Source organism: Olleya sp. KJ81-1 (assembly GCF_055808135.1).
In genome coordinates this window covers 1,738,639-1,796,309 of record NZ_CM147854.1, presented here as the reverse complement: position 1 = coordinate 1,796,309, position 57,671 = coordinate 1,738,639, and the positions used below count along the sequence as shown (strand labels likewise).

The window sequence follows — 57,671 nt, the reverse complement described above, 5'->3', positions numbered from 1 at the left end:
AGCCTGTATTCCTGCGCAACCACCAGAGTCGCTGCCTGCAATAGTTAATACACTTTTGTAGGGTGTTTTTATATTTTCCATGATTCTTTATTATAAGCACTATCCCAAAACATCCATTCTAATTTTGAAGCTTTTTCAAAAGCTTTATTCATGTTATTTATACTTTCTTGTGATGCTTTAATGGTATGCTTGTTAGTTATTTCAATTGCACTTTTTACTGAATTTGCAAATGCTTCTCCACCATAGGTATTAATCCAATCTTGGTATGGATTGTTGTTTTTATTTGTCTGATTGGCTAAGATGTAATCTCCAATCTGTTGGTAAATAGTAAAACATGGAAGCACAGCTGCAAGACCTTCTTCTAAAGATTTAGTATGTGCCATACGCGATAAGTAACTTATATATAGTTCGCACGTAATTGAAGCTTCGTTTGTAATAGTTTTTTGATTAAGAAAATTTTGATGCAAAGCATTTTCTACATTTATGATTCCTGTGGCTGCATTCAAAAAAAACTGTGTATCATTTTCATCAGAACATTTTATACCTATTTGTGCCAAAATCTTTTTGTATTCAGATAAATAAATAGCGTCTTGATTTATATAAAAATAAAATATGTCTTTTGGAAGCGTTCCAGCCATAAGCTCTTGTATAAAACTATGCGCTTTTATTTGTTCTAAAATGTGTGCTGTTTTTAAATTTATTTTTTCGTACCAGTTTGACATATAATTTCTTTTAATTGTGCTGTTGCTTGTTCTGGATTGTCAGCTTGTGAAATAGCCGAAACTATTGCTACACCATCTGATCCATGTTGTATTATGCTTGCAGTATTTTTGTTGTTGATACCTCCAATACAAATAATAGGTATGCTGCATATTTTTTTATTTCTTTTAAGCCTGCAATACCTAAAGGCGAGTCTAAATCTTTTGTTTTTGTATTAGTATTAAAAATTGGAGATATGCCAATATAATTCACGTCTAGATGGTTAGCTTCCAAAGCTTGTTTTATATTACTTACAGACCAACCTATAATTTTATTTTTTCCTAATAACTTCCTAGCAATAGGAGCAGGCAAATCTTTTTGACCAATATGAATACCATCAGCATCTATAGCTAAAGCAATATCTATTCTGTCATTTATAATAAGTGGAATCTTGTATTTTAAACAAAGATTTTTTACAGCTAGGGCTCGAATATAAAATGCTTTAGTATTTAGTTTTTTTCTCTTAATTGCACTATGCTCACACCACCTTTTAAACTGGATTCTAAAACATTTAAAAACGCTGTATTGTCAGTTATTCGTTCATCAGTAACATACATTAGAGAATAATCTTGCTGTTTCATTATTTATTAGAAATTTGGTATAAAGCATCAAGAAAATTTACTTGAAAACTTCCAGTACCATGTGATATTTTATCAGCCATATTTCCAGCTTTTCCCATTAATTCCATTGCCATATATGAAGCAACATGGTAGTTTTGGTTTACTGCTATGCAAGATCCAATAATGCTAGTCGCAGTACAACCCATTCCAGTAACTTTGGCCATAATAGGTTTTCCTTTGGTTACTTTATCAATTAGGTTTCCTGTAATAATATAATCTACAGCACCACTTATAACAATGGTACTATTTAATTTTTTGGAAAGCTCTTGAGCTGCATTTAATGCATTTTCTGAACTTATTGTACTATCAACACCTTTAGTATTATTGCTTAATTGAGTTAATGCTAAAATTTCTGATGCATTCCCTCTAATAACCGAAGGTTTGTATTTTTCTATAATGCTTAAAGCAGTTTTAGTTCTGTAGGAAGAAGCACCTACACCTACAGGGTCAAAAACAACTGGTATATTAAGTTGGTTTGCTTTTTTAATGGCTAATTCCATTGCTTCAACCCATTTTGGACTTAGTGTTCCCATATTAATGACCAAAGCTGAAGCAATGGAAGTAATCTCTTCGACCTCTTCAATTGCATGTGCCATTACAGGTGATGCGCCAATAGCAAGTAATGCATTGGCAGTAGTGTTCATCACGACATAGTTGGTGATGTTATGAACTAAAGGTGCCTGTGCTTTTAATTCATTTAAAATTTTGTTGAGTTGTTGTTTTTTGGACATAGTATTTATTGTCAATTTTTATAATAAAAAAAGCCACTTTCGTAGCTGCGAAAGTGGCTTGTATAATTATATATGCAATTATGTACAAGGCTCGTTTCCCTCCGCTGTTGTTAAACATATCAGGTTCATAGGGTATAATCTCAGCCATATTTGGGCACCCCTAACGATTTTGTAAAGTTACTTTTTTTGTTTGAATTTGTCTATATACTTCAATTTTTAATTGGTCACATTGTTGAATATGGTTTTATTCAACGTATACTTTTTGAGTGTATTCCATTATGTTTTTCAAAATGATTGTATTAATTCTTTCTTTATTAATAACTCCATTTTCATTATTTCTTTCCCAAAATTCATAAAGATGTTCTACTTCATCAGATAATAAAAAATAGTCATATTGTTCTTTCTTAAATCTTTGAAGTTCCTCAAAATTGAATGTTCTTTTCTGTATCAAATTTCCGTTTTCAATCTCCAAATATTCAAATATTCCGTTTTCAGGTTCTTTGTCAAATTCTCCTCTAAATTCATCAATTCTTATAAGCCCAGAATACCATTCAAACTTGTTATTTGGAAATAATTCTTCTCGAAATGATTGCATATTAAAATTTATGTCAGTCAACCAATCTAGTTCTTTAATTAAAAGCTTATTATTTTTGACCTCAAATATCGCAACGTATCCTCTCCACAAAGCACTACAACTTATTTCAAATTTAGGTCGTTTTTCTGGATGTTGTCGAAAGTAGACTTCTATTAGTTCAGAATTAAGATAATATTCTTGATTTTCATAAATTAGTTTATCTCTGATTTGACGTGTCATTTTTTAATTGTGCAAAACGTGTTTGTATATGGTTTCTTGCGTGATTTAGGCACTAATTTAGCAAATAAATCACAGATAGAATATTCCGCAGGAATGTTCGTAAGTAGGCTTAAAACAAGCAATTAATTATACACGGTGTTGTATGCAGTTATTTTATCAGACGAAATGATTTCATAAACGTATCTACATTCTTATCATTCTGTCCCATATATGAAACTGTATAAACTCGATTCCCTTTTCTAAATAATTTTCCTTGAATATGGCCTTCTATTCCTTTGTCAATTGCATTTTGCTTGAGATTGAGAACAAAATATTGTCCATTCAATCCGTGTTGTTCAATCGATTCTTGAAATTCTAAATTAAACGATTCGGTCATTTTGTTTGAGTAATTTGTTACTCCTTGTGAATAAATTTGTTCGTCAGTCATTGATTTAATCATATGTTCTGGATAATCGAGGTACTCAATTGTAAAAATTTTATTTGGTCCTAAAGTCGAACGAAATAAATGGATTTGGAATTTGTCAAGTCCGATTTGGTTATCAATCGCAGAATAATTCGGTTCGGTTGGAAAGTCAGCGATAAAATTCCCAGGTTGAGAAGCAAATTCTCCACCTTTTGTTTTATAAATCATTTTATCCGATTCATTTCCGCACGAAAGGAAAGTCAAAATTGTAAAAATCAGAACTAGGTTTTTTGTCATTATCTTGGTTTTTTTAATTGCATACAACGGTAAGTATAACCGTCAGTTACGGGTTAAAGTTAAACAATCTTTCGGCAGAGACCGACGGTAGCAATTCCGAGTGGATTCGGACGTAGTCGAATCCGCCGTAATTGCGGTTATACATTGTTGTGCATAGTATTTTTTAATATCCAGTTCCACTAAATTTCATTAGAATTGTGTCGTTCTTAATTTCACAAACTACTTTTCTGTTCAAAGAGCCTCCATTCGTATAATATCCACCAACGGTTTGTTCCCTTTTTCCATTTTCTCTTTTAAATATTAAACCATATGCACCATCTCCTTTTTGATTATTTGTCATATCGAGAAATTCCTCAACAGTTTGGTTCGGTTCAAGTTTATCAAATTCCAGTTTTGTATTTCCGTCCGATAAAAAAGTCACATTCCTAATAGTTTTGTCAGAAGAATTTTTGATTTCCGCTGTAATTCCATTTTTTCCATAATTACAGGAAATCAAAGTCAAAAGTAATATTGCAAGTGTCAGTTTTCTCATATTATGCACAACAACGATATATAATGCTTTTATTCGATAAAATCTTACCAACCTCCAGAAGCGCCTCCACCTCCAAAGCCACCTCCACCGAAGCCTCCACCAAATCCACCTCCTCCAGAAGAGCCTCCAAAACCACCTCCAAATCCTCCGGAACCACTTCTGTAACCTCCACGTCCAGAGTTACTTAAAATGATAGCTTCTAAAATACTTCGTGTTGTGTTGCTACCTCCTCCAAAGTTATCTGTACCATTACCACCTTTTTGGTTTTTAGATACAGAGATTAGTATGATGACAAACACAATAAATAAAAAGAATATAAGTCCTACAGGGAAGTCTCCTGCATTGGTGTTTTGTCTAGAGCCTTGATATGCTCCAGTTAAGACTTCAAAAATAGCATCAGCACCACGATTTAAGCCTCCATAATAATCATTTTGCTTAAAGTATGGGATTATATCTCTTTCTATAATACGACGCGACATAGCGTCAGTTAATAAATGCTCTACTCCATAACCAGTACTAATATTTATTTTACGATCATTTCTAGCTAATAAAATAAATACACCATTATCTTCTTTTTCTTGACCAATTCCCCAAGCATGTGCCCATTGTGTGCCTAAATAATTTATGTATTCTCCATCAGTGGATGTTATTATAGCAACCACAATTTGAGTTGAGGTTGTGTCAGAGTATTTTATTAATTTGTTTTCTAAAGTGCTTTTCTCACTTGCAGATAACAAATTTGCATAATCATAGACACTAGTTTGTCCACCATTTGATAGGCTTGGTTTTTCTGGTATTTTAAATTGTGCAAAACTGGTGGTAAACGATAATAACAATAACATTACAATGATTGGCATTGTATACTGTTTTATAGATTGCTTAAAAACTGCTAACCGTTGGTTTTTTAATTTCATCCTTTAGAGATCGTATTTGTCAACTGGTTAGTGTCATTATCTTGGACTGGAAAATGGGTTTTTAGTTGTTGGCCAGCATGTAAAATACCATCTACTAACCCTTGTTTAAACTGACCATTTTTAAATTGATTTTGGATAATTAACTTAGTGTTGTCCCAAAAATCTTTAGTCACAACATCGTTAATACCTTTATCTCCATAAATTCCAAATTTATGGTCGTTTACAGCAACGTAAATTAAAACACCATTTCTGTCTTTAGTATTATGCATTTTTAAAACAGAAAACACTTGTAATGCGCGACCTTCAAGGTTGTCATTACAAGTGTTTTCAATATGCACACGGATTTCTCCAGACGTATGATCTTCTGCTATACGTATAGCCTCAACAATTTCTTGCTCTTCGGTAGTGGATAGAAAAGATTCTACGTCTTCAGGTATCATGTTTTTAGTCAAATTTAAATTCTACATCAGGTACGTTTTCCGATCCAGGATCAGCTTTGTATCTAGCCATTTCTTTAAATCCAAACCATCCTGTTAATAAGCTGTTAGGGAATTTAGAAGTATAAATATCATATTTATTTACTTCTTCATTATATCTATCTCTAGCAACATTTATTCGGTTTTCAGTACCTTCTTGCTGAGAGATAAATTCTTTAAACTGTTCTGTGGTTTTTAATTCTGGATATCTTTCAAAAGAGGCAATAAGTCTACTAAAAGATCCACTTAATTCACTCTGTGCTTTTTGAAAAGCTTCCATTTTTTCTGGAGTTAAATTACTAGCATCAATATTAACAGATGTTGCTTTTGCACGAGCTGCAATAACTTCGTTTAACGTTTTTCTTTCAAAATCAGCAGATCCTTGAACCGTTTTAATTACACTACTATATAAATCATTACGTCTTTGGTAGGTGCTCTCTACATTAGACCATGCAGTTTTTGCATTAGCTTCTAAAGTTACTGCTGTATTGTTTATTCCTACTGCCCATTTGTATAAGCTAAAAGCAATTATTGCAATAATAATTACTGGTACAAGCCATTTTTTCATAATTGTTGGTTTTAAAGTTGTTCTTTTAGTTTGATTAGTTGATCTCTTACACCTTCCAATTTAGCTATAATTTCAAAATTATCAAGTGTTTTTTTCTTTCTTCTTTTAAATGAATTTTTGCACCATCCAAAGTAAACCCACGTTCTTTTACTAAATGAAAAATTAGTTGAAGGTTTTTAATGTCTTCAGGTGTAAATTTTCGATTGCCTTTTGCTGTCTTTTTTGGCTTAAGCTCGTCAAATTCTTTTTCCCAAAAACGGATTAATGATGTGTTAACATCAAATGCTTTAGCGACTTCACCTATGGTGTAATACCGTTTTTCTGGAAGGTCTATAATCATTAATCTAAAGATTGGTTTTCAAGTGAAGCACGTTCTAATAACTTATTAAACTCTTCTGGTGTTAAACTACCATAGTAAAAGTTAATTGGGTTAATACGTTCTCCATCTTTAAATATTTCGTAATGTAAGTGTGGTGCTTCAGAGCGTCCTGTACTACCTACAAAGCCAATTAAGTCACCACGTTTAACACGTTGGTTTTTTTGGACATTATATTTAAATAAGTGTGCATATAACGATACATAACCATAACCATGATCTATTCTAATATGGTTTCCATATCCAGCAGAATTACTGTCTGCACGCTCTACAATACCATCACCAGATGCATAAACAGGTGTGCCTCTTGGAGAAGTAAAGTCCATTCCCCAATGCATTTTTCTTAGTTTAGTAAAAGGGTCAGATCGCATACCATAACCAGAAGCCATGCGTGTTAAGTCTTCGTTGCTAACGGGTTGTATAGCAGGAATTGCAAGTAGTAGTTTTTCTTTTTCTTCAGCTAAAACAGCAATTTCATCTAAAGATTTGGATTGTACTACAATACGTTTTAATAGTTTGTCTATACGTTTTGAACTGCTTATAATTAATTCTGAATTATCATAACCATCTAGTTTTTTGTATCTATTAACACCACCAAAACCTGCTTTTCGTTGCTCTTCAGGGATGGGATTGGCTTCAAAATATAACCTGTAAATAGCGTTGTCACGATCTTCTATATTGGCTAAGACCGTTTCAGCCTCTTCCATTTTTTTGTTAAGTAAATCAAACTGAAGTTCTAGATTGGTTAACTCGCGTTTTAGGGCTTTTTCTTTTGGAGACTCAAAATAATGACCACCTATAAAAACAAACAAAAAACCAAACAAAGCAGCAGCAACTAAAAATAGTGTTATAAACTTAAATGTGCGTCTTTTTTTACGCTCTATTTTTTTATAAGAGAGCGTTTCAGAATCATAATAATATTTTACCTTACTCATTATCTAATTTATACTATTTTTGCAATTAATAAACCTGAATTTTTCAGTTAATTAAATAGTAACGAATAACAAATATATAAATTGTTTTAATAAGCGTTAAGCTTATGCTAACAAGATTATCAACATAGTATTATGAACTCTCAAGACATACGCGCAACTTTTCTTAAATTTTTTGAAGATAAAAAACATAGTATCGTACCTTCTGCACCAATGGTGTTAAAGGATGATCCAACATTAATGTTTGTTAATTCTGGTATGGCTCCTTTTAAAGAGTACTTTTTAGGTAATGGTCAACCAAAAAATAATAGACTTACAGATAGCCAAAAATGTTTACGTGTCTCTGGAAAACATAACGATTTAGAAGAAGTTGGTTATGACACCTACCACCACACATTATTTGAAATGTTGGGTAACTGGTCTTTTGGCGATTATTTTAAAAAGGAAGCAATTGCTTGGGCTTGGGAACTTTTAACCGAAGTGTATAAAATTGATAAGGATATATTATACGTTACCGTTTTTGAAGGAAGTGATGATGAGGATAACCTTAAAATGGATACCGAAGCTTTTGATATTTGGAAACAGTACATTAGTGAAGACCGTATTTTAAAAGGAAATAAAAAGGATAACTTCTGGGAAATGGGAGAGCAAGGACCTTGTGGACCTTGTAGTGAAATCCATGTTGATATTAGATCTGCTGAAGAAAAAGCTAAAGTAGATGGTAAGACTTTAATAAATGAAGACCATCCACAAGTTGTGGAAATATGGAATTTAGTTTTTATGCAATACAACCGTAAAGCAAACGGAACCTTAGAAGGTTTGCCTAACAAACATATTGATACAGGAATGGGATTTGAGCGTTTATGCATGGTGTTGCAAAACGTACAATCTAATTACGATACAGACGTGTTTACGCCAATAATTAGAGAGATTGAAACCATTACTGGGAAAGATTATAATAAAGAAGAAAAAGTAGATATTGCTATTCGTGTTATCTCTGATCATGTTCGTGCTGTAGCTTTTTCTATAGCAGATGGACAATTGCCAAGTAATACAGGAGCTGGTTATGTAATCCGTCGTATTTTGCGTCGTGCAGTACGTTATGGTTTTACTTTTTTAGATAAAAAAGAACCATTTATTTACCGTTTGGTTAATGTTTTAACCGAAAAAATGGGATCAGCTTTTCCAGAATTAAAAGCACAAAAGCAATTAATAGAAAATGTAATTAAGGAAGAAGAAGCCTCTTTTTTAAGAACATTAGATCAAGGTTTAGCAATTTTAGATCGTATTGTAGACAATGCAACAGATAAGCAAGTGTCAGGGTCTAAGGTTTTTGAACTTAAAGATACCTATGGTTTTCCTGAAGATTTAACGGATTTAATTTTACGTGAAAAAGGATTCTCTTATAATAAAGGCGAATTTAATAAGCGCTTAAAAGAACAACAAGGTAGAGGTCGTGAAGCATCAGAGTTAAAATCTGACGATTGGACAGTGCTTATCCAAGATGAAGACCAAGAGTTTATAGGCTACGATCAATTAGAAGCTAAAGTTAAAATTACAAAATACCGTAAAGTCGTTTCTAAAAAAGATGGCGAGATGCACCAACTAGTCTTTAATCTAACACCATTTTATGCTGAAGGTGGAGGGCAAGTTGGAGATAAAGGATATATACAAGCTGGGAATGGTGACGTATTTTATATTGTAGATACTAAAAAGGAAAACAACGTTATTATTCACTTAACTAAAGAGTTACCTCGTGATGTAAATCAAGTGTTTGTAGCAAAAGTTGACGAGAAACAACGTTACAGAACAGAATGTAACCATACAGCAACACATTTATTGCATCAAGCTTTAAGAGAGGTTTTAGGAGAGCATGTAGAGCAAAAAGGTAGTGCAGTACACTCTAAATATTTGCGTTTTGATTTCTCTCACTTTTCTAAGTTAACTGTTGAAGAATTACGTGATGTAGAAAACTTTGTAAACTCTAGAATAGAAAGTAAGTTGCCATTACAAGAGGGTCGCAACGTACCAATGGAAAAAGCGATTGAAGAAGGTGCTATGGCTTTATTTGGCGAAAAGTATGGAGACGCTGTGCGTACAGTACGTTTTGGTCAGTCTATAGAATTATGTGGAGGAACACACGTGGATAACACTGCAGATATCTGGCATTTTAAAATAGTGTCTGAAGGTGCAGTTGCTTCAGGTATACGTCGTATTGAAGCAATTACAAATGATGCTGTTAAGTCTTATTATCAGGACAATAATAGATCATTTTTTGAAATGAAAGATATGCTTAACAACGCACAAGAGCCTGTTAAAGCATTACAGAATCTTCAAGAGGAAAATTCAAGTCTTAAAAAGCAAATAGAACAATTACTTAAAGATAAAGCTAAGAATATAAAAGGCGAGCTTAAAAATGAAATTACAGAAATAAACGGAGTAAACTTCTTAGCTAAACAATTAGATTTAGATCCTTCTGGTATTAAAGATTTATGTTTTGAGTTAGGTAGCCAATTTGACAACTTATACTTGTTATTTGGAGCAGAAAATGATGGTAAAGCAATACTGTCATGTTATGTGTCTAAAAGTTTAGTGGACGCTAAAGGGCTTAATGCAGGAACTATTGTTAGAGAATTAGGTAAACACATCCATGGTGGAGGAGGTGGACAGCCATTTTTTGCAACAGCAGGTGGTAAGCATCCAGATGGTATAGATAATGCTTTAGAGGCTGCTAAAGGGTATATCTCTTAAAGGTTTTTCTCGCAAAGTAGGGAAGTCTTAAAGTTATATTTTTGTAGTTTTGGTTAAATGGAGCAGAATAGAAAATTTGAGGATTACCTGTCATCGATTATAGTTAATTGTTGTTATAATATTCATGTTCAGTTGGGCCCAGGACTTTTAGAGTCCGTTTATGAGGAAATACTTTATACAGAATTAATAGCTGCAGGCTTATCTGTCGAGAGACAAAAAGAGTTACCAGTGGTTTGGAAAAGTAAAACGTTAGATTTGGGTTTTAGGACGGATTTAATTGTGGATAATAAAGTAATCATCGAAATTAAATCAGTTCAAGAAATTCATCCAGTACATCCAAAACAATTACTAACGTATTTAAAATTGAGTGGTTTAAAATTGGGTTTACTGATCAATTTTAATAGTCCTTTAATAAAAACAGGTATAACTCGGATTGTAAATAATTTGTAAATAGATAAGATTTGATTTTTTTAAAAGAATACGTCTTTGCTTCTTAGCGTTTCAGCGAGAGCTATTTGTTCAAAGTGATGGCAGCATTTAATTAGTGTTTTTCTTGTTAAAAAAACATTTTTAAAATTTAAGAATTAAAATAAGATGAATCTTCAAACCAAAATACCATTAAAAAAACAAGAGTATAATCTGATAGATTATAACTCTAAAGTGTTTTTGTTAGGCTCATGCTTTGCGGAAAATATTGGTGAAAAATTTGAATATTTCAAGTTTCAGCACTACGTTAATCCGTTTGGTATTTTGTTTCATCCAATAGCGATTCATAATTTAGTATCTAATGCATTACATGGTAAAAAATATGCAGAGGATGACGTGTTTATTAATAACGAGCAGTTTCATAGTTTTGATGCACATTCAAAATTAAGTCAACATACCAAAAGCTTATTATTGCACCAACTTAATGCAGCTTCGCAAAAGACTAGTCATTATTTAAAGCAAAGCACACATGTTGTCATCACTTTAGGTACAGCTTGGGTATACCGTTACTTAAAGACTAATAAAATTGTAGCTAACTGTCATAAAATTCCGCAGCAGCAATTTCAAAAACAAATATTAAGTGTAGATGTTATTGTAGCAGCATTACAGTCTATAATAGAGCAGGTTAAAAAGGTAAATCCTAAGGTTAATTTTATATTTACAGTATCACCTGTTAGGCATATCAAGGATGGTTTTATAGAAAACACACAAAGTAAATCGCATTTACTTGCTGCGCTCCATAAAGTGTTGGATGACCAATCTCATTATTTTCCTTCTTACGAAATTATGATGGATGAGTTACGTGATTACCGTTTTTATAACCAAGATTTGCTACATCCAAGTCCATTAGCGGTCGATTATATTTGGGATAGATTTAAAACGGTTTGGATGGCAGATTCTGCTATTGCTATTATGTCTGAAGTAGATATTATTCAAAAAGGATTACAGCACAAACCATTCAATCCAAACTCGACTGCACATCTTAAATTTGTACAGCAATTGGTAGAAAGACAAATTACGCTAACAAATCAGTTTCCTAATATTAAGTTTTAGTAATTTGTAAGTAGTTGATTTGTAGCTTTTTTAATACAAATATTGCTTACAACTAATTATTTATCCTTTTTGTCGAATAAAAAATATTAAACGAAAAAGTAGGCTTATTTTTATAAAGCTATTAATCATTATATTTTCAAACACCAACCATAGAACTGCCAATCTAGTTTTTATGTTGGTGTTTTTTTTGTTACTAATTTTTTAAGTTTTTTTCGATTCTTAAAAGTCTCTTTTTAATTAGTAACGGTAGGTTTTAAATGTTGCTAAATTTTTCAATAATTATTAAAATCTTAAATGCTTTTTTTATGTACTTTTATGGTATGCGAAAAATAGTAATAGGTATAGTAATAGCGTTTGTAGTTTCTTTTGTAATAAAGAAGTGTACAGAAGGTAGTGCAGATAAAACAGTTGTAAGAGAACACTCTGCGTTAATCCAAAAACAAATAAATAATGTTGGTAAATTAATTGTTACCGAAGGGTATTTTAGTGATGCCTACAGTTATAAAAATTCAAAAGCTTTGTTTGCTAATTTAACCTCAGATAAACAAGCATTAGTTATTGTAAATGCTGAGGTTACTGTGGCTTATGATTTAAGTAAAATTGAATATGAAATAGATAGTATTAATAAGGTTTTAAAAATAAAATCTATTCCTAAAGAAGAATTAAAAATTTATCCAAATTTAGAATATTACGACGTAGAAAGTGGATACCTTAACGCTTTTAATCATGACGATTATAACAAAATAAAAGAAATTGTTACAACACGCATAACAAAAAAAATAGAGGCATCCAATTTACGTATTAATGCTAAAAACAGATTGGTAAGCGAGCTGTCTAAATTTTATATTTTAACCAATAGTTTAGGTTGGACGTTGCAGTATAACGACAGTAAAATAGATACTCCAGACAGGTTAGAAATTTTAAAACTATAGCTTATTATATAGGCTTTGCCATCCACCACCATTCATAACCTCTATACCATTGCTGCGTAAAATTGCTGCAGCACTACCAGAGCGCATACCACTTGCACAACAAGTAATTACTGGCTTGTTCCATTTTTTTATATCTGCAACTTTTGCTTGTATTTGTTGTAACGGAATATGTTTAGAACCTGGAATAGCTCCAGAGTCATATTCTGCTTTTGAGCGTACATCTAATATAACAGCACCTCGATCTGTAAATTCTTTTATTTTATTGGCTTTATTTCCAAAAAGAAAACTAAAAATTCCCATAGTATAATTGTTTATTACAAAGCTACTAATTTGAAACTTAAAAATCCTTAAATTTGTGTAACTTCAACTTAAAAAAAGCAGTATATGTCTCAAGCATACGTTAATCAATCCATTGAAAATAACATAGGTTACATCACTTTTTTTACACCAGAACATAATGCGATGCCTAGTCCAATTTTGAAACAATTGGAATTAGCTATTAAAGATGCAGGTAAAAATAATGACATTAAAGTAATTGTTTTAAAAAGTGGAGGCGAGCGTACATTTTGTGCAGGAGCAAGTTTTACAGAGTTAGTGGCTATTACTAATTTAGAAGAGGGTAAGCGCTTTTTTTCTGGTTTTGCAAATGTAATTAATGCGATGCGTAAATGTCCAAAGTTAATTATTGGTCGCGTACAAGGTAAAGCTGTTGGAGGTGGTGTTGGATTGGCAAGTGCAACCGACTATTGTTTGGCTACTAAGTTTGCTGCCATAAAACTTAGCGAAATTAGTATTGGAATTGGACCTTTTGTTATTGAGCCTGCAGTTACTAGAAAAATGGGTCAAACTGCGTTTTCTCAAATGACTATTGATGCCGAATCATTTTTTACTGCAGAATATGCAAAAGAAAAAGGCTTATATGCCAATGTGTTTGATTCTGTTGAAGCGTTAGATAATGCTGTAGATACTTTAGCTGCTAAATTGGCAAGTTACAATCCAGAAGCTTTGTTAGAACTTAAAAGAGTGCTATGGGAAGATGCAAATGAGTGGTGTGTTTCTCTACTGGAGCGTGCCGAAATTAGTGGAAAACTAGTTTTAAGTGATTTTACTAAAGAGAAATTGAAGAGTTATAAGTAGGTTTTAATAATATCTAATTTATAAAACATATAAATGCAAAAATTAAAAATCTTCTACACGTTTGTTATTGTCTCTAGTATTTTAACGTTATTTAATAATGGATTTATAGTGTTAAATTTAAGTACAATAGTTAGTGTATTAGGTATTGTAGCTTCAATTTTGTTTTTTGCTAAAAAGTTTAATTTCTACTATTTAGCTATACTATGGATAGTAGCTCAAATCCCTTACGTTGCATATCAAAATGATATTTTTGATTTGTCTCAATTTTTACACTTTCATTTAGCAATAACTATTGGTCAATTATCAATTGGTGTAAATGCACAAGTTATATTGTTGGGTTTGATAATTAAAGACATATTGCTATCAAGATACTTATTTAAAACGCTGACTTTTAATGCTTATACTGAAAATGACATCCTTAAAAGAGAAGATTTATATAGTTTTATTCCTATGGATATAAAATCTAAAAAGCTAATTGGTGTATCAGAAATTGTAATTGAAAATGTAGCATATACCAATATACAGTTTGTGCCTTTGCAGGAACAACAGGTTAAAAAAGCATCTATTGTTATGTCTTCATTTAATGAAGAAAATACAATTAAAGCGACTGTACAATATAGTAGTACAAAATCTTAAACCACAATCTCCTGACTAGCAATCTTAATACCATCGTCAATTAAATGTCCTACTTCAGGTCTGTTTTGTTTAATTGTTTCTAAATGATCTAAAATAGTATTACATAATTCATTTTCATTTCCTTTTTTAGCTAATTCAAACAACTCAACTGGTAATAACCAATCCATCGGAAAACGGTTAATTAATTGCTCTAACACTTTAGTTCTAGAAATAGTAAAGTTAGTCCCTTCTCTGTAATCACGTACCTGTTTGTAAAGCGCTATAAGTTCTAGTTTTTCAGGTGATTTTTCCTCATGTATAGTTGTGCTACTAATGGTGTGTGTAATTAAATCAAAACTATGCAAGTCGGCAGTACCAGAATATCCTGAAAGCACTTCCTTACCAACAGCCATATCATATTGTCCCCATTCTGGCTGGAATAAAACAGTATCGTTATGGGTTACCGTACAATTTTTAAAACTAATTAATATAATTTTACCTTGTAGGTTTCTTGTACCAGTAATAATTTCACCTTTAACAATAATACCACCTTCAAATTCCAAAGTAACTGTTTCACCTTCATAAATATCGTAAGCGCGTAAATCTCTAGGCGACATGTCTTCAATAGCCAAATTAATACCTTTTAATTTACCAATTGGCGATCCAAAACCATCAGGATGCTCTAAAGTGCTATGTCCAACTAACTCTTTATCTCTATTAGCTAAGGCAGTTTTTCCGGTAGTTTGTATGTAGCTTACTTTACCATTATGTTCTATCATATTAGTAAAAACACCAGATATTTGTAAACCAGTACTCAGCTCGATAGTTCCTAAAGCTTCGCTTTGTATCAGTTTTTTAATTGCACTTGGTCCACCAGTACGCAACGCCATAGTATTAGCAAATTCTTCTAAAACTAAACTTAAATGTGCAAAATCCGGAGTGACATATAATTGTGGTTGCGGTTTTGTGATATCAAAATTCTGAAAGGTAGAGTCGATCGTGTAAGGTAACTTTTTAACCTTATCTGTCATACACCAAGCACTCTCACCAATAGACGATAATAAACCTGCACCATAAATTTTTGGATTATCTATTGTGCCAATTAAACCATACTCAACTGTCCACCAATGTAAATTTCTAATCAAAGCCATTTCACTTGGTTCACCCATGTTATTCTGTAAATCTTCAACTGCTTTTTCAGCTAAATCAATTTGATCTTGTGGTGTATTAGGAGCTTCTTTAATAATAGATAAGTGTCGCACAGCTTCATATAACTCGTAATCTTTGGCAGAGCTTATCGCTTTACAACCAATCTCACCAAAACGTCTTAAATACTCAGCATACTCAGGATTAGCAATAATTGGTGCATGACCAGCACCTTCGTGGATTATGTCTGGAGCAGGCGTATACTCAATATGTTCCAATTGTCTAATATCACTAGCAATAACCAGGACGTTATACGCCTGAAATTCCATAAAAGCATTAGGAGGTATAAAACCATCCACAGCAACAGCAGCCCAACCAATAGCTTTTAAAATACGGTTCATACCATACATATTAGGTATAGCATCCACACTAATACCAGTTTGCTGCAAGCCTTCTAGGTAAGTATTATGTGCTACTTCACTCAGGTAATCCACATTTTTACGCATAGCATAACGCCAAACTGCTTGATCAATAGCAGAGTAATCCTCATAATCCTGAGGTTTAATAAATTGTCTTAAATGCTTAGGTAAACGATCTAAAATTGGATTAGATTCAATATTTTTAAACGCCATAGTATTGTGTTTCACTTGATGTAAAAATACAAAAATCGTACTAAAAGACTCTTAAAAAAAACAGTAGTTTATTCAAACAATCAAAACAACTTAGTATATTTGTACCATGATTAAATTAGCAACATTTTTATTTATAAGCGGAGGAGAAATATTTTTCATCCTACTTATCGTTGTTATGGTATTTGGTGCTAAAAATGTACCAGATATAGCCAAAGGTTTGGGTAAAGGTATGCGCCAACTTAAAGACGCAACTAATGATATTAAAACCGAAATCACAAAATCTGCAGAACGTAATGGTCTAGACACAAGCATCACCAATGATGTAAACGAAGAGCTTAAAAAAGTTAAAGACGATCTAGAAGAGTTTACAGGATCTGTACGTCGTAAACTATAATTCAAAATTTATTTTAATTATTTGGGCGTTACCACAAGGGTCGCGTCATCCATTATATCTTTTTTTGCCATATATGGCAGCAAAAAAAGGATGTCATTCCTACCGCTAACGCAAAGCAGTACTCTTAAAAATGTATCAATTTACTATTTTGCACAATGGTTATTTGTTAATTTGTCAAATTTGTTAACTTTTCTTTAAGAATAATTTATATATTTAAGCATCAACCTTAAACTATATAAAATGAAAAAACGTGTACTTAAATTGTCATTACTAGTAATGACTTTTGCTTTTTTTAATGCTTGTCAGGATGAGGCCTATCTAGACAATCCTGAAGAAACCACAGTTAACGACGACCAAAAAGCAGCATTGACTATCCCAGAAATTAATGCTATAATTAATACTAGTCTTACAGAAACCGGAAGTTTTGATTGGAAGGACGTTACACCACATACCTTATGGAGTGCAGTTGTTAGAGGAAATAATATCTTAACCATAGGATATGGAGAAGAAGGAGAAAGTTTTGCGGAGGTCAAAACAGAGCGCTTAAAGTCTACCTTGTCTAATATAGAGCAACTAGTAGAAGCCAATGAAGCTTACAAAAAAAGTGAAAAAACTATGTTTGAACATGATATAATAAATGTTGTAGACGTTAAAGTAGAAAACTATATAACAATAAAACAATTATTACAAACAGATGGTGTTAGATATTTAGAACCAAACGGTTATAATCACTACGAAACCGTAAATAATGCGCGCTCAAGCTCAGGGTGTGATAAAAATGCAGATGCCATAAACGCATCGCATTACACAACAATAGCACCAAATAATGCACAAGTATCTTGGCATTTTAACGAGCACAATATTCCACAAGCATGGAATTATAGTACAGGGTCAGGTATCACAATCGGGTTAATAGATACTGGTGTTTCTGCATCTCAAACTTTATTAAATGCTTCAGGTATAAATGATGGATATTCTAATGGTAGATTCGTTCAAAAATATGGAACATTCATAGATTCCAACTGGTGGTGGTCTAGTAACTATGATGGTCCTCATGATAAATGTGGTCATGGTACTGCTATGGCTTCTACAATGGCAGCACCACGTAATGATAATGGTATGCCTGTTGGAGTTGCCTATAACGCAAATTTAGTAGCTTATAGAGCAACAGAAGATGTTTTGCTTAATGACTATCATGAGCGTAAAGGTGTGTCTGCAGCATTAACACAATTAGGTAACAGAAGTGATGTCAAAATTATATCTATGTCAATTGGTTATGTGTGGTCTATTGGTAATATTAAAGATGCTGTTAAATATGCATACAGTAAAGGTAAATTGATTTTTGCAGCAGGAGGGACGTCTACTAGTTTTACAAATGGGTTTGGCGTAATTTTTCCAGCAACTATGAGTGAGACTGTTGCTGTTACAGGTGTTGATGATGGTCCAAATTATGACAGATGCGAAGTGTGTCATAGCGGAAGTAAAATAGATTTTACAATTATTATGGAAGGTGATAATAACACAAGTAAAGCGCCTCCTGTATTAGGTTTTTATAATGGAGATAGACGTTACACAGGTGGATCATCTGTAGCAACAGCAACTACAGCTGGTATTGCAGCACTAGTTTGGTCAAGACATCCATCTTGGTCTAGAACACAAGTGTTAAATAAATTAAAGCAATCTGCCGAGTTTTATCCTAACAAGAACAGCAGTTTTGGTTATGGTAATATTGATGCCTTACAAGCAGTGCAGTAAAACATTTTAAACATTAGTTAAAAAAGCCTGTCATAACATTGAGAGGCTTTTTTATTTTATAATACGTTTACTTATGGTGTTTCTCTAACACCTTTTAAGAGGTCAGCACTTAAATTTGTGTCGTCAGATTCAGAAGATTTATGTAATACAGATATGTCTCCTGTAGATTCTAAAACCACAGCCTCTACTTGTTTAAAGTCTAACACATTTGCTTCTCTTAGCTTAGCTATTAATTGCGATTTTTCAATTCTAGCATGTTTTAAATTGTCATGTAAAATGGTTTGACCTTTCATTAATAATAAAGGCTTATTTGATATTAAAGTGTTTATACTAGGAAACTTTTTTTGTAAAGTAGAAAAAATATAAGTTAAAAATAGTAAGCCTGCAATTGCAACACTACCATGTGTTATGGATGTACTTGACGTTAAAGTTGAAGAGATAATACTACCAATAGCAATAGTAAAAGCAAAGTCATAAGCTGTAAATTTAGCAAACGAGCGTAAACCAATAATTCTGGTTAATATAATAATGACTACAAATAATATAAGGCTTCCTAAAATAGTTTCCCATAAAGGGTCACTTAAAGAATATATCCAATCCATGTTTATGTTTTAGTGGTTAATTTTTTACGTTATTAGCTTAAATTTCGTAAAAATAAATGGCAATAAAAAACTTTAGTTAAATGTTGTTAAATTGCTAGTTGCTACATGCAATTATAATATTTGTTTTACTTTTTTTATAAGTTGCTTGTTTTTGGTTTTAAGGATAAGGACACCACATTTGGCTTGCTCTCCAAATAAAGCAGCAGCTTCAGCTTGTTTTATAATATAAAAATCTTCAATATTATTTAAGTTTATTAATTCTAGAACCATTGTCGTTTTAGGATACGCTATAGGATCAAGTAAATAATAATTAGGTTCGTTTAAATTTAGTAAAAACATAATCTTACAATCGCACTCTATTTTTTCTTTAGGCAAAATAGGGTTGCTTTTGGTTTTAAATTGAATTCTAGAATTTGCAGTTTTAGCTGTAAATAATGTGTCTGCGTTTATTTTCTGCTTGAAAATAGTAACTCTATTGACTTTTAATTCTAGTTTCTCAAAATCATTTAACCATGTAATATTGTCGTTTAAAGTCAAGGTTTTATCCTCAACAGTATTTTGAGCATTAATTATTTGTGCAATTAGAATTATAAAAATCAGTATTAAATTGTGCTTCATATTATAAAAGTATGCCATTTACCTTATAATTAAAATAGTAATTAGTGTAGAAGGCATTTGGTTTAGTTAAGCACGTTTTTTTATACTTGTACATAATTAGCAATCTTTTAATTATTAATCTTGAGTTAGTCTTTATTGCTCAGATTGATAAATTGTGGGTACTTTTGCACTAAATTAAAAAAGGAAGTTAGATGTTGGATTATGTAGTAATTGGTGGCGCACAAGCAGGATTGGCTATGGCTTATCATTTAAAACAAATGAATGTAAATTTTTTGGTGCTAGATGGAGAGTCAGAGGTTGGAGCATCTTGGCTAAACCGATGGGATTCTTTAAAGCTATTTACACCAACAGAATATAACCATTTACCAGGCTTAAAATTTGATGCACCTAAAGGATATTATCCAACTAAGGTTGATGTTGCTAATTATTTTAAGGATTATGTCAAAAAATTTAATATACCAATACAATTAAACACTTTAGTGACCTCTGTAAGTAAAACTGAAACAGGTTTTTTTGTTCAGCATGATGCTGGCGAAATTGAAGCTAAAAACGTTATTGTTGCAACAGGTCCATTCCATATACCATATACACCACCTTGTCATACCAAAATTTCTAAAAGCACTTTGCAAATGCATAGTAATTACTACAAAGGTGTTAAGCAATTACAACAAGGAGATGCTTTGGTTGTAGGAGGAGGAGATTCTGGGTATCAAATATTGAATGAAATCTCTAAAGATGCATCCAGAACAGTTTACTTTTCTGGTGATACAACAGTAAAATCTTTACCTCAAAATTTTTTAGGTAAAACATTGTGGTGGTGGTTTACTGTTGTTGGTTTTTTAAGTTATAGTAAGTATAGTTGGATAGGAAAAAAATTAACTCATCGACACAACCCGTAATTGGAACAGATGTTAAGGGGATTTTGTCAAGAGAGAATGTAATTGCTGTAGGACGTACAAAGGATGCTTTAAATAATGATGTCTTTTTTGAAAAACAAAAAGTTTCAACCATTAAAAATGTGATTTGGGCAACAGGTTATCGTCCCAATTTTAATTGGATACAAGGTTTAGAATTGGATGCTAATGGTTATCCAAAAAATTATAGAGGTGTTAGCAATATTGACGGGTTATACTTTATTGGTTTACCTTGGATGTATACACGTGGCTCAGCGACATTAGGTGGTGTGTCTAAAGATGCAAGTTATTTAGCTAATGTAATGCTTTCAAAGGATAATATTAAATAGCTAATTAGTGTTTAGTAGTTTGTAATAATATTCAAAAATGGGTCTCTCTATGTGGTCGTTTTCTTCATATTCATAATGAAACAAAATAGTTTCGGCATCTTTAATATCTTTTTCAGTCATTAAATCTTGGCAGCATTTAGCCAACTCTAAATCACTTTTAAAAAAAGAACCAAGTCGTAATCTAAAAATGTTTAGTGGACTTTTGTCACCAAGTAAATACCCAATTAAAGCAATAGGTTCAATTTCATCAGTATGGCAATTTTGTAATATGCCTCGTTCAATTTCGTTTATTTTAATTCTGTTTTAAAGTAATGCTGAAGTATGTAGCGCTTTTCAAAATTAATCATCTTATTAGTGAAAAAATCTTCGTTTTCTTCTATAGATAAAGTAAAGTCCATATAGTTAGTTTTTATTTTTTGCTAGTAGTTTCACACAAAACATAGTTTTTAAAAATATGCTCTAATTCTTTCTCTGGATTATCTGTAATTCCAGAATGAGTTTTAGAGCTTTGTATTACTGTACTGCGTGAAGCTGCTAACCATCTAAATCTATCGGATAATTCAAACTGTCCAATAGTTCCGCTAGCTTTGTCACCTTTACAAATTAAGTCCCAAGACTTTAAATATGTATTTAGGTCTTTTATATTTAGTTCGCATGCAAATGCAGCCAATTTAGCCTCGTCTATTTTAAATTTAACCTCTAGATATTTTTTTCTTTTAGAAAATAAAATAACACCAATGTTAAAAAACTCCTCACGTTCTACTTTAGGTACTAAACGTATTATCGCATATTCAAAAGTAACTTTATCTTGCATCTTTAGCTTCTTTAACTAGTAAGTTAATCTTTTCAAGTCTGGAGTTTAAATACGTTTTGTACGCAGCTTTCATTTGGTCTGGCGTAAAAGTGTCAGACTCATTTATTAGCCAATCTTCAGGTATGGTATTAATTATAGTGTCAATAGTATTTAAACTTAATTTTTCAATAATTTGTTGCGATGCTTCATCAAATTTTGAAGCACGATCTAATAAAACATGATCTTTAATTAAAGGAAATGTTCTGGTTAAATGATTCTCCCAAGTCTCCCAGTTATGATGAAAATAAAAACTTGCTCCATTATCAATAACCCATAACTCTTTATTCCAATTAAGTACATTAGGGTTTTTAACTGTTCTGTCAATATTACTAATAATGCTATCTAATAATACTACTTTGGATGCTGTCAAAGGATCTGCAACCGACGCCAAAGGATCAAAGGTTATACTACCGCTTAAATAATGTAATCCTAGGTTTAAACCTACGCTAAACTTAAGTAAGTCTTGTATTTCTTCATCTGGTTCTGTTTTACTAAAAGAGTCATCCAAATTCATAAAAACCAATTCAGGTACTTTTAAGCCAATAGCTCGTGCTAACTCACCACCAATAAATTCGGCAATCAATGCTTTTTTTCCTTGTCCTGCACCTCTAAACTTTAAAACGTATAAAAAGTCGTCGTCTGCTTTTACTATAGCAGGTAAAGAACCACCTTCTCTTAGAGGAGTGATGTATTGTGTAACATCAACGGTTCTTATATCTAATTTACTCATTAGTAATATTATATTTTTCGGCTAATAGTTAAGCCATCTCTAATAGGTAATAAAACAGTTTCTATTCTTGGGTCTTCTTTTAAAAGTGTATTAAACTCTAATACAGCAATGGTAGAAATGTCTTTTGGGTCTACTGGTTCAATCACTTTTCCATGCCATAATACATTGTCAGATAATATGATTCCTCCAGGTCTTAATTTATCTATTATTAAATGAAAATAATTAACGTAGTTAGGTTTGTCAGCATCAATAAATACCAAATCAAAAGATTTGTCTAGCTTTGGAAGTATGTCAATTGCACTTCCTAAATGCTGATGTATTTGCTGCCCAAATTCTGATTTATCAAAATATTTACGCTGAAAATCTTCCAACTCCTCATTAACATCAATAGTATGTATTTCGCCTTCCGGATGTAACCCTTCCGCTAAACATAAAGTAGCATAGCCAGTAAAAGTCCCTAGTTCTAAAACAGATTTTGGTCTTATTAATTTAGAAATCATACTTAATACGCGACCTTGATAAGGTCCGGACAACATAATAGGTTGTAATATTTTTTGATACGTTTCTCTAGTTAATTGTTGTAATAATTCAGGCTCATCTTGACTGTGTGCCACAACGTAGTCGTCTAATTTTTCTGGTAAAAAATACATAAATAATGTTTAACCTATTATAGTGTTGTAAAGTGCTTTTACTAAAAGTGCAATGAGTAATACTGCCATGACTATTAATGGAATAATAGTTTTAAATTTAATGTAGTTTGCTACGCTATCCCAAAAAGACTCTTTTTTCATTATCCTAAAATACGTTTAACAAGTTTGTCTTTAGCAGCTTGGTCATCTCCACATAACCATTGGATTACGTTGTCTTCCCAAATGGCGTCACGTTCTGTTTCTGTAATAATTTTTCGGTCTATGGCTAAATCTAAAATTTTTCCAGGATAAGAGCTTTGTTTCTCGCTTTCCATTTCTCCTAAAGGGTAAGGATCATCAAGTCCCATTAAAACCTGTTTAGATCCTTGGTTTTTTAATAATAAATCCAATCCGCCAGTATCATGTACTAACGTATCAAAAAAGATGTTTTTATGTCCAACCGCTTTTCTTGGGTGGCTTTTACCTTCAAATAAATCGGGTCTACCATCAAAACCTTGGATACGACGTCCTAAGTTTATTTGTGCTAATTGTCCACCATGCGCAAAGCAAGTACGCATGTTTGGATACTTATCTTGATAACCATTTAAAGTTAAAAAGTGATAGGCATCGGCACATTGTGCTAACATCCATATCAAGTGAAAACGCCATGATGTGTTTTCTAATTTTATAAATTTTTCTCCGTCGTAAGGATGGATTTCTACAGCCAAATTATACTTGTTAGCCATTTCAAAAATAGGCTCGTTTTCTTCGTCAAAAATACAACGCCAAGTTCCAATAGTATCCATGTAGTGCGTTGGTAAGCATAGTAATTGCATGCCTAATTCTTCCACACAACGTTCAATTTCCCAACAAGCACCTCTAACAAAACCTGGATGTACTACAAAACCGCAAGTAAATTTACTTGGGTTTTCGCGTTGCACTTTGGCATTAAAATCATTCTGAAATTTAAGCGCTTGCTTCATTTCTTCCACACGCAATCCGTTACCGTATAATTGCGATAAGTTTAAAACTACTGCATGGTCAATTTTAAAACGTTCCATCCAAGCTAGTTTTTCATCTAAAAAAACTAGAATCGGTAATTGGTCTGTTCCAATCTTTTTGAAGCATAAATTTTCGGTCTTTATCCACCCAGAAAATTTCTTTGTCTTGCATAAACTGAGGGATTTCCTCTGGATATGGCAATAAGTGGGAGTGACCGTTAATTCTAAGTTTTCGTTTTTCCATATGTTGTGTCATTGCTGGTCTATAGGTGTGGCAATTTTTGTCTTAAATTATTTATTTTATTCATTTTTTGCTTGTCCAAAAAACGAACCAAAAAAAGACATCCAAGCCAAGGAGTTTTTCAGTTTTAAACTGAAAACCGATACGAAAACTTCGCGTCGAACATAGTTCTCCTGCTCTCGAAGCTTTTCTTTATCTATTCTTCGCCTTGGCGTTCAATTTTACAAATTGATTAGGGACTTTCAATTAAGCTAATGTTATTTTTAATCCCGACTTTATTTTTTTTTGCTAACTGCTAACTGCTAACTGCTAACTGCTAACTAGTTTTCTAGCTTTACTTTTTGTGGTGGTTGCATTATAGCCGAGCAGTTTGGACATGTACGTTTGTCCAAATCGCCATAATATTTATCGAATATTTTTGGCATATCGGTTTCAATATTTTTTACTGTAAAATCTTCTTCGTACAATTTAGTTGTGCAATTTTCACAAAACCATAATAAGGCATCTTGCACACCTTTTTCTCTTGGATATTCAATTACCAAGCCTACTGTATTTGCACCACGTTGTGGCGAATGCGGTACTTTTGGAGGTAACAAAAATATTTCACCTTCTTTAATATGAATATCTTTTGGCATACCGTCTTCAATAACTTTTAAGACAATATCACCTTCAATTTGATGAAAAAACTCAGGTGTTTCGTTATAATGGTAGTCCTTTCTATTATTAGGTCCACCAACAACCATAACAATAAAATCACCATCTTTCCAAACTACTTTATTACCAACTGGTGGCTTCAAAAGATGTCTGTTTTCTTCTATCCAAGCTTTAAAATTTATAGGTGGAAATAATTTACTCATTGTATAATATTTTGGGCGTTACCCTAAAAAGGGTCAGGCTTTTCGCTGTATCTTTTTTTAACTTGTTCTCGATACATTTTGTTCATACTTCACAAAACACTCGAACTGACGTTTAAAAAAAGGATGTCGCTTTAAACCTTTAGGTTCACGAAACCAATATTTTAAAATATTAATCTGTGAGTAATCCTTAACGCGGATTCATCAATTCAATAAAATTAGTGATAATTGAACAGATTGCCACGGTTTTTTAAAAAGAAAAATATCTCGCAATGACAGATGGAATTATAAACTCTTTGTTCTTCCGCCATCAACCGGAAGATTAATTCCGTTAATATAACTAGCACGTTCGCTTGCTAAAAAAGTAATTGCATCAGCTAGCTCTTCGGGCTTTGCAAAACGTTTTGCAGGCACAGCACTTTTCATAGCATTTGCAGATTCTTCTTCTGTATTTCCTGATTTGGCAGATTTGTTTTTTATAATTTCTGCCAAGCGATCGGTTCCTGTGGCACCTGGCAACACGTTGTTTATTGTAATTCCAAATTGACCAAGCTCGTTGGCTAATGTTTTACTCCAATTGGCAACAGCACCACGAATAGTATTACTCACGCCAAGACCATCTAAAGGTTGTTTAACAGAAGTAGAAATAACATTTATAATTCTACCGTAGCTTTCAGTTTTCATAAAAGGAACCACTGCTTGCGCTAACACGTGATTGCATTTTAAATGTTGAGTAAAAGCAGCTTCAAATTCATCAACTTCTGCTGAAAATACTGGTCCTCCCTTTGGTCCACCTGTATTATTTACTAATACATGAAACCCATGATTATCTTTTACGTAAGCTTCCACCTTTTCTTTTAATTCTTGTGGGTTAGAAAAATCGGCAACTATATAATCGTGATTTCTATGCTGAGGTAATTCCTTTAATGTTGCTTTTAACTTGTCTTCATTTCTAGCAATAAGGGTAACTTGTACACCTTCTTCAGCTAATGCTAAAGCAGTTGCTTTTCCTATTCCAGCTGTGCTTCCGCATACTAATGCGAATTTGTTATTTAAGTTTAAGTTCATATTCTAAGTTCTTTTGTAACCTCTCGACTGCGCTCGAGGAGACATTTAGTTTTAATTAATGTTTATTTGTCTGCTCGAGGAGATTATTCGTGTAAATTATATTTTCAGTTTTAATGTTTGGTCAAACTCATTCGAGACCTAATTTTAATTATATTTTTTAATTCACCTCTCGACTACGCTCGTGGAGACGATTCGTTTATGTTTTTAGTTTAAATGTCTGGTCGAGCGCAGTCGAGACCTTATTCGCTATCTGGATTATATTTTGAATGACTAGCATTTCTACATTCAGATAAAATTTGTAACAAATCATACTCATCATTTGCTAAGGCATATTTCTTTTTTGAACTCCACTTTTTTATTTTCTTTTCAAAAAATATTGCTTGTTCAATATCGTTAAATTCTTGATGAAAAATTAACTTTAATGGTCTTCTTTTAAAAGTGAAACAATTTTTGTTTAATCCATTTTGATGCTCTTCTAATCTTCTGAATATGTTATTTGTAACTCCTGTGTAAGTTAAATTATCAGAACATTGTAGTATGTAAACAAAATAGGATTTCATAGTAAACCTCTCGACTGCGCTCGAGGAGACTTTTAGTTTTCAATTTATAAGATTCCCACTTTATTGGGAACTAATATTTTATACAAACATTCTTGGCCTCAGTAAAAAAGCGTAACGCTTCAAAACCACCTTCGCGTCCAACTCCAGAAGCTTTTACACCACCAAATGGTGTGCGTAAATCACGCATCATCCAAGTGTTTACCCAAACTATTCCAGCTTGTAATTGATTACTCATGCGCATGGTACGTTTTAAGTTGTTGGTCCATAATGTTGCTGATAAACCATACTTTACTTTGTTTGCCATAACTAAAACATCGTCTTCGGTATTAAAAGGCATTATAGTTACTACAGGTCCAAAAATTTCTTCTTGGTTTACTCTGCATTCATCGTTTGGAACTTCAATAACGGTTGGTTCCAAATAGTAACCGTTTTCATAACCTTTTACAGTGACTTCATTTCCACCACAGAGTATTATTCCGTTTTCCGCTTTAGCGATATTAATATATTCTTTTACTTTTTCTAAATGCGGTTTGGAGACTAATGCTCCAATGTTAGTGGATGTTTCCGATGGATGACCAACTTTTAACGCTTTCACTTTAGTGACAAAATCTTTCTTGAATTTCTCATAGATAGATGCTTCTACAAAAATGCGACTTCCACATAAACATATCTGTCCTTGATTTGCAAAGGACGAACGTACGGTTGTGTCTAACATGTCGTCATAATCACAGTCCGCAAAAATGATATTTGGATTTTTTCCGCCTAATTCTAACGATAGTTTTTTAAACATTGGAGCTGCTACTTTTGCAATATGTGCTCCTGTTGCTGTTCCTCCTGTAAAACTAATCGCTTTAATGTCTTCATGTTCTATAATGGCTTGTCCAGTTGAACCTCCTAATCCATGTACAATATTTAAAACGCCTTTTGGGAGACCAGCTTCGTTACAAATTTCGCCTAATAAATAAGCGGTCATTGGAGTGATTTCACTTGGTTTGGCAACCACGCAGTTTCCTGCTGCAATTGCTGGAGCAATTTTCCATGTAAATAAATAGAGAGGAAGGTTCCAAGGTGAAATACATCCAACTACACCAATAGGTTGACGTAAGGTGTAATTTATGGCTTGTCCGATACTTTCATGGCTTTCGCTAGCAAATTGTGTTATGGCATTTCCGAAAAATCGAAAGTTACTTGCTGCTCTTGGTATGTCAACAGCTTTTGCTAAGCTAATCGGTTTTCCGTTGTCTTTGCTTTCTGCTTCCGCAAAGCGTTGCAAATTAGCTTCTAATAACTCTGAAATCTTTATTAAAATTCTACTACGTGTTTCTATACTAGTTTGTGACCAACTTGGAAAAGCTGATTTTGCAGCGATATATGCGTTTTCTACATCCTCTTTTGATGAGTTTGGAATTTGTCCGTAAACAGCTCCATTACTAGGATTGTAGTTGTCTATCCAATGGTCTTGCAATGGATTATGGAATGCTCCGTTAATGTAGTTTTGAATCTTCATTTATTGTTTCTTATAAGCCATTACCTTAATTTCAACCACTAAATCGGGATGTGGTAATTGATGTACAGCAACCGTCGTTCTGGTTGGACCTGTTTCTTTATCAAAAAATTCAGCGTAAGCTTTATTATAATCTGCAAAGTCATTCATGTTTACTAAAAAGGAAGTCACATCTACAACGTCTTTTAAACTTGCTCCAACTTTTTTAAGATTGGTGTCTATGTTTTTTAAAACTTCTTGCGTTTGTGTGTAGGCGTTTAGTTTTTTTGTTCCCATCTCGTCGATGATATCAACTCCAGCGATACTGTTGTCTGCCTTGCGAGAACTGGTTCCTGAAACGAAAATGAAATCGCCAACTTGTTTTACGTGTGGATAGGCTCCTCTTGGTGTTACTTTAGTTCCTTCGTTCATTAGTTTTATGTTTTTGCGTCATCCTGAATTTGATTCAGTGTTTGATTATTTTTCTAGTTTGCTATTGACTGCTTATCGGCTATTTTAAACCTGCAATTTTATCGTCTTGTAAAATAGCTTCTGTTTGTATTTTTACTTTTTCCAAAATATCTTTTAGATTATCTGATGTTTTAATAATTCCGTCGTCTAAAAGGTTTAGTATGGCTTTATCTTGTGCGCGACCTCTAAGCATTGCTTCGCGATAACCAATATGCTCGTTAAAAGTGACTAAGCTATATTTTGATGAATACTCATTAGGGAATTCTTTTTCTAATGCTTGTTCAATTTTTCGTTTTTCTTGAAATATAGCTTGACCAACGTGGTCTTTCATTTCGTGAAAATTATCTATAGCCAAATCTGCAATAGCATCTGTGTCTTTTTTTCTGGTTTTCTCGTATTCCGTAAAAACAGTTTCCCAATCGCCTTCAAATTTATCTAATACAGCGTCAAACTCGACAACATCTTCAAAAGACGCATTCATGCCTTGTCCGTAAAAAGGTACTATTGCGTGTGCTGAATCTCCCATTAATAGGGTGTTGCCCTTATAGTGCCAAGGAGAACATTTTACTGTCCCTAAAGGAGCTGTTGGGTTTTCAAAAAAGTCGTCCACCAGATTAGGCATTAAAGCTAATGCATCTGGGAATTCTTTTTGAAAAAACTCGGTTACAATTTCTGGAGTAGTTAAGTTGTTAAAATTATATTCACCTTCAGCATAGCTTAAAAATAGTGTTACAGTAAAGCTACCGTCTAAATTTGGTAGTGCAATAACCATAAAATCTCCTCTAGGCCATATGTGTAAAGCGTTTTTGTATGTTTTGTAATCTCCTGTTTTTGTTGGTAATATGCTTAACTCTTTATAACCATGTGTTAAGTAGTTTTGAGAAAAACTGAATAAAAATTTACGCTCTAAATAATAACTTTTGCGTAAAGCAGAACCAGCTCCATCTGTTGCTATTATACAATCGGCATCTTCAATAAATTTGTCTTTAGAAGTATAATCTTCAAAAAGAGCAGTCGTGTTTTCAAAATCTACCGATTTGCATTTTTTATTAAAATGAAAGGTAACATTATCATGTTTTTCGGCTTCATCTAAAAGTAAAGCGTTTAATCCACCTCTTGATATCGAGTTTATATATTCATGATCACGACCACTATAATTGGATAAAAACGTGTTACCTTGTTTATCATGAATCATTCGACCATTCATTGGTATACAAAGTGCTTCTACTTGTTTTTCTATACCAACTAGTTTCATTGCTTTATTACCTCTGTCTGAGAATGCTAAATTGATAGAGCGACCTGCAGATATGTCAGTTTTGCGTAAGTCGGGACGCATCTCGTACACGTTAACATTATAGCCTCTTTGTCCAAGTCTTAGTGCTAGTAAGCTTCCGCAAAGTCCTGCACCAATGATTAATATGTTTTGTTTATTAGGCATGTAATTTTTTCTTTATTAACTGTATCTCTTCGTAAGTTAATCTTAACTTATTTAAGGATAACTGCTGTTGTTGATTATTTGAGTCATTAAAACTTAAGGTATTATTCATGCTGTTAAATTTTAATTCTTTAAAATTATGATACTCTACGTTTGTAACTACAGTGTCTTTAATTAAGACTAATATTCTTTTGTTTGTGATAAATAGATAATCAAATTGGTTATTGGCAAAAAAGCTTAGTAAACCTAGTATTTGATATTGCCAAAATCCAATATCACTTTTTTCTTTAGTTTTAGTAATACTGTTTCATCACTTATTATTTTATAGAAAGTGTTCAAAGTAAAATTATAGTAATTGTTTTAGACGCTCCACCATATTGTAAACATCTTGAAAACTATTATATAATGGTATAGGAGCACATCTGATAACATCAGGTTCTCTCCAGTCTGTTATAACGCCTGCATCTGTTAACTTGTCGTATAGAGATTTATCTGCATTTTTAACTTGGATTGACAGTTGGCATCCTCTTTCGTTAGGATTACTAGGAGTAATTATTTTTATATCCTTGTTGTTTAATTGGTTTATTAAAAACTCAAAATAACCAGTTAATACTTTTGATTTTTCGCAAAGTTTATCAAATCCAGCTTCTTGTATTACATCTAAAGACGCTCTAATAGCAGCCATAGATAATATTGGTGGATTTGAAAGTTGCCAACCCTCTGCACCTGGAAGTTGGTCAAAATCGTCACGCATTCTAAATCGTGTCTTTTTGTTATGACTCCACCATCCAGTAAATCTATTTAAATCTTTATTATTAGCATGACGCTCGTGCACAAACGCACCAGATAAACTTCCTGGTCCAGAATTTAAATATTTGTATGTACACCAAACCGCAAAGTCTGCACCAGAATCGTGTAAATTTAATTGGACATTTCCTGCACCATGAGCACAATCAAAACCAACAACACAGCCATGTTTATGACCTAAATCAGTAATTCGTTTTAAATCAAAAAACTGTCCTGTGTAGTAGTTTACACCACCAATCATGACTAACGCTATCTCGTCACCATGTTGATTTAAAATAGCTTCTAAATCGTCGTAATTGGCTAGTTCTTCGCCTTTTCTAGCTTTCCATAATATCAAGCCTTCTTTGTCGTCATAGCCATGATGACGTAATTGAGACTCTACTGCATATTTATCACTAGGGAAGGCATCAGCCTCTATTAAAATTTTATAACGCTTAGGTGTAGGTTGATAAAAACTAACCATCATAAAATGTAGGTTAGCAGTTAATGAATTCATTACTACAACTTCCAATGGTTTAGCACCAACGATATTAGCCATAGTATCTGTTAAAAACTCATGATAATGTAGCCAAGGGTTTTTACCTTCGGTATGTCCTTCTACTCCTAAATTTGCCCAATCTTGAAGCTCTTGGTCAATATAATTTTTAGTTATTTTTGGTTGAAGACCTAATGAATTTCCGCAGAAATAAATTAAATCCTTTCCGTTTTTATCTTTAGGAATGTGGAATTGTTGACGGTAGTCAGACAATTGGTCTTCGTTATCTAATTGTTTAGCAAAATCTAAACCTAATTTATAGTTGGTCAAAATGGTTTGTTTTTTAGGTGTCCAACAAAAATAAGAATAATTAGGTTAGAAAGGAAGTAGTTGGTAAAGACAAAAAAAGGGTTTCATAAATATAAATTATGAAACCCTTTGAGATATATGTTGACGCGTAAAGCGGAATTACTTTATATACGTTTTAAGTTTTAATTTGGACTATTTCTAATTCATTTTTATTGAAATATTAGAAAAATTTAAGTTCCAATTACTATCATTCTGTTTATGATCCTTAGCTATTTTAATACCGTTGTAGTCTTGATAATTTTCAAAAGTTGTAATCATTGAGGGTTTTGTAGTATTACCTTGTCTAAAAATCCATTCTTTAATAATGTAATTTTTATCGTAGTAAAAATCATAGGCATCACCAGGTGTGTAACCACCATCACTGGTATATGTTAGTGTTAGTTTGTTTAGTTTAACCTTGCTAATTGGCGCTAATTCTACAATTGTATCAGTAATAGTTGTGCCTTTATCCCATGATATTTGAAAAGGTGCTAAAAGCCAAAATTTATCGTTTATAAAACCACGATCAGCCATCATTGCTGTACTGTCCATGTTGCTTCTGTTGTACGATATAGTGTCTTTATCCGTAATTAGCGTAACTTGTTTGGATTTTGGTTGCCACGACCAAGAGCGTTCAAAATGTGTGCTATCTTTATCTACGTTAAAAGTAAAGTCAATTTGGGTTACATTTTTCCAATTTGATATTCCGTTAGCGTTAGCAATCTTTTGAGCAGTAGTCAGTTGTATTTGAGTTGGTTTAACCTCTTTTTTACAAGAAAAACTAACTATAGCCATTAATATAAGTAATAATTTTTTCATCATTTTTTTATTGCAAAGATACGGAAGCCTTTTATTTAAAATAGAAATATTAAATTGGGAACAAATACCAATGTTATGAAAACTGATTATTTTAACACCAATAAATCTACTTGGAACGAAAAAGTAAAAATTCATGCCACGAGTGACTTTTATGATATGGATGCCTTTAAAAAAGGAGAAACATCCTTAAAGCACTATGAATTAAAGGCTTTACCAAATGTTAGCGGTAAATCGTTGTTGCATTTACAATGTCATTTTGGTCAAGATACACTTAGTTGGAGCAGGTTAGGAGCTAAGTGCGTGGGTGTTGATATTAGTGATGAAGGTATAAAATTAGCTCAAACATTAAATAACGATTTGTCTTTAAATGCCAAATTTGTTTGTTGTAATGTTTTAGATACCTCTAGTCATGTCAAGGAAACTTTTGATATAGTGTTTACAAGCTATGGTGTTATAGGTTGGCTACCAGATTTAAAACCATGGGGAAAAATGATAGCTGAGCGTTTAAACAAAGGAGGTGTCTTTTATATTGCAGAATTTCATCCGATAGTTTGGATGTTTGATTATTTAGAAAAAAAGCCTGTAATGCGCTATGCTTATAATAGGGATGAGGTTATTTATGAAGAAGAACAAGGTACTTATGCAGATGAAACTGCTGATGTGCTATCTAAGACCTATTCATGGAATCATGGTTTAGGCGAAGTTATAAATGCCTTAACCGAAGCTGGGTTACACATTGACTATCTAAATGAATATGATGAAAGTCCGTATAGCGTATTGCCAGACTTAATAGAAACTAAATCTGGCAATTTTGAATTAAAAGAAAAACTATATCCTCTTATTTTTGAAATTAAAGCAACTAAGCTTTAGTTTTTGATAATCATTTTTGAACCTATAAGTTTATCAAAACTATAAATCTTTATAAAGTAAGATCCTGATTTAATTTGACTTAAATCTACTGTAGCTTCTTTGCTATTTGGATTTTTATCAATTACTTGTTGGCCTAATATATTATAGACTTTAAAGTTGGTTACTTGTGTGTTAGATTTAAATGATACCAGACCATCAGTTGGATTTGGGTATAACTTAAAATTAATATTTTCAATATCCATAACACTTAATGTGCTATCTGTAATATCCAAATAAAAAGTTGAACTATAATTATTACAAGCATCAATTTGGTAAGTGACTGTATAATTTCCTGTTGTTGATGCTGCTGTATTAATTTCTCCAGTTGCTGCATTTATTGCTAATCCTGGCGTACTAGAGAACGTTCCAATTGCACTACCTGTAATTATAGGCATTGGATTGCTATCCGTTATACTGTAACTGTTTGAAGCGTATTCAAAATCTGCAAAATCGTTATAATGTATGTCTAAAAAAGATACTATAACTGTAGCATAATCATCAGCAAATGGTACTAATGTTTGTGGTCTAGTATCATAAGTATTTCCATTGTAAGTCCCTAAATCTCTTACTCGTCTATTAACTTCTGTCATTATACCATCTATACTTCCACCACCACCAAGTCCATCGCTTGCTGCAGGTCCAGATCCATGACGTTTATTGCTGTAAAAGTCTCCATCAAAATAGGAGTTAGAATAAGGACGTGTGTCATCACAACTTGTTGATCCTCCATTAAAGTCACTTGGAAGCGTACGATATCCACTACTAACACCACATTGAGAGTAACCTTGTGCGTTGTAAAAAGCACCTCCAGTATCACTAAATATACCACCTAAACTATTTGGACCTCTTACTAATTGTTCTTGTGTTAACCCTCCAATGTTATTAGTTACTAAGTTGGAAATTGTAGAATTAGATACTGTATTAAGAAAATTTGTAGTTGTGTTATTTAAATCTGAAGCGGAAATATTATAACCAGCTTCTATTCTTGGTATAGCATGACTTTGACCATGTAAGTCTATGTAAAGACCTTTGCCAAACGTGTTCATTACATCAGCACTTGCAGTGTCAATAAAATTATGGTATTCATTCCAGTAAAATAGCGCATCTGAATCTCCACATGTAGCCTCAGCAGACGCTCTATTTGGATCTAATTTACTTCTGTGTAAATTGTTTATAATAATGTATGGATAACAACCTGTTTGATCATATACAGATTGCTGTATTTCTCTAATTAATATATCAGTATTGTCATCTCTTTCAACCGTTCCGCAGTTTCTATCAGGTAAACTATTATCGTTATCAGGATATGAAGTGCCTCCAATAGTAAGACCTGACTGTTTTACGCCACCATGTGGTGCTGAAATTATAATTGGAATATTACCTGGTATGTATTCAATATAATTGTTTCCGCTGGAATCAAATTGAGATATTCCCGGAAAAGGAGGAGCAGGTTGTTCTAAAGCAAAGTAGATTGTTTGCGAAATTTCGCTATTGGTAGCAGACGTATTAAAGGAACCATTAAATGTAAATGCCGATTGACCATCAGTGGTAATGGTTAAGCTACCTGATCCATTCCATCCATCACCATAAGTATCATAAACGATAACATAGTAACCAGCAGTAGTACTATTGTTTACTGGGTAATCCATTGGAATGGTTGAAGTGGAGTAAGGATTTGCTTGACTACCAGATCCATCATAACCGTTATCTATAGTCACTAATAATGTTCCATTAGGATCATAAAACTCAACTTTATTTTCTGTTGACCATTGTGGCCAATTAACAGATAAAACTACTTCTGTATTTTGAGCAGAACAAATTGAAAAGAAAACGATAGAAAATATTATAAGTAATTTTTGTTTCATGGATTAATAGGTTAAATAACGATTTATTGTAAATGTAATTAGTATTGCACTTAGCAAGTCTAATTACATTTACAGCTTAATTTTAATCGCTAAAATAACTTATTTAACCGATAAACAGTTTTTTAGGGCGTTTTATTTTAGGATGTTTGGCATCTTAGATTTAAACTTATTTAATCTAGGAATCGAAACATTTTGAATGTAAGGATTTTCAGGATGTAATTTTTCATAATCTTGATGGTAGTCTTCTGCAATCCAAAATTTTAGAAAAGGATAAACTTCGGCAGCAATTGTGCTATTTAGTTTTTCAGCTAATGCCTTTTTCTTTGCTTCTATAATTTCTTTTTGTTCTTGATTTTGATAAAAAATAATAGATCTGTACTGACTGCCTCTGTCTGGACCTTGACCATTTACTTGTGTTGGATTTTGCGAAGCAAAATAAACGTCTACTAAAGTTTCAAAACTCACAATTTTTGGATCGTATATAACTTCTACTGCTTCAGCATGACCTGTTTGACCTGTGTTACTTTTCTCGTAAGTAGGATTTTGCGTATGACCTCCTGCGTATCCATTAATAACTTCATCTACACCTTTAACGCTTTCATATACAGCTTCTACACACCAAAAACAACCGCTTGCAAAATAGGCTTTTGCTTTTCCGTTTTGTAATGCAACAGTTACTGGAGTTGCTGTTTTGATAGCTTCTTGTTTAGGATTGGTTTGGGCTTGATTGTTACAGCTAAATAATAAGGCTAGAAATAATACTGATAATAATTTTTTCATTTTTCTTTTCTTTTTCAATTGGACGTATAAATTATAATATCCTTGCTTATTTACTTATAATTATTTCTTAAAAAAATAAATATATAGCAATAAAAAAGCCTTTACGTTATGTAAAGGCTTTATATTATAATGAAAAAGGTTTCTATAATTTAGAAAACATTTTTTCCATTTTCTCTCTTTGTTCATCTGCTAAAGCAGCATCAACAAGTATACGTCCACTATGCTCATCCGTAATAATTTTTTTACGTCCAGCAATCTCCATTTGTACTTGTGGTGGAATTGTAAAATAAGATCCTCCAGATGCACCTCTTTCGATTGGTACAACAGCTAGACCATTTTTTACGTTTACTCTAATACGGTTGTAAGCTTTTACTAAACGCGCTTCGATTTTTTTCTTGTAATCTTCAGACTTGTCTATAAGTGCTTTTTCTTCTTTTTCAGTTTCTTTTAAGATAGCATCTAACTCACTTTTTTTATGTTTCAAGTGGTTTTCACGCTCTTTGTTATGCTCTTTAGTTTTAGCAATAACGTCTTTTTTCTGCTCAATTTGAGCTTTAAATTCTCTGATATGCTTTTCAGCTAATTCAATTTCTAACTCTTGGTATTCAACCTCTTTAGTTAAAGAATTAAATTCTCTGTTATTTCTAACATTTTTTTGTTGCTCAGAGTATTTTTTAATTAAAGTTTTAGATTCTTCAATTAAATTTTTCTTAGCAGTAATTTCAGCATCTACAGAGCTTAAACTATCTTCTAATTTCTCTAATCTAGTTTTTAATCCTGCAACTTCGTCTTCTAAATCGCTAACCTCTAAAGGTAATTCTCCACGTACGCTTCTTATTTCGTCAATTCTAGAGTCTATTAATTGTAGATCATATAACGCTCTTAGGCGATCTTCTACTGTTGCTTCTTTTGTCTTTGCCATATTTTAAAAATACTTAACAGGATTGGTATTTGTGTTCGATAAAATGAATGCAAAATTAGGGATTTTTTTCGTAAGTATTGCTACTAAACCAATTTTTGTGTACTGTTCACTTTCATAATGTCCTATATCTACTAATAAAATGTTGTTTTCTGCTTGGAAAAAATCATGATATTTAAGGTCTGAAGTTACAAAAGTATCAGCTCCTGCTGCTTTTGCTGCGTTTATAGCAAAGCTTCCAGAACCTCCTAATACAGCAACTTTTTTTATTCTTTTATTTGTTAATTTACTATGTCTAATTGCTGAAATATCCATTTTTTCTTTCAAATAATGCAAAAACTCAATTTCGGTTTTGGAATTTTCTAGTTCTGCAATCATTCCCATACCAATATTTTGGTTTATATTTTCTAAAGTGGTTACTTCAAAAGCTATTTCTTCGTAAGAATGTGTTTTAAATAAAGTTTGTAAAATGATAGATTCTAAATGTTTTGGGAAGGTGACATTTATTTGTGTTTCAGCTTCGATATAATTTTCTCCTTTTTGACCTATTGTAGGATTAGCTTCTTGATTAGGTTTAAATGATCCTATCCCTTTTGTTGTAAAGCTACAGTTAGAATAGTTTCCAATTTGTCCTGCACCTACTTTAAATAAGGCGTTTTTTATGGCTTCAACTTCTGATTCTGGTGCGTAAGTTGTTAGTTTTTTTATGGTTTGTTTTTGTGGTATTAATATGCGTTGATTAGTTAAGTTAAGTTGATCACATAACATGGCATTAACACCATTTTTATCATTATCCAAAGCTGTATGTATAGCGTAAATAGCAATGTTGTTTTGGATAGCTTTTAAAACGGTACGCTCTACATAATTTTTTCCGGTAAGACTTTTAAGTCCTTTAAAAATTATTGGGTGAAAACTTAATATAAAGTTGCAATTTTTAGCAATTGCTTCGTCAATCACATCTTCCAATGTGTCTAAAGTTACCAATACGTTGGTTATCTTAGTGTTTTTATCGCCAATTAATAATCCTACGTTATCAAAATCTTCGGCATATTTTAAAGGCGCAATTTCTTCAAGGTGATTAACAAGGTCTTTTATCAACATACTTTTTGGTCTTTAATATTTAAAACAAATATAAAATATTTACTTTCGTTACTATTATTGTTTGCTCCATTTCGTTTTTATAAAAAGATAAATGAGCTTTAAATGTATTAAATGAAGTTTTTAAGATTTATTTTATTTCCTATTGTACCGTTTTATTATTTAATAACTTGGTTTAGAAACATCATGTTTGATAAAGGTTGGTTGGCTTCTAAATCTTATGATTTTCCAATTATTTGTGTTGGTAACCTCAGTACAGGAGGAACTGGAAAAACACCAATGGTTGAGTATTTAATACGTTTATTAAAAGATGATGTTAATTTGGCTACCTTAAGTCGAGGGTATGGACGCCAAAGTAAAGGGTTTAAGCTAGGTGATGCTACGACTAATGCGACAATTCTAGGAGATGAGCCTTTTCAGTTTTATAATACGTTTTCAGAAGATATTAAAGTTGCAGTGGATGCAGATAGACAATCTGGTATCTCTAATTTATTGCGTTTAAAGGATAAGCCAGATGTTATTTTGTTGGATGATGCTTTTCAGCATAGAAAAGTTAAAGCAGGATTAAATATCATGTTGACCACTTTTGATAACAGATATACTAAAGATATTGTATTGCCAACTGGTAATTTACGTGAACCAAAGTCAGGAGCTAAGCGTGCAAATATTATAGTTGTAACCAAATGTCCAGAAGAGATAACAGAAATTAATAAACAGGATATAATTGCTGAAATCAAACCTTTAGCTTATCAACAGGTGTTTTTTAGTAAGATACGTTATAGTGATAAAGTATATTCTGAAAACAAGACAATTGCATTGGATCAATTAATAGGTGATTTTAAATTGGTAACAGGTATTGCTAATGCAAAACCATTAGTGTCTTATTTGAAGCGTAAAGAATTAACTTTTGAACATTTAAATTTTAAAGATCATCACGAGTTTTTATCCTCAGAAATTGAGTATTTATCAAAGTATGAGCTGATAATTACTACAGAAAAAGATTACATGCGTTTAAAAACTGAAGCTTCTTTACAAGGAAAATTATTTTATCTACCTATTAAAATAGATATTGATAACAGTGATAAGTTTGATGCTATTATTAAGACGTATGGTTTAGGGTAGAATTATCTCCTTTTTCCGATAGCATTAAGGCATTAAAAAGTTTTTTCTCGAAGTCTTCTTGCTTGAAAGGTTTAGGTATAATATCTGTAAATCCAGCTTCTTCAAATTCTTGCATTTTATCCTCAATAGTAACAGCAGTTAATGCAAAAATAGTAAGTTCTTTATCAAAGGTTCTGATAATTTTTGTAGCTTCCATACCGCTAATTCCTGGCATGTGGATGTCCATTAAAACAACATCGTATTTGGTGGTTTTTACCATATCTACAGCTTCTTCACCATTATCCACAACGTCACAATACAGTTTCATTTTATTCAGGATTTTTTTGGTGATCATTTGGTTGATCTTGTTATCCTCTACAACTAGTATTTTGATGTTGCTTAATTCAATTTCGTCAATTTCGTTAAAGTAGTTTGCCTTTTTCTCAACAATAATCTCATTACTTTTTTTCATAGGTATTTCAAAGAAAAAGGTAGTTCCTTTTCCTAGCTGACTTTTCATGTAAATTTTTCCTTTTAATATATCTATCAATCCTTTAACAATGGAAAGACCAAGTCCAGTTCCTCCATATTTACGGTTGATTTGAATTGATCCTTGAGAAAAACTTTCAAACATATTTTGTTGCTTTTCTTCACTAATTCCAATACCATTATCTTCTACTTCAAATCTAACTTCAAAGTTTTCTCCATTTTGATTTTGTTTGATAATTCTGATCCAAATATCTCCATCCTTTGTAAACTTAATAGAGTTACCAATTAGGTTAATTAGTATTTGAGAGATTTTTAATTGATCTGCATTAAAATTAGTTGGTAGGTCTCTGTCGTATTCTAAATGCAAGGTGATATTGTTGTCTAAAGCAGAATTATTTAATGCTGACATAACATTTTCAGCTTTCTTTTTAAGATTAAAAACTTCAGGTTCTATATCTACTTTATTGGCTTCAATTTTATTAATTTGAAGGATGTCATTAATAAAAGTTAAAAGGTAATCACCAGAAAATTTAAGTGATTTTAAATGTTGTACTTGGCCAGGTTTTGGGTCTTCCTCCAAAAGCATATTTGTTAATCCTGTTACAGCGTATAAAGGTGTTCTTAACTCATGCGTTACAGTAGATAGGAAATTAGCTTTGGTTTTGGTAGCCAATTCTGCTTTTTCCATTGCAATGGTTAATTCTGCATTTTTTTTATGTAAAATATTATTAGATTTTAATCTAATATTATTGTTTTTATATAACGAAAGCGTCAATAATGATAAAATTGTAATTAAAGCAATACTTAATATTGTTGTTAGTTTTTCTAACCAAGTTGAGCTTGCCTCTTTTTCTAAATCAGCTTCTTTTTCTTTTTGGTATTCTACGGGATTACTGTAAAGTTTGTCTAACCTTTTATCTGAAGAAAGAAAACCACGCTTAGCCATTAGCAAGGAGTCGTTAAGTTTGATGTGCTTTTTTAAATAGGTATTTGCTTTTTTGTAATCTTCAGTTTCGTTATAAATATCACTTAATGAAGCATAAGCAATGTTAGTAATGGAAGGGAAGTTGTTTTTTTGTGCAATGGTTAATCCTTGTGTAATTAACTTTTCAGCTTCATCAAATTGACCTAATTTTATTTTATTTTTTCCTAAATGGACGTAAGCGCTACTAAGTATTTTATTGTTTAAATAGCTTTTAGATATACTAACCGCTTTTTCATATTCTATTTCTGCTTCTTCGTAGTTTTCTAAGTTATAGTAGGCATCACCTTTATATAGAACCGACTCTGCTTCAAAATCATGTAAGTCTTCATTTTCAAAAAGACCTTCTGCAGATGTAAAATAATCTAGTGCGCGATTAAAATTATTTTTACTCATGTAAACGATACCAATCGTTTTGTAAGTTTCTGCTATGTTAATGTTATCTTCTGCAAAGCGTTGCTTTTCAATAGCTTTAATTAGCGTTTGAAGGGCTTCGTTAGATTCCTCAGTAATAAATTGAATTTTTCCAATTTTTGAGTAAATTAAACCAATGTTTTTATTGTCATTAATTTGATTAGCCAATGCTAAGGCTTCGTCTAAATCACTTTGCGCTTTATAATATTGATTATTATCAATATTTTTTTGAGCTTGACTAATGTTAAAGTTTATTTTGCTCTTAATGACTTCCTTTTCTTTTTCTGTTAAGTTTTGTGCTTGTAGATTTAATCCTACAAAACACAATATTAAGCACGTGAAAAATTTTATAAAATGGGATTTCATTGGTTGGGTATATAAAAACAAATATAAATATTTATACTCTAAAAGTTATTTTTATTCCGATAAATTGGAAATCAAATCTATTATTCGGCTAGAGTAACCAGTTTCGTTGTCATACCATCCAATAATTTTTACCATGTTACCTATAACAGAGGTCATTTGAGCATCAAAAATACAGGAGTGTGGATTGCCAACAATATCTATGGATACTATTGGGTCCTCAGTATATTCTAAGATGTTTTTAAATTTGCCTTTAGATGCATTTTTAAAAGCCTGATTTATGGCTTCAATAGTGACCGTTTTTTTGACATTAAAAGTAATATCTGTTAACGATCCATTGGCTACAGGAACTCTAATTCCGCATCCGCCAATTACATTTGATAACTCAGGAAATATTTTTGTTAAAGCCTTGGCAGCTCCAGTTGTTGTTGGTACAATACTTTGTCCAGCAGCTCTAGCACGTCGTAAATCCCTATGTGGCTGATCGTGTAGGCTTTGGTCTGTGGTGTACGAGTGTATTGTTGTTATGTATGCTTGGTTAATACCGCAAAGCTCGTTGATTATGTCAATCATTGGAGCTGCGTTATTTGTAGTGCATGAGGCATTTGATATTATAGTTTCAGTACCATCTAAATCGTTTTGATTAATGCCTAAAACAATAGTTTTAATATCATCTTCAGTTGGAGGTACGCTTAATATTACGCGCTTAGCTCCATTGTTTATATGATGTTGTAAATCTTCTGTAGTTTTAAATTTTCCGGTTGCTTCAATAACAAAATCTGGAGCAAATTGGGACCAATCTATAGTTTTAGGATGTGTTTGGTTTAAAAGTGAAACAGACACATTGTTTACTAGTATAGTGTTTTCTGTGGAAGAAATTTCAGCAGGAAACACACCATGTATACTATCATACTTTAGTAAATGACTTAACGTTTTTGCATCTGCTAAATCATTTATGGCAACAACCTTAATATTGGGATTATTATGTAGTAGTCTAAAAACGCGTCTTCCAATACGTCCAAAACCATTAATAGCTACTGTAATCATATTTAGTTTATGTGTTTTTGTGCTTTATATGAAGAACGTACTAATGCGCTACTTTCTACATGTCTAAATCCAAGTTTTAGTCCTATTTCTTCATACTCTTTAAATTCGTCAGGAAGTATAAAACGTTTAACAGGTAAGTGTTTTTTACTTGGTTGTAAATATTGACCAATGGTAACAACATCCACATCGTTATCACGTAAATCGTGTAAAGTTTGAATAACCTCTTCACGCGCTTCACCAAGACCTAGCATAATCCCAGACTTTGTTCTGCGTTGTCCTTGTTGTTTTAAGTATTTTAAGACACCTAAACTTCTTTCGTATTTAGCTTGTATACGGACTTCTCTGGTTAGTCTTTTTACGGTTTCAATGTTGTGAGAGACCACTTCTGGAGCTACATCAATAATTCTGTCAATGTGCATTTCTACACCTTGAAAATCAGGGATTAATGTTTCTAGGGTTGTTTGTGGATTCATTCGTCTAACAGCATCTACTGTTTCTGCCCACATAATACTTCCCATATCTTTTAAATCATCTCTATCCACACTTGTTAATACAGCATGTTTGATTCCCATAATTTTTATAGATCGTGCTACCTTTTCTGGTTCGTCCCAATCAACATCTTCTGGACGTCCAGTTTTTACACCGCAAAATCCACATGATCTAGTACAAACATTTCCAAGTATCATAAAAGTTGCAGTTCCTTCTCCCCAACATTCTCCCATGTTTGGACAACTTCCAGATGCACAAATAGTGTTTAATTTGTATTTATCTACTAATCCTCTTAATTCTGTATATTTTTTACCTGTTGGTAATTTAACGCGTAACCATTTTGGTTTAGGTTGTCTTTCTGGTAATATATTTGATGCAGTTTCTGTGTTCATAGTTGCAATTTTGTAGATGCAAAGATACGAAGTATTTTGGTTAAAATTTAAGGAGTAGGAGTAAAGTAGGGTAAGCTAATAATTACTTTTTTTGAATAATTTCTGCTAATAATTTTTTGGCACGAAGTAACTTTACTTTTATATTATTAATCGGCTCTTTTAGCTCGTCAGAAATTTCTTTGTAACTTAATTCTTGAAAGTATCTTAGGTTTATTACTTCTTGATAATGTGGTTTTAGCTTTTTAATGTCACGAAGTAATTTAGCTAAATTTTGTTCTGTAATTAGTTTGTCTTCAACAGATGGTGTTTCGTCTAAAACTTGATAGAGAGCATTGTCATCTGTACTTGAAATAGCCTGTTTAATGCTGTTTTTTTGTTTTCTAATAATATCAATATGAATGTTTTTAGAAATTGTAATTAACCAAGTATTAAATGCGTATTTGCTGTCGTAAGTTTTTATTTTGTCAAAAGCTTTAGAGAAGGTTTGAATGGTAATGTCTTCTGCATCGTTTTCATTTTGGATGCGTTTGAGTTGAAAACCATAAACCTTATCCCAATAATTATGAAGTAAATAATTAAACGCTTTTTGGTCGTTTTGTTTGGCTCTTTTTATTGCTTCTTCTATTTCCAATAATTTGGTTTTGAAATTTTATTGGCTATAAAGATACTAAATTGCAATACAATCAAGGTTATTTCTAGGATTGGTAACAATAAAATGGTGTCTTTTTCGTCTAATTTATTTGCTGAAAAGCCTAAACTTAAAAATTGAATGATAAAACGTAAAATAATTAGACCCAAAACAAAAGGCCATAAATAGGTGGTTATGGCTAATACAATCGCTAATATCCAAAATAGTATTTGCGAGATATAGAAACTAGCCAATAAAAATTGATGTTTAAATTTATAATATTGAGCAGTTGACACGTGTCTGCGTTTTTGTTTAAACCAATCTTTTAATGAAGTCTTTGGTATGGAAGATGTAAAACTTTCTTTATGGTAACAAATTGCGGTGTTAGTTGCATTAGCAGCTTCGTTGATAAAAAGATCATCATCTCCAGATCTAATTTTCATGTGTTTAATAAAACCATTTGTTTTAAAAAACTCATCTCTATGGTAGGCTAAATTACGACCAACACCCATAAAAGGAATCCCAACTTTAGCAAACGAAAAATATTGTGTTGCAGTCAGCAAGGTTTCAAATCTGATTAGTTTATTTAAAAATGAGTTTTTTATTTTATTATACGCACCATAACCTAAAATAATGGTGTTCTCGTCATTAAAACTTTGACTCATTTTGTTGATCCATTGGTTTGAAACCGGTTGGCAATCTGCATCAATAAACAGTAAATGATTGTGTGTGGCAGCTTTTATGCCTAGTGAGAGTGCGTATTTTTTATTTCCCCAAAAGGCTTCAATATTTTTGACATCTACAATTTTAATATTGTTATGTTTAGATTTAAAATCTTCAAAAACATCTAAAGTCTCATCGTGAGATGAATCGTTTATTAGTACCAATTCAAAATTGGGATACGATTGATTTAATATGCTAGGTAGAAATTTTTTAAGGTTTTGTGCTTCGTTTTTGGCACAGATAATTACAGAAATTGGATAGTTTCTGTTTAAAGAGGTTGTAACACTTTTAGAAAAAGCAAAGCTGCCAAATAATACAGCATAATATAATACCTGAATAACAACCACAGCTACAAAGCTGTAGAATAAAACCTCAAGTATTAGCATGTGTTAAGAATGTTGCGTTTCGTTGCAGTTGTCAAACTGATCTGGAGTTTTACCGCAAAATCCGCAAGATTCTCCTGTTGTATTTAACATTGGATTTTGACTTGCGCAAGTACCAGCAAATTTACCATCTTTTTTTGCCCATATTTTAATTGCTATTCCAGCAAAACCTAATGCTAGAAGACCTAATGTAAGTAGTAAAAGTTTCAAATTATTTTTCTTTTTTTTGTGACCACAAAGATACTAAATTTTAAAGAATAATGTAAAGGTTTTATAAAACCTCTAATAGTGTTTTTGTCTTTTATATCTATTAAAGTTGTTTTTTATCGAATTTTTTATTCAAGCGAAAAATAAGTGTCTAAACATTTGTTTTTTTTAAATACCTTAAACCCTTAACTTTTAATTATTTAGATTATGAAAAAATTATTGGCAGAATGTTTTGGAACTTTTTGGTTAGTTTTTGGAGGTTGTGGTAGTGCAGTCTTTGCAGCAGGTTATCCAGATTTAGGCATTGGATTTGTTGGTGTAGCTCTAGCTTTTGGATTATCCGTATTAACAATGGCTTACGCTGTTGGTCACGTATCTGGAGCGCATTTTAATCCTGCAGTATCTATAGGTTTATGGGCTGGTGGCAAGTTTCCTGCAAAGGAGCTGCCTGGTTATATTATTGCACAATTAGTTGGAGCTATTTTAGCAGCTGCAGCATTATTATATATTATTTCTGGTAAAGCAGGATTTTCTGGTCAAGGTGGTTTTGCTGCTAATGGTTATGGCGGTTTGTCACCTGATGGTTATTCCATGATGTCTGCGTTGGTGACTGAGTTTATTTTGACCTTATTTTTTCTATTAATAATATTAGGAAGTACGTACCCTAAAGCACCAAAAGGATTTGCAGGTATTGCTATTGGTTTAGCTTTAACTTTAATTCATTTAATTAGTATTCCTATAACAAATACGTCTGTTAATCCAGCAAGATCAACTAGTCAAGCTTTATTTGCCGAAGGTGGTGAATATATGGGACAACTATGGTTGTTTTGGTTAGCGCCAATTGCAGGTGCAATTGTAGCTGGTTTAATCCATAAAGCATTGTTTAGTAAGGATTAAATCGTCAAATTTTGACATAAAAAAAGCCTCATAATAGTTATGAGGCTTTTTTATATAGTAAAACTAATTAGTCGTTAATCTTTAACGAGATCTCTGCAACAGGTGTGTCATTTGATCTAAATTGACTACCTCCTTTAGGTTCTATGGATATACTTAAACCTAAGGCATCTTCTGTATATGGTATTTCTTGTAAGCGTCTGTCTGCTTCACTTAGCACACCAAGGTTAACCATTTTGTCTTGTAAGTTAGCCCAAATTTGATATACTTTGTCATCAGGTAATTGAGGTAAGGATACTACATCAATCATAGATTTTTTTTCTTCTGGATTAATGTAAGCTACAGTTTTAAGGTTTTTAGCTCTAGTATTTCCTGTTAACACATATTTTTCTGTTTCAGGATTATTTAATTGTTCAAACTGTTGTAATACTTTATTTAAAGTACTATTGTTATTGGAAATATCACTTCTTAAATCAAAGATTTCATCAGCGATAGTTTGATTTTCATCTACTAAATTATTGTTTTGATTAAGTAGATAAACAGAGCTTCCTGCAAATAATAGTGCAGCCACACTTGCAGCAATTGCTAAGCTATACCATTTTTTTGATTTTTCTGGTTTTAATGCTATTACTGGTTTATCGTCTAAAGTATCTAGAACATTATCTAAAATAGATTTTGGTGCTTTTACTGCATTTAATTGCGTAGTAAATTCTAGCTTGTCTTCAAGCTTTTGAAATGCTTTTTTAACTTGTGGGTATTCTGATATGTAATGCTCTACCTCTAAAGTTTCTGAAGCTGTAGTTAGACCTATTAAATATCTGTCTAATAAGTCAGTGTCTAAAAATGTTTTTACTTTCTGATTCATCATTTTACAATTAAGGGTTGTAAATTTTTTCAATTCACGTAACGCAATTTTTAATCTTGATTTTATTGTACCTAACGGTATGTCTAATTCTTCGCTCGCTTCTTGTTGCGTCATTCCTTCAAAAAAGAGCGCGTTTATAACTATTTGATACTTTTCGTCTAACGTGTTTAAATGCTTTTTAATATCTAAAACATCCTCGTTTAAACTATTAGTTGTCAGTTTATATACGTTTGAATCTTCGATTTGGACTTCTTTATTAGATTTATTATTTACAGATCTAATTTTATCGATTGCCGAGTTATATGCAATGCGGTATAGCCAAGTGAATAATTTGGCTTTATCAGGATTATAACTTTTACCTTTTTTCCAAACTTTTATTAAAGTCTCTTGAAGCACGTCTTGCGCTAAGTCGTCATCCGAAATCACTTTTTTTATGACTCCAAATAAAGCATCAGCATAATTTTCGTATAACAAATTAATGGCTTGTTTGTCGCCATTTTTAAGGTGTGTTATAATATGTTTTTCTAAAGAAAATTCCAAGCTATTGTATTGTAGTTGTTAGTTAACTAATTTAAATTGAAGTTATTTTATATTGTGTCAAAAAATATTTACTTCAGCTTCAATTGAAATATTAAAGATACGATAAATAGTATTTTGTATTAATTTTGAAAGGTTTAATATGTCTTCTCCTTTAGCGTCGTCATAATTAACTAGTACTAAGGCTTGTTTTTTATGTACGCCATAATTACCAAATGTTTTTCCTTTAAAACCTGCGGTTTCAATTAACCATCCAGCAGGTATTTTTATTTCGTTATCAGAAATCACATAATGTGGCACTTCTTTAAAGTTATCTTGCAATTGTAAGAACTGAGATTTTGAAATAACAGGGTTTTTAAAAAAACTTCCAGAATTGCCAATAATTTTAGGGTCTGGTAATTTGCTTTCGCGAATAGCTATAACTGCTTTGGAGATGTCTTGTATTGTGGGTTGGGTAATATTCATGGTTTCTAACGCTGTAGTTATAGCACCATAATTAGTATGTAAAATGTGGTTTTTAGTTGTTAGTTTAAAAACCACACTTGTTATTATATATTTTCCTTTTGCTTCTTGTTTAAATATTGAATGTCTATACCCAAAATCACAGTCCTGCTTAGTAAACGTTTCTATTTTTAAAGTGTCTAGATTTAGAGCATTGCAAGAGTGAAAATGATCTTTTAATTCTACGCCATAAGCGCCAATATTTTGTATTGGACTTGTGCCAACATTGCCAGGAATTAAAGACAAATTTTCTAAACCGCCAAAATCTTGTTTTAGTGTCCATTTTACAAATTCATGCCAGTTTTCGCCAGCTTGGCACTCTATTAATACATGATTATCTGTGGTGTCAACAATAGTTTTTCCTTTAAGACTTAATTGTATCACTAAAGCATCTACAGGTTTGGTAAGTAACATATTGCTACCACCACCAAGGATAAATTTATTGGTGTTTTTGTAATTAGAATAGATAAACCTTAAATCTTGGACTGTGCTAACTGCTACAAATTGTTTAGCGTTAACATCTATGCCAAAGGTATTATAAGGTTTTAAAGATATGTCGTTTAAAATTTGCACTAGTCTTTATATACTTTTAATGCTTGTTTGATAATATTTACTGCTTTTTTTAAACTGTCTTGATTTAATACATAAGCAATACGGATTTGATTTAATCCAACTCCAGGTGTGCTGTAAAAACCTGCAGCAGGAGCGACCATAACGGTTTCTCCATCAATATCAAAATCTTCTAAAAGCCATTGTGCAAAAGCGTCACTATTTTTTATAGGTAATTGTGCGATACAATAAAAAGCGCCTTTTGGATTAGCGACTTGCACACCATCTATTTTTTGTAATTCTGCGATAAGCACATTACGTCTTTCAACGTACTCTTCAATAACATCGTCAAAATAACTTTGAGGTGTTTCTAAAGCAGCTTCACTAGCAATTTGTGCCAAGGTTGGAGGGCTTAATCTTGCTTGTGCAAATTTTAATGCAGTTGCGATAACCTCTTTGTTTTTAGAAACTAAACAACCAATTCTAGCACCACACATGCTGTAGCGTTTAGACACAGAATCTATAACTATTGCATGGTCGTCTAGTTCTTGTTCTTGTAATATAGAATAGTGTTTTGCTCCATCGTAAGCAAACTCGCGATAAACCTCGTCAGCTATTAAAAACAAATCATGTTTTTTAACTATTTCGGCTAATTTTTTTATTTCGTCTTTAGAATATAAATAACCTGTTGGGTTTCCTGGATTACAGATTAATATTGCTTTAGTTTTTGTTGTGATAAGTTTTTCAAACTCTTCAATTGCAGGTAAGGCAAAATTGTCTTCTATTTTAGAAATTACAGGTACGACCTTAACACCAGATGCAGTTGAAAATCCATTGTAATTTGCGTAAAAAGGTTCTGGAATAATCACTTCGTCATCAACATCCATTATGCTTCCAAAAGCAAAAAGTAATGCTTCACTACCACCTGTTGTTACAATAATATCGTCATGTTTTACATGGATATCATTTTTTGGTAATAGTTGGCGATTTTTTTACGATACTCTTCAGATCCTTCAGATCGTGTATAAGCTAATATATCTAAGCCATGCATTTTTACTGCATCAAGAGCTGCTTGTGGTGTTTTAATATCTGGTTGCCCAATATTTAAATGATAAACAGTTTTCCCCATTTTATATGCTTTTTCAGCAAAAGGAACTAACTTTCTTATTGGTGATTGTGGCATTGATTGCCCTTTTTGAGAAATTTTTGGCATTACATATCGTTTAGGTTGCAAATTTGCAAAAAATAATTGTAATGTTTCTTTAAAAAAAGACCTTTTAAAAGAGATAATAGTTAAAAGATTTGTAATTTTATTAAAGACATAATTTATTATACCATGGATGCGCTTATATAAACTATTATTTTATTTTTTTAATCTTTACTTTTTGTGTTAATGCGCAAAGTAACTACAAGTTAACAGATAAAATTAAATCCCAAAAAATAGAGTTTGAGTTAATTAATAATATAATTCTTATTCCTGTAGAGGTTAACGGTATTTCTTTAAAATTTCTACTTGATACAGGTGTTAGCAAACCAATTCTTTTCAATTTTATAAAAGGCTCAGACTCGTTAAAAATTTTAAATTCAGAAAAAATTAAAATTAAGGGACTTGGAGATGGAGACTACATTGACGCTTTAAGATCTAGTCATAATACTTTTAAAATTGGAGACGCCATAAATACTGATCAAACATTGTTTGCAGTATTTGATTCCAGAATTAATTTGGCTCCTAAGTTAGGTACACCAATAGATGGTATTATTGGCTATGATTTGTTTAAGGACTTTGTTGTGGAGGTTAATTATTCTGGTAGATATATTAGGTTACACAATCCTGAACATTATAAGTATAAAAGGTGCAATAGATGTGAAGTTTTAGATTTAGAATTTAAAGATAATAGGCCTTACTTAAATACTAATGTAACTATTAAAGATAAATTAGTTCCAGTAAAACTACTTATGGATTCTGGAGGTAGTGATGCCTTGTGGTTATTTGAGGATAAAGATAAAGGCTTGCAGCATAGCGATAAATATTTTGAAGATTTTTTAGGTTCTGGACTTAGTGGAGACGTTTTTGGTAAAAGAACTAAGATAGAAGCGCTAAACTTAAATCGTTTTACTATTAAATATCCTAAAGTTGCTTTTCCTGATTCTGTAACTGTGAAGGCAGTTAAAAAATTTAAAGATAGAGATGGGACTATTGGTGGCGAAATTTTAAAGCGATTTAATCTAATTGTAGATTATTCAAACTCTAAAATTACTCTTAAAAAAAATAGTACTTTTCATGATGCGTTTAGCTATAATAAAAGTGGTTTACAAGTAGAGCACGATGGTGTAAGAGTGGTCATGGAGATTAATGTTGAAGAAAACAGTGCTCATATTAGAAGTGAACAGTCCAATTCCATTGCAGTTAATAGTGTAGTAAAGACAAATCGTAATTTTTCATTAAAACCAACATTTATAGTACATAATGTTGTCAAAAACTCTCCTGCTTATTGGGCTGGAGTCAAAAAAGGTGACGTTATTTTAACAATAAATAATAAAATTACTTTTGATTTAACACTAAATCGTATTGTTAATCACTTTTATAAAAAATCAGGGACTCAAATTAGATTGTTAGTCAATAGAAATGGTTACGAAAAAGAAATTAAATTTAGATTAAAATCTCCCATAGAGTAGACCATAAAAAAGCCGAAACATATGTTTCGGCTTTTAAAATATGATTTAAATAGAGGGCTTATTGCTCCATTACACTTTTTCCTTTTTTCTCTAAAACACTAGTTTTAGCAGGATCAATAACTTCTCCTCTTATTTTTAAAGATACTGTTGGTGTGTCAGCATTAGATAAAACAGTAATTGTTTTTCTAATAGGCATAACTCTGTTAGTATCATATTTTACTTCAATTTCTCCAGTTTGTCCAGGCATTACTGGAGCTTCTGGTTTTTTAGGTACTGTGCATCCACAGCTAGAGCTAACTTTAGATACAATTAAAGGTGCATTACCAGTGTTTGTAAACTCAAAAGTTCTTACACCATTATCTCCTCTGTTAATAGTTCCGTAGTCTATAGTCGTATCTTTAAACTCTATTTTTGCTACTTTGTCCTGAGCATTCATCGATAAACTAATAAGTCCGATAAATAATATTGTAAATAATTTTTTCATTGTATTTTGATTTTATTGGTTTGTAAATCTAATTACTTTTATTCCATTTTACAAAGTTATTAGATGTAATGCATACTTGCAAATACTTATAACATATTTAACTATACATTATTCATCGTTATAATTTCACAAAAACAGAAATATAAGTACTTTTGTAAGATATATTTCAAAAACTATTCCAAAGTATGCAAATTCCATCAAAATATAATGCTATAGAAGCAGAAAATAAGTGGTATGACTACTGGATGAAAAATAATTATTTTCATTCAGAACCAGACGACAGTGAGCCTTACACAATTGTAATTCCTCCTCCAAACGTAACAGGAGTCTTACATATGGGACACATGCTTAACAATACTATACAGGATGTTTTAATTCGTCGTGCACGTTTACAAGGTAAAAATGCGTGTTGGGTTCCTGGTACAGATCACGCGTCAATTGCTACTGAAGCTAAAGTTGTTGCTAAATTAAAAGAGCAAGGTATTGACAAAAATGACCTGACAAGAGACCAGTTTTTGGCACATGCTTGGGAATGGACAGAAGAATATGGAGGCGTAATCCTTGAACAACTTAAAAAATTAGGATGTTCTTGCGATTGGGATCGTACCAAATTTACAATGGACGACGACATGTCTGAAGCTGTAATTAAAGTATTTGTGGATCTACACAACAAAGGATTAATATATAGAGGTTACCGCATGGTAAACTGGGATCCTGAAGCTAAAACTACACTTTCTGATGAGGAAGTTATCCACGAAGAGCGTCAAGGAAACTTATACTACATAAATTATAAAATTGAAGGCAGTGACGATACATTAACTATCGCAACAACACGTCCTGAAACTATATTTGGAGATACAGCAATTTGTATTAATCCAGAAGACGAACGTTTTGCACACTTACGTGGAAAAAAAGCCATAGTGCCAATTTCTAATCGTGTTATTCCTATAATCGAAGATGATTATGTTGATATCGAATTTGGTACAGGTTGCTTAAAAGTAACACCTGCACATGACGAAAACGATAAGAATCTTGGAGATAAGCACAAATTAGAAGTTATTGATATCTTTCATGAAGATGCAACATTAAATAGCTTTGGATTACAATTTGAAGGTCAAGATCGTTTTGTGGCTAGAAAAAATGTAGCTAAAGAATTAGAAACATTGGGTGTTTTAGTGAAAACTGAAACACACATGAATAAAGTAGGAACCTCAGAACGTACAAAAGCTGTTATCGAGCCAAGATTAAGTGACCAGTGGTTCTTAAAAATGGAAGAGTTAGTTAAGCCAGCAATTGAAGCTGTTTTAGGAGAAGATGCTGAGATTAAATTGTTTCCGAAGAAATTTGAAAACACATACCGTCATTGGATGGAGAATATTCGTGATTGGAATATCTCGCGTCAACTACTTTGGGGACAACAAATTCCTGCCTATTTTTATGGAGACGGAAAAGAAGATTTTGTAGTTGCAGAAACTATTGAATTAGCTGTTGAAAAGGCACAAAAAGTAACAGGAAAAGCAGATTTAAAAGCAGAAGATTTAAAACAAGATACAGATGCTTTAGACACTTGGTTTAGCTCTTGGTTATGGCCAATGTCTGTTTTTGATGGAATCCGTAATCCAGAAAATGAAGAAATTAAATATTACTATCCTACTAACGATTTAGTTACAGGACCAGATATTTTATTCTTTTGGGTTGCACGTATGATAATTGCAGGTTATGAGTATAAAGACCAAAAACCATTTAACAATGTCTATTTAACAGGTTTAGTACGTGATAAGCAACGTCGTAAAATGAGTAAGTCTTTGGGGAACTCGCCTGACGCTTTAAAATTAATAGAAGAGTATAGTGCAGATGGTGTTAGGGTTGGATTACTATTAAGTAGTGCAGCAGGAAACGATTTAATGTTTGATGAAGCCTTATGTCAACAAGGTAAAGGTTTTGGAAACAAAATTTGGAATGCTTTTAACTTAACCAATTTATGGGAAGTTAGTGATACTATTGTGCAACCAGAATCTAGTAAAATAGCTTTAGATTGGTACCAGTCTAAGTTTAGTGAAGCTTTATTAGAAATTGAAGATCATTTTAGTAAATACCGTTTAAGTGATGCTTTAATGGCTATTTATAAGTTAGTTTATGACGATTTTTGTGGATGGTTACTAGAGATCGTAAAACCAGCATATCAACAACCAATTGATGCTGCAACGTATAATAAAGTGATGTCTATTTTTGAGGATAACTTAAAAATATTGCATCCATTTATGCCTTTCTTATCGGAAGAAATTTGGCAGTATATTGCTGAAAGAACTCCGGAAGAAGCACTAATTGTTGCAAAATGGCCAGAAGCTAAACCAGTAAATAAAGAGTTAATTGCGCAGTTTGAATTTGCTTCAGAGGTTATTTCTGGAATAAGAACCGTTAGAAAAGAAAAGAACATCGCTTTTAAAGATGCGATTGGTTTTTCAGTTATAAATAACGAAAACTCAAATACAGCGTTTGATCCTGTAATTGCAAAATTAGGTAATTTAGAAACTATCGATTATGTAAATGAACCTGTTGAAGGCGCATTAACCTTTAGAGTAAAATCTAACGAGTACTTTATTCCAATGGATGGTGCAATAGATGTAGAAGCAGAAATTGTTAAGCTAACTGAAGAGTTAAAGTACACAGAAGGTTTTCTTAAATCTGTACAAAAGAAACTATCTAATGAGCGTTTTGTTGCAGGAGCACCAGAGCAAGTAATTGCTAATGAGCGTAACAAAGAAGCAGATGCTTTAGCTAAAATAGAAACATTAAAAAGTAGCTTGGCTAGTTTAAAGTCGTAGCTTAAAATTATATATATAAGTAAAAAGCCTTTCCGTTTGGGAAGGCTTTTTTTTGTTTATGATTATTTGTTAATTTTTTGAATTATTCATATTTTAATATATAAAATTTAACATTTTGTTTTATTAAAAGGTCTTTTATTGTTGTTTTAATTAAATTAATGTTAATTTAATCTTCTTTTTTATGCTTATTTTATAATTTTTTGTGATTTAGTGTTTCTGAAGTCTAATATCTTTGATTCAAACCAAAAATATTACTATGAAAAATTTAAAAAATGCCATCGGATTATTGACAATTACAGGACTTCTATTTACGTCTTGTATGGATGATAAAAAAAATAATCAATCTAATATGACTGATTCAGAAACTAGTCAAGACGCTAAATTAGAAGCCAATTCAAAAGCAATGTCTTCAAATTCAGACAAAATGATGACTAATAAAAATGTTTCTGATGGTAATACCACAACAACCAAGTCTGGAGATGTTGTCACTAGATCTATAAATACTAAAGTAAACGCAATGCAGATTAGTGGATGGGATGGATTTAACAAGCTTTCCATTCAAATGAAAAAAATTGAAGATGCAGACTTTAATACTAAATCTGCTGCGATACCTAATATGGGATCTATAATTGCGTCACTTCAAAGTACAAGACCAGATTGGATGAAAACAGAAGAAATCACTGAAGATATTGAAGACGTTCAAAAGGAATATAACGAATATATTAAGGAACAAAACGGAAAGGAAAAACGTAATGTCAGAAATTTAGAAGAATTAAATGAAGCCTATGACGATTTAGTTGAAGAGATTAATGAAACCTTTGATAAATATGTCAAAATTAATCGTAAAGCTAATGAAGAGTATAAAGAAGAGATTATGGATGATGGTGATGTAGATGATGCTAGAGAAGAGTATAATGAAGAAATAAAAAAGCTAAATAAAGTAGCTGACGATAAATAATAAAGCTTAAATTATTACAGAAAAAAGCCACGTAAATACGTGGCTTTTTTTGTGTTTATAATTTTGGAGGTGTGGTTAAAACCACAATCATCGATGTAAAATACGCTTTATCGAAATGTATGTTAAACATAGTCTTAATTGCTTTAAGTAGGTTTTTTGTTTTTATACTTTAGCAGTCCCTAAATATTAATAGCATGTTTCAAAGTCCCTTTAAAGTAGTAATGCTTGTAGCATTATTTTTACCAATTTATTTGTTTTCTCAAACTGGTCCTGGTGGTGTTGGTAATTCAACAACTCAAGTGTTATGGTTAAAACCAGATGGTTTTTCTGTAGCAGATGGAACTGTTTTGGATACTTGGGATGATACTTCAGGTAATGCAAACTCATTAACACAGCCTGACGCAACATTTAGACCAATAGTTAAAACTAATATTGTTAATAGTTATGACGTTGTTAGATTTGAAGCTGGTAATAGACGTCTAAGAAAAACTAATTTTACAAGCTTTCCTACCACGCAAGTTAGTGCATTTTATATAAACAAAACAACAGATTCTGGAGATGGTGTTTTATCTTATGCATCAACAAGTCATAATAATAATTTTCTTTTTTTAATAGTTCTAATTTAAGTTTTTACCGAAACGGAAGCACAAGTATGAATATTACTGCTAACGATGGGAATTGGCATATGGTAGATATGAGTTGGATGAATTCAGGTGTAGGAATGAAAACTTATTTTGATGGAAAACTAAAGCGAACTTTTAATTATGTTCCAGGATCGACAATTACGCCTGGAGGTAGCTTGTCTTTAGCAGGAGAACAAGATGCAGTGGATGCTAATTATGATGCAGCCCAATCTCATCAAGGTGATTTCTCAGAAGTGATTTTGTTCAACGTTGCTATCAACGCTGCAGAAAGAGTTATAATCCAAAACTATCTAACAGCAAAGTATGGTTTGACTTTAGAGAGCACTGTAGATTTTTATACTCAAGATAACGCTGTAAATGGTAACTTCGATTTTGACGTTGCTGGAATTGGTCAAGCTGACGATGGAAGTAATCATACAGATTCTAAAGGAACAGGAATTGTAACCATTAATTCGCCTTCAGCCTTATCAAACGGAGACTATTTGTTTTGGGGAGAAGAAACTAAAGATCCTGTATATACATTGGTAAGTGAAACCACTACTTATACAAATCAGTTAAACTCTAAATGGCGTGTTAGTAAGGTTGGAGATTTAGGTACAGTTTCTGTGTCTTTTGATATTTCAAGTATCGCTAGTAGTATTCAATGTAATACATTACAATTAGTAGTAGATAATGATAGTAATTTTGGAAGTCCGTCAATATTTAATTTAGTAGTTTCAGGTAATACAGCAACAGCAACAGGCGTGTCTTTTACAGATGGAGATTATTTTACACTTAGAAATATAGATTCGATAGTTTGGGATGGTACGACATACTTTAATGGATCTGGAGCATTAAATGCACCAAATAATACTGATTCATGTCTTAAGTTAATTGTTAAGTCCGGAAGTACAGCCTTTTTAACCGAAGATGCTTTTGTTAGAGACGTTGAGGTACAATCAGGAGCTACATTACAAGTTGAAGATGGTATTTTATTAGAAGTAGAAAATGGTATTGTAAATCAAGGTACTATAGAGTTGCTAGGCGACGCACAACTTATTCAAAAACATACAGGAACAAGTTTAAACTCCGGTTCTGGTGATTTAAAAATTAGACAACAAGGTTCTTACAATTTATATAATTATAATTATTGGAGTGCTCCAGTTAATAGAGGTGGAGATTGGCAAGTAAGTTTCTTAGAAACCGAAGCTGGTCCTGTAGGTTTTACATCAGGTTATGATGCTAATCCTTTGGCTTCGCCAGGAGAAATTAGTAGTTATTGGTTGCATACTTTTAATAATTTAATTGATAATTATTATGGATGGAATCACATTTCAACCACCACACCACTTAGCCCAACAACGGGTTATATAATGAAAGGATCTGGTAATGTGTCACCATCTCCATTCC

General features: G+C 32.2%; 56 protein-coding genes, 7 pseudogenes and 1 riboswitch (2 of these 64 only partly in view). Of the genes and pseudogenes, 17 read left to right on the top strand and 46 right to left on the bottom strand.

The window, feature by feature from the left end; translation table 11 throughout:
• The 13 genes and pseudogenes from thiD to AC0L3M_RS08565 all read right to left on the bottom strand — a co-directional run.
• Positions 1-81, bottom strand: the 5' portion of a protein-coding gene (thiD, locus tag AC0L3M_RS08625; protein ID WP_473430458.1) for a bifunctional hydroxymethylpyrimidine kinase/phosphomethylpyrimidine kinase. Its footprint begins 735 nt before the window's first position; 81 of the gene's 816 nt are visible here — the first part of the coding sequence; it begins with the start codon at positions 79-81; its stop codon lies beyond the left edge, outside the window.
• A complete protein-coding gene (gene tenA / locus AC0L3M_RS08620) occupies positions 69-722 on the bottom strand; it encodes a thiaminase II (protein WP_473430457.1) in 654 nt (217 codons plus the stop codon). Before tenA ends, thiD begins: the two co-directional genes overlap by 13 nt.
• Positions 698-817, bottom strand: a complete 120-nt coding sequence (locus AC0L3M_RS08615) for a hypothetical protein (protein ID WP_473432493.1) — start codon at positions 815-817, stop codon at positions 698-700. The genes tenA and AC0L3M_RS08615 overlap by 25 nt, the downstream gene beginning before the upstream one ends.
• A gap of 15 nt (positions 818-832) precedes the next feature.
• A pseudogene (locus AC0L3M_RS08610) lies at positions 833-1,191 on the bottom strand (thiamine phosphate synthase); the annotation flags it as partial.
• 148 nt (positions 1,192-1,339) lie between these two features.
• Positions 1,340-2,110 (bottom strand): hydroxyethylthiazole kinase, encoded by a 771-nt coding sequence (gene thiM, locus AC0L3M_RS08605; protein ID WP_473430456.1) that lies wholly within the window; start codon positions 2,108-2,110, stop codon positions 1,340-1,342.
• Positions 2,111-2,189: 79 nt separating this feature from the next.
• Positions 2,190-2,282, bottom strand: a riboswitch (TPP riboswitch).
• Positions 2,283-2,354: 72 nt separating this feature from the next.
• Positions 2,355-2,924, bottom strand: a complete 570-nt coding sequence (locus AC0L3M_RS08600) for a hypothetical protein (protein WP_473430455.1) — start codon at positions 2,922-2,924, stop codon at positions 2,355-2,357.
• Between the two features lie 148 nt (positions 2,925-3,072).
• The gene (locus AC0L3M_RS08595; protein WP_473430454.1) at positions 3,073-3,624 is read right to left on the bottom strand and encodes a hypothetical protein; all 552 of its coding nucleotides are present in this window, start codon (positions 3,622-3,624) and stop codon (positions 3,073-3,075) included.
• Positions 3,625-3,787: 163 nt separating this feature from the next.
• On the bottom strand, positions 3,788-4,156 hold the full coding sequence (locus tag AC0L3M_RS08590) for a hypothetical protein (protein WP_473430453.1): 369 nt from the start codon (positions 4,154-4,156) through the stop codon (positions 3,788-3,790).
• A 44-nt stretch (positions 4,157-4,200) separates the two neighbouring features.
• A complete protein-coding gene (locus tag AC0L3M_RS08585; RefSeq protein ID WP_473432492.1) occupies positions 4,201-5,013 on the bottom strand; it encodes a TPM domain-containing protein in 813 nt (270 codons plus the stop codon).
• A gap of 53 nt (positions 5,014-5,066) precedes the next feature.
• Positions 5,067-5,510: a TPM domain-containing protein gene (locus tag AC0L3M_RS08580; RefSeq protein WP_145002969.1), complete on the bottom strand. Its 444-nt coding sequence runs from the start codon at positions 5,508-5,510 to the stop codon at positions 5,067-5,069.
• Between the two features lie 4 nt (positions 5,511-5,514).
• Positions 5,515-6,114 (bottom strand): LemA family protein, encoded by a 600-nt coding sequence (locus AC0L3M_RS08575; protein WP_145002966.1) that lies wholly within the window; start codon positions 6,112-6,114, stop codon positions 5,515-5,517.
• Positions 6,115-6,125: 11 nt separating this feature from the next.
• Positions 6,126-6,454 (bottom strand): annotated as a pseudogene (locus AC0L3M_RS08570) (MerR family transcriptional regulator).
• On the bottom strand, positions 6,454-7,425 hold the full coding sequence (locus tag AC0L3M_RS08565; protein ID WP_292950064.1) for a M23 family metallopeptidase: 972 nt from the start codon (positions 7,423-7,425) through the stop codon (positions 6,454-6,456). Before AC0L3M_RS08565 ends, AC0L3M_RS08570 begins: the two are co-directional and overlap by 1 nt.
• 132 nt (positions 7,426-7,557) lie before the next feature.
• Between AC0L3M_RS08565 and alaS the strand changes: the two genes are divergently transcribed.
• From alaS to AC0L3M_RS08545, 4 genes are all read left to right on the top strand, one after another.
• A complete protein-coding gene (gene alaS / locus AC0L3M_RS08560; RefSeq protein WP_473430452.1) occupies positions 7,558-10,173 on the top strand; it encodes an alanine--tRNA ligase in 2,616 nt (871 codons plus the stop codon).
• A gap of 57 nt (positions 10,174-10,230) precedes the next feature.
• Positions 10,231-10,623 carry a GxxExxY protein gene (locus tag AC0L3M_RS08555; protein WP_272021967.1) on the top strand — a complete coding sequence of 131 codons (393 nt, stop codon included), beginning with the start codon at positions 10,231-10,233 and terminating at the stop codon, positions 10,621-10,623.
• Positions 10,624-10,767: 144 nt separating this feature from the next.
• Positions 10,768-11,712 carry a GSCFA domain-containing protein gene (locus tag AC0L3M_RS08550; protein WP_473430451.1) on the top strand — a complete coding sequence of 315 codons (945 nt, stop codon included), beginning with the start codon at positions 10,768-10,770 and terminating at the stop codon, positions 11,710-11,712.
• A 320-nt stretch (positions 11,713-12,032) separates the two neighbouring features.
• Positions 12,033-12,644, top strand: a complete 612-nt coding sequence (locus AC0L3M_RS08545; protein ID WP_292950058.1) for a DUF4230 domain-containing protein — start codon at positions 12,033-12,035, stop codon at positions 12,642-12,644.
• On the opposite strand, the gene AC0L3M_RS08540 is transcribed toward AC0L3M_RS08545, so the two are convergent.
• Positions 12,639-12,944 carry a rhodanese-like domain-containing protein gene (locus tag AC0L3M_RS08540; protein ID WP_473430450.1) on the bottom strand — a complete coding sequence of 102 codons (306 nt, stop codon included), beginning with the start codon at positions 12,942-12,944 and terminating at the stop codon, positions 12,639-12,641. The two genes, AC0L3M_RS08545 and AC0L3M_RS08540, sit on opposite strands and share 6 nt — an antisense overlap.
• Positions 12,945-13,028: 84 nt before the next feature.
• On the opposite strand from AC0L3M_RS08540, the gene AC0L3M_RS08535 reads away from it, so the two are divergent.
• Both AC0L3M_RS08535 and AC0L3M_RS08530 read left to right on the top strand, forming a co-directional pair.
• The gene (locus AC0L3M_RS08535) at positions 13,029-13,781 is read left to right on the top strand and encodes an enoyl-CoA hydratase/isomerase family protein (protein WP_473430449.1); all 753 of its coding nucleotides are present in this window, start codon (positions 13,029-13,031) and stop codon (positions 13,779-13,781) included.
• 33 nt (positions 13,782-13,814) lie between these two features.
• Positions 13,815-14,417 (top strand): hypothetical protein, encoded by a 603-nt coding sequence (locus tag AC0L3M_RS08530; protein ID WP_473430448.1) that lies wholly within the window; start codon positions 13,815-13,817, stop codon positions 14,415-14,417.
• Here the strand turns inward: AC0L3M_RS08530 and AC0L3M_RS08525 are convergent.
• Positions 14,414-16,174, bottom strand: a complete 1,761-nt coding sequence (locus tag AC0L3M_RS08525; protein ID WP_473430447.1) for an aromatic amino acid hydroxylase — start codon at positions 16,172-16,174, stop codon at positions 14,414-14,416. The two genes, AC0L3M_RS08530 and AC0L3M_RS08525, sit on opposite strands and share 4 nt — an antisense overlap.
• Before the next feature lie 106 nt (positions 16,175-16,280).
• Between AC0L3M_RS08525 and AC0L3M_RS08520 the strand changes: the two genes are divergently transcribed.
• Both AC0L3M_RS08520 and AC0L3M_RS08515 read left to right on the top strand, forming a co-directional pair.
• Positions 16,281-16,568 (top strand): Sec-independent protein translocase subunit TatA/TatB, encoded by a 288-nt coding sequence (locus AC0L3M_RS08520; RefSeq protein ID WP_145002937.1) that lies wholly within the window; start codon positions 16,281-16,283, stop codon positions 16,566-16,568.
• Positions 16,569-16,808: 240 nt separating this feature from the next.
• Positions 16,809-18,323, top strand: a complete 1,515-nt coding sequence (locus AC0L3M_RS08515) for a S8 family peptidase (protein WP_473430446.1) — start codon at positions 16,809-16,811, stop codon at positions 18,321-18,323.
• A 71-nt stretch (positions 18,324-18,394) separates the two neighbouring features.
• Here the strand turns inward: AC0L3M_RS08515 and AC0L3M_RS08510 are convergent, their stop codons facing one another.
• Positions 18,395-18,925 (bottom strand): DUF421 domain-containing protein, encoded by a 531-nt coding sequence (locus AC0L3M_RS08510; protein ID WP_292950046.1) that lies wholly within the window; start codon positions 18,923-18,925, stop codon positions 18,395-18,397.
• 111 nt (positions 18,926-19,036) lie between these two features.
• A complete protein-coding gene (locus tag AC0L3M_RS08505) occupies positions 19,037-19,543 on the bottom strand; it encodes a hypothetical protein (RefSeq protein ID WP_473430445.1) in 507 nt (168 codons plus the stop codon).
• Positions 19,544-19,734: 191 nt separating this feature from the next.
• On the opposite strand from AC0L3M_RS08505, the pseudogene AC0L3M_RS08500 reads away from it, so the two are divergent.
• A pseudogene (locus AC0L3M_RS08500) lies at positions 19,735-20,786 on the top strand (flavin-containing monooxygenase).
• On the opposite strand, the gene AC0L3M_RS08495 reads toward AC0L3M_RS08500, so the two are convergent.
• From AC0L3M_RS08495 to AC0L3M_RS08430, 14 genes and pseudogenes are all read right to left on the bottom strand, one after another.
• On the bottom strand, positions 20,787-20,930 hold the full coding sequence (locus AC0L3M_RS08495; RefSeq protein WP_473430444.1) for a hypothetical protein: 144 nt from the start codon (positions 20,928-20,930) through the stop codon (positions 20,787-20,789).
• Between the two features lie 265 nt (positions 20,931-21,195).
• Entirely contained in the window at positions 21,196-21,600 is a 405-nt protein-coding gene (locus AC0L3M_RS08490) for a DUF3037 domain-containing protein (protein ID WP_292950038.1), read from the bottom strand.
• Complete coding sequence (locus AC0L3M_RS08485; protein ID WP_292950036.1) at positions 21,590-22,369, bottom strand: HipA family kinase; 780 nt, start codon at positions 22,367-22,369, stop codon at positions 21,590-21,592. Before AC0L3M_RS08485 ends, AC0L3M_RS08490 begins: the two co-directional genes overlap by 11 nt.
• An 8-nt stretch (positions 22,370-22,377) precedes the next feature.
• A complete protein-coding gene (locus AC0L3M_RS08480) occupies positions 22,378-23,019 on the bottom strand; it encodes an O-methyltransferase (protein ID WP_473430443.1) in 642 nt (213 codons plus the stop codon).
• A gap of 9 nt (positions 23,020-23,028) precedes the next feature.
• The gene (locus tag AC0L3M_RS08475) at positions 23,029-23,160 is read right to left on the bottom strand and encodes a hypothetical protein (RefSeq protein WP_341588050.1); all 132 of its coding nucleotides are present in this window, start codon (positions 23,158-23,160) and stop codon (positions 23,029-23,031) included.
• Positions 23,160-24,243, bottom strand: a pseudogene (locus tag AC0L3M_RS08470) (amidohydrolase family protein). The gene AC0L3M_RS08475 and the pseudogene AC0L3M_RS08470 overlap by 1 nt, the downstream one beginning before the upstream one ends.
• Positions 24,244-24,560: 317 nt before the next feature.
• Positions 24,561-25,097, bottom strand: coding sequence for a 3-hydroxyanthranilate 3,4-dioxygenase (locus tag AC0L3M_RS08465; RefSeq protein WP_292950031.1), 537 nt, complete (start codon positions 25,095-25,097; stop codon positions 24,561-24,563).
• 282 nt (positions 25,098-25,379) lie between these two features.
• Positions 25,380-26,162, bottom strand: coding sequence for an SDR family oxidoreductase (locus AC0L3M_RS08460; RefSeq protein ID WP_473430442.1), 783 nt, complete (start codon positions 26,160-26,162; stop codon positions 25,380-25,382).
• Positions 26,163-26,401: 239 nt separating this feature from the next.
• Entirely contained in the window at positions 26,402-26,722 is a 321-nt protein-coding gene (locus tag AC0L3M_RS08455) for a GIY-YIG nuclease family protein (RefSeq protein ID WP_473430441.1), read from the bottom strand.
• A gap of 70 nt (positions 26,723-26,792) precedes the next feature.
• A complete protein-coding gene (locus AC0L3M_RS08450; RefSeq protein WP_473430440.1) occupies positions 26,793-28,229 on the bottom strand; it encodes an aldehyde dehydrogenase in 1,437 nt (478 codons plus the stop codon).
• Complete coding sequence (locus AC0L3M_RS08445) at positions 28,230-28,637, bottom strand: RidA family protein (protein WP_292950023.1); 408 nt, start codon at positions 28,635-28,637, stop codon at positions 28,230-28,232.
• A 79-nt stretch (positions 28,638-28,716) separates the two neighbouring features.
• Complete coding sequence (locus AC0L3M_RS08440; RefSeq protein WP_473430439.1) at positions 28,717-30,114, bottom strand: FAD-dependent oxidoreductase; 1,398 nt, start codon at positions 30,112-30,114, stop codon at positions 28,717-28,719.
• 343 nt (positions 30,115-30,457) lie between these two features.
• Positions 30,458-31,723 carry a kynureninase gene (kynU, locus tag AC0L3M_RS08435; protein ID WP_473430438.1) on the bottom strand — a complete coding sequence of 422 codons (1,266 nt, stop codon included), beginning with the start codon at positions 31,721-31,723 and terminating at the stop codon, positions 30,458-30,460.
• 177 nt (positions 31,724-31,900) lie between these two features.
• Entirely contained in the window at positions 31,901-32,563 is a 663-nt protein-coding gene (locus tag AC0L3M_RS08430) for a hypothetical protein (protein ID WP_348661666.1), read from the bottom strand.
• A gap of 72 nt (positions 32,564-32,635) precedes the next feature.
• Between AC0L3M_RS08430 and AC0L3M_RS08425 the strand changes: the two genes are divergently transcribed.
• Positions 32,636-33,430: a class I SAM-dependent methyltransferase gene (locus AC0L3M_RS08425; RefSeq protein ID WP_473430437.1), complete on the top strand. Its 795-nt coding sequence runs from the start codon at positions 32,636-32,638 to the stop codon at positions 33,428-33,430.
• On the opposite strand, the gene AC0L3M_RS08420 is transcribed toward AC0L3M_RS08425, so the two are convergent.
• The 4 genes from AC0L3M_RS08420 to AC0L3M_RS08405 form a co-directional block, all read right to left on the bottom strand.
• The gene (locus AC0L3M_RS08420) at positions 33,427-35,334 is read right to left on the bottom strand and encodes a T9SS type A sorting domain-containing protein (RefSeq protein ID WP_473430436.1); all 1,908 of its coding nucleotides are present in this window, start codon (positions 35,332-35,334) and stop codon (positions 33,427-33,429) included. The genes AC0L3M_RS08425 and AC0L3M_RS08420 overlap by 4 nt on opposite strands.
• 132 nt (positions 35,335-35,466) lie before the next feature.
• Positions 35,467-36,114, bottom strand: coding sequence for a peptide-methionine (S)-S-oxide reductase MsrA (gene msrA, locus AC0L3M_RS08415; RefSeq protein WP_473430435.1), 648 nt, complete (start codon positions 36,112-36,114; stop codon positions 35,467-35,469).
• Between the two features lie 142 nt (positions 36,115-36,256).
• A complete protein-coding gene (locus AC0L3M_RS08410) occupies positions 36,257-37,036 on the bottom strand; it encodes a zinc ribbon domain-containing protein (protein ID WP_145002867.1) in 780 nt (259 codons plus the stop codon).
• A 3-nt stretch (positions 37,037-37,039) separates the two neighbouring features.
• Positions 37,040-38,134: a Nif3-like dinuclear metal center hexameric protein gene (locus AC0L3M_RS08405; protein ID WP_473430434.1), complete on the bottom strand. Its 1,095-nt coding sequence runs from the start codon at positions 38,132-38,134 to the stop codon at positions 37,040-37,042.
• Positions 38,135-38,245: 111 nt separating this feature from the next.
• On the opposite strand from AC0L3M_RS08405, the gene lpxK reads away from it, so the two are divergent.
• Positions 38,246-39,253 (top strand): tetraacyldisaccharide 4'-kinase, encoded by a 1,008-nt coding sequence (gene lpxK, locus AC0L3M_RS08400; RefSeq protein WP_473430433.1) that lies wholly within the window; start codon positions 38,246-38,248, stop codon positions 39,251-39,253.
• On the opposite strand, the gene AC0L3M_RS08395 is transcribed toward lpxK, so the two are convergent.
• From AC0L3M_RS08395 to AC0L3M_RS08370, 6 genes are all read right to left on the bottom strand, one after another.
• Positions 39,231-41,483 carry a tetratricopeptide repeat-containing hybrid sensor histidine kinase/response regulator gene (locus AC0L3M_RS08395; RefSeq protein WP_473430432.1) on the bottom strand — a complete coding sequence of 751 codons (2,253 nt, stop codon included), beginning with the start codon at positions 41,481-41,483 and terminating at the stop codon, positions 39,231-39,233. The genes lpxK and AC0L3M_RS08395 overlap by 23 nt on opposite strands.
• Before the next feature lie 51 nt (positions 41,484-41,534).
• Positions 41,535-42,527 (bottom strand): type I glyceraldehyde-3-phosphate dehydrogenase, encoded by a 993-nt coding sequence (gap, locus tag AC0L3M_RS08390; protein WP_145002855.1) that lies wholly within the window; start codon positions 42,525-42,527, stop codon positions 41,535-41,537.
• 2 nt (positions 42,528-42,529) lie between these two features.
• The gene (gene lipA / locus AC0L3M_RS08385; RefSeq protein ID WP_145002852.1) at positions 42,530-43,408 is read right to left on the bottom strand and encodes a lipoyl synthase; all 879 of its coding nucleotides are present in this window, start codon (positions 43,406-43,408) and stop codon (positions 42,530-42,532) included.
• A gap of 82 nt (positions 43,409-43,490) precedes the next feature.
• Positions 43,491-44,039, bottom strand: a complete 549-nt coding sequence (locus AC0L3M_RS08380; protein WP_473430431.1) for an RNA polymerase sigma factor — start codon at positions 44,037-44,039, stop codon at positions 43,491-43,493.
• Positions 44,030-45,145: a glycosyltransferase gene (locus tag AC0L3M_RS08375; protein WP_473430430.1), complete on the bottom strand. Its 1,116-nt coding sequence runs from the start codon at positions 45,143-45,145 to the stop codon at positions 44,030-44,032. The genes AC0L3M_RS08380 and AC0L3M_RS08375 overlap by 10 nt, the downstream gene beginning before the upstream one ends.
• A 3-nt stretch (positions 45,146-45,148) precedes the next feature.
• The gene (locus tag AC0L3M_RS08370; RefSeq protein ID WP_028283727.1) at positions 45,149-45,352 is read right to left on the bottom strand and encodes a hypothetical protein; all 204 of its coding nucleotides are present in this window, start codon (positions 45,350-45,352) and stop codon (positions 45,149-45,151) included.
• A gap of 204 nt (positions 45,353-45,556) precedes the next feature.
• On the opposite strand from AC0L3M_RS08370, the gene aqpZ reads away from it, so the two are divergent.
• A complete protein-coding gene (gene aqpZ / locus AC0L3M_RS08365) occupies positions 45,557-46,246 on the top strand; it encodes an aquaporin Z (RefSeq protein ID WP_473430429.1) in 690 nt (229 codons plus the stop codon).
• Between the two features lie 67 nt (positions 46,247-46,313).
• Here aqpZ and AC0L3M_RS08360 read toward each other — a convergent pair.
• From AC0L3M_RS08360 to AC0L3M_RS08345, 4 genes and pseudogenes are all read right to left on the bottom strand, one after another.
• Positions 46,314-46,769: pseudogene (locus tag AC0L3M_RS08360) on the bottom strand (anti-sigma factor); the annotation flags it as partial.
• Positions 46,770-47,118: 349 nt separating this feature from the next.
• Positions 47,119-47,648: pseudogene (locus AC0L3M_RS08355) on the bottom strand (RNA polymerase sigma factor).
• Between the two features lie 57 nt (positions 47,649-47,705).
• Positions 47,706-48,719, bottom strand: a complete 1,014-nt coding sequence (gene murB / locus AC0L3M_RS08350) for a UDP-N-acetylmuramate dehydrogenase (protein ID WP_473430428.1) — start codon at positions 48,717-48,719, stop codon at positions 47,706-47,708.
• Positions 48,719-49,908, bottom strand: a pseudogene (locus tag AC0L3M_RS08345) (pyridoxal phosphate-dependent aminotransferase). Before AC0L3M_RS08345 ends, murB begins: the two are co-directional and overlap by 1 nt.
• 137 nt (positions 49,909-50,045) lie before the next feature.
• Here AC0L3M_RS08345 and AC0L3M_RS08340 point away from each other — a divergent pair.
• Positions 50,046-51,371 carry an aspartyl protease family protein gene (locus AC0L3M_RS08340; RefSeq protein WP_473432491.1) on the top strand — a complete coding sequence of 442 codons (1,326 nt, stop codon included), beginning with the start codon at positions 50,046-50,048 and terminating at the stop codon, positions 51,369-51,371.
• A gap of 58 nt (positions 51,372-51,429) precedes the next feature.
• On the opposite strand, the gene AC0L3M_RS08335 is transcribed toward AC0L3M_RS08340, so the two are convergent.
• Positions 51,430-51,855: a DUF1573 domain-containing protein gene (locus AC0L3M_RS08335; protein WP_292949990.1), complete on the bottom strand. Its 426-nt coding sequence runs from the start codon at positions 51,853-51,855 to the stop codon at positions 51,430-51,432.
• 185 nt (positions 51,856-52,040) lie between these two features.
• On the opposite strand from AC0L3M_RS08335, the gene AC0L3M_RS08330 reads away from it, so the two are divergent.
• The 4 genes from AC0L3M_RS08330 to AC0L3M_RS08315 all read left to right on the top strand — a co-directional run.
• Positions 52,041-54,680 carry a valine--tRNA ligase gene (locus AC0L3M_RS08330; protein ID WP_473430427.1) on the top strand — a complete coding sequence of 880 codons (2,640 nt, stop codon included), beginning with the start codon at positions 52,041-52,043 and terminating at the stop codon, positions 54,678-54,680.
• 256 nt (positions 54,681-54,936) lie between these two features.
• Positions 54,937-55,638 (top strand): hypothetical protein, encoded by a 702-nt coding sequence (locus AC0L3M_RS08325; RefSeq protein ID WP_473430426.1) that lies wholly within the window; start codon positions 54,937-54,939, stop codon positions 55,636-55,638.
• A gap of 194 nt (positions 55,639-55,832) precedes the next feature.
• Positions 55,833-56,264: a hypothetical protein gene (locus tag AC0L3M_RS08320; RefSeq protein WP_473430425.1), complete on the top strand. Its 432-nt coding sequence runs from the start codon at positions 55,833-55,835 to the stop codon at positions 56,262-56,264.
• Between the two features lie 26 nt (positions 56,265-56,290).
• Positions 56,291-57,671: the 5' portion of a DUF8202 domain-containing protein gene (locus AC0L3M_RS08315; RefSeq protein ID WP_473430424.1), read on the top strand. Its footprint extends 1,127 nt past the window's final position; the window shows 1,381 of its 2,508 coding nt (coding positions 1-1,381); the start codon lies at positions 56,291-56,293; its stop codon lies beyond the right edge, outside the window.

Coding starts and splice junctions, on each gene's coding strand:
- AC0L3M_RS08425 (WP_473430437.1), top strand. CDS start 32,636: ATGAAAACTGATTATTTTAACACCAATAAATCTACTTGGAACGAAAAA.
- AC0L3M_RS08510 (WP_292950046.1), bottom strand. CDS start 18,925: ATGGATTGGATATATTCTTTAAGTGACCCTTTATGGGAAACTATTTTA.
- AC0L3M_RS08580 (WP_145002969.1), bottom strand. CDS start 5,510: ATGATACCTGAAGACGTAGAATCTTTTCTATCCACTACCGAAGAGCAA.
- AC0L3M_RS08375 (WP_473430430.1), bottom strand. CDS start 45,145: ATGCTAATACTTGAGGTTTTATTCTACAGCTTTGTAGCTGTGGTTGTT.
- thiM (WP_473430456.1), bottom strand. CDS start 2,110: ATGTCCAAAAAACAACAACTCAACAAAATTTTAAATGAATTAAAAGCA.
- AC0L3M_RS08540 (WP_473430450.1), bottom strand. CDS start 12,944: ATGGGAATTTTTAGTTTTCTTTTTGGAAATAAAGCCAATAAAATAAAA.
- gap (WP_145002855.1), bottom strand. CDS start 42,527: ATGATTACAGTAGCTATTAATGGTTTTGGACGTATTGGAAGACGCGTT.
- AC0L3M_RS08320 (WP_473430425.1), top strand. CDS start 55,833: ATGTTTCAAAGTCCCTTTAAAGTAGTAATGCTTGTAGCATTATTTTTA.
- AC0L3M_RS08585 (WP_473432492.1), bottom strand. CDS start 5,013: ATGCCAATCATTGTAATGTTATTGTTATTATCGTTTACCACCAGTTTT.
- alaS (WP_473430452.1), top strand. CDS start 7,558: ATGAACTCTCAAGACATACGCGCAACTTTTCTTAAATTTTTTGAAGAT.
- AC0L3M_RS08485 (WP_292950036.1), bottom strand. CDS start 22,369: ATGAGTAAATTAGATATAAGAACCGTTGATGTTACACAATACATCACT.
- AC0L3M_RS08530 (WP_473430448.1), top strand. CDS start 13,815: ATGCAAAAATTAAAAATCTTCTACACGTTTGTTATTGTCTCTAGTATT.
- AC0L3M_RS08545 (WP_292950058.1), top strand. CDS start 12,033: ATGCGAAAAATAGTAATAGGTATAGTAATAGCGTTTGTAGTTTCTTTT.
- AC0L3M_RS08445 (WP_292950023.1), bottom strand. CDS start 28,637: ATGAACGAAGGAACTAAAGTAACACCAAGAGGAGCCTATCCACACGTA.
- AC0L3M_RS08450 (WP_473430440.1), bottom strand. CDS start 28,229: ATGAAGATTCAAAACTACATTAACGGAGCATTCCATAATCCATTGCAA.
- AC0L3M_RS08330 (WP_473430427.1), top strand. CDS start 52,041: ATGCAAATTCCATCAAAATATAATGCTATAGAAGCAGAAAATAAGTGG.
- aqpZ (WP_473430429.1), top strand. CDS start 45,557: ATGAAAAAATTATTGGCAGAATGTTTTGGAACTTTTTGGTTAGTTTTT.
- AC0L3M_RS08575 (WP_145002966.1), bottom strand. CDS start 6,114: ATGAAAAAATGGCTTGTACCAGTAATTATTATTGCAATAATTGCTTTT.
- AC0L3M_RS08595 (WP_473430454.1), bottom strand. CDS start 3,624: ATGACAAAAAACCTAGTTCTGATTTTTACAATTTTGACTTTCCTTTCG.
- AC0L3M_RS08525 (WP_473430447.1), bottom strand. CDS start 16,174: ATGGCGTTTAAAAATATTGAATCTAATCCAATTTTAGATCGTTTACCT.
- AC0L3M_RS08590 (WP_473430453.1), bottom strand. CDS start 4,156: ATGAGAAAACTGACACTTGCAATATTACTTTTGACTTTGATTTCCTGT.
- AC0L3M_RS08335 (WP_292949990.1), bottom strand. CDS start 51,855: ATGAAAAAATTATTTACAATATTATTTATCGGACTTATTAGTTTATCG.
- AC0L3M_RS08420 (WP_473430436.1), bottom strand. CDS start 35,334: ATGAAACAAAAATTACTTATAATATTTTCTATCGTTTTCTTTTCAATT.
- AC0L3M_RS08460 (WP_473430442.1), bottom strand. CDS start 26,162: ATGAACTTAAACTTAAATAACAAATTCGCATTAGTATGCGGAAGCACA.
- AC0L3M_RS08490 (WP_292950038.1), bottom strand. CDS start 21,600: ATGCAAGATAAAGTTACTTTTGAATATGCGATAATACGTTTAGTACCT.
- AC0L3M_RS08535 (WP_473430449.1), top strand. CDS start 13,029: ATGTCTCAAGCATACGTTAATCAATCCATTGAAAATAACATAGGTTAC.
- AC0L3M_RS08430 (WP_348661666.1), bottom strand. CDS start 32,563: ATGATGAAAAAATTATTACTTATATTAATGGCTATAGTTAGTTTTTCT.
- AC0L3M_RS08325 (WP_473430426.1), top strand. CDS start 54,937: ATGAAAAATTTAAAAAATGCCATCGGATTATTGACAATTACAGGACTT.
- AC0L3M_RS08480 (WP_473430443.1), bottom strand. CDS start 23,019: ATGTATTTTTTACCAGAAAAATTAGACGACTACGTTGTGGCACACAGT.
- AC0L3M_RS08505 (WP_473430445.1), bottom strand. CDS start 19,543: ATGAAGCACAATTTAATACTGATTTTTATAATTCTAATTGCACAAATA.
- tenA (WP_473430457.1), bottom strand. CDS start 722: ATGTCAAACTGGTACGAAAAAATAAATTTAAAAACAGCACACATTTTA.
- lipA (WP_145002852.1), bottom strand. CDS start 43,408: ATGAACACAGAAACTGCATCAAATATATTACCAGAAAGACAACCTAAA.
- AC0L3M_RS08440 (WP_473430439.1), bottom strand. CDS start 30,114: ATGCCTAATAAACAAAACATATTAATCATTGGTGCAGGACTTTGCGGA.
- AC0L3M_RS08405 (WP_473430434.1), bottom strand. CDS start 38,134: ATGTTGATAAAAGACCTTGTTAATCACCTTGAAGAAATTGCGCCTTTA.
- AC0L3M_RS08465 (WP_292950031.1), bottom strand. CDS start 25,097: ATGAGTAAATTATTTCCACCTATAAATTTTAAAGCTTGGATAGAAGAA.
- AC0L3M_RS08550 (WP_473430451.1), top strand. CDS start 10,768: ATGAATCTTCAAACCAAAATACCATTAAAAAAACAAGAGTATAATCTG.
- AC0L3M_RS08455 (WP_473430441.1), bottom strand. CDS start 26,722: ATGAAATCCTATTTTGTTTACATACTACAATGTTCTGATAATTTAACT.
- AC0L3M_RS08565 (WP_292950064.1), bottom strand. CDS start 7,425: ATGAGTAAGGTAAAATATTATTATGATTCTGAAACGCTCTCTTATAAA.
- lpxK (WP_473430433.1), top strand. CDS start 38,246: ATGAAGTTTTTAAGATTTATTTTATTTCCTATTGTACCGTTTTATTAT.
- AC0L3M_RS08600 (WP_473430455.1), bottom strand. CDS start 2,924: ATGACACGTCAAATCAGAGATAAACTAATTTATGAAAATCAAGAATAT.
- AC0L3M_RS08475 (WP_341588050.1), bottom strand. CDS start 23,160: ATGAAAAAAGAGTCTTTTTGGGATAGCGTAGCAAACTACATTAAATTT.
- AC0L3M_RS08395 (WP_473430432.1), bottom strand. CDS start 41,483: ATGAAATCCCATTTTATAAAATTTTTCACGTGCTTAATATTGTGTTTT.
- AC0L3M_RS08520 (WP_145002937.1), top strand. CDS start 16,281: ATGATTAAATTAGCAACATTTTTATTTATAAGCGGAGGAGAAATATTT.
- msrA (WP_473430435.1), bottom strand. CDS start 36,114: ATGAAAAAATTATTATCAGTATTATTTCTAGCCTTATTATTTAGCTGT.
- AC0L3M_RS08555 (WP_272021967.1), top strand. CDS start 10,231: ATGGAGCAGAATAGAAAATTTGAGGATTACCTGTCATCGATTATAGTT.
- AC0L3M_RS08410 (WP_145002867.1), bottom strand. CDS start 37,036: ATGGCAAAGACAAAAGAAGCAACAGTAGAAGATCGCCTAAGAGCGTTA.
- AC0L3M_RS08515 (WP_473430446.1), top strand. CDS start 16,809: ATGAAAAAACGTGTACTTAAATTGTCATTACTAGTAATGACTTTTGCT.